32 protein-coding genes are annotated in these 41,303 nt (G+C 75.0%); 5 read left to right on the top strand and 27 right to left on the bottom strand.

The window, feature by feature from the left end; all coding sequences use genetic code 11:
- The 17 genes from ACFWPI_RS11440 to ACFWPI_RS11360 all read right to left on the bottom strand — a co-directional run.
- On the bottom strand, positions 1 to 253 hold a 253-nt coding region (locus tag ACFWPI_RS11440; protein WP_380424744.1), incomplete at its 3' end, for a zinc-ribbon domain-containing protein.
- Between the two features lie 3 nt (positions 254 to 256).
- Positions 257 to 874: a phage tail protein gene (locus tag ACFWPI_RS11435; RefSeq protein WP_380371016.1), complete on the bottom strand. Its 618-nt coding sequence runs from the start codon at positions 872 to 874 to the stop codon at positions 257 to 259.
- Positions 871 to 2,832: a putative baseplate assembly protein gene (locus tag ACFWPI_RS11430; RefSeq protein WP_380371019.1), complete on the bottom strand. Its 1,962-nt coding sequence runs from the start codon at positions 2,830 to 2,832 to the stop codon at positions 871 to 873. Before ACFWPI_RS11430 ends, ACFWPI_RS11435 begins: the two co-directional genes overlap by 4 nt.
- Complete coding sequence (locus tag ACFWPI_RS11425) at positions 2,832 to 3,278, bottom strand: GPW/gp25 family protein (RefSeq protein ID WP_380371022.1); 447 nt, start codon at positions 3,276 to 3,278, stop codon at positions 2,832 to 2,834. Before ACFWPI_RS11425 ends, ACFWPI_RS11430 begins: the two co-directional genes overlap by 1 nt.
- Entirely contained in the window at positions 3,275 to 3,586 is a 312-nt protein-coding gene (locus ACFWPI_RS11420) for a PAAR domain-containing protein (protein WP_063346007.1), read from the bottom strand. Before ACFWPI_RS11420 ends, ACFWPI_RS11425 begins: the two co-directional genes overlap by 4 nt.
- 75 nt (positions 3,587 to 3,661) lie before the next feature.
- Positions 3,662 to 5,443 (bottom strand): VgrG-related protein, encoded by a 1,782-nt coding sequence (locus ACFWPI_RS11415; protein WP_380371025.1) that lies wholly within the window; start codon positions 5,441 to 5,443, stop codon positions 3,662 to 3,664.
- The gene (locus ACFWPI_RS11410; RefSeq protein WP_063346009.1) at positions 5,440 to 6,159 is read right to left on the bottom strand and encodes a LysM peptidoglycan-binding domain-containing protein; all 720 of its coding nucleotides are present in this window, start codon (positions 6,157 to 6,159) and stop codon (positions 5,440 to 5,442) included. The genes ACFWPI_RS11415 and ACFWPI_RS11410 overlap by 4 nt, the downstream gene beginning before the upstream one ends.
- A gap of 58 nt (positions 6,160 to 6,217) precedes the next feature.
- Positions 6,218 to 6,646, bottom strand: a complete 429-nt coding sequence (locus ACFWPI_RS11405) for a phage tail protein (RefSeq protein ID WP_063346010.1) — start codon at positions 6,644 to 6,646, stop codon at positions 6,218 to 6,220.
- A gap of 75 nt (positions 6,647 to 6,721) precedes the next feature.
- The gene (locus tag ACFWPI_RS11400; protein ID WP_380371030.1) at positions 6,722 to 7,306 is read right to left on the bottom strand and encodes a hypothetical protein; all 585 of its coding nucleotides are present in this window, start codon (positions 7,304 to 7,306) and stop codon (positions 6,722 to 6,724) included.
- Between the two features lie 3,184 nt (positions 7,307 to 10,490).
- Positions 10,491 to 10,649, bottom strand: a complete 159-nt coding sequence (locus ACFWPI_RS11395) for a DUF6760 family protein (RefSeq protein ID WP_347878560.1) — start codon at positions 10,647 to 10,649, stop codon at positions 10,491 to 10,493.
- The gene (locus tag ACFWPI_RS11390) at positions 10,646 to 11,140 is read right to left on the bottom strand and encodes a hypothetical protein (protein ID WP_063346011.1); all 495 of its coding nucleotides are present in this window, start codon (positions 11,138 to 11,140) and stop codon (positions 10,646 to 10,648) included. The genes ACFWPI_RS11395 and ACFWPI_RS11390 overlap by 4 nt, the downstream gene beginning before the upstream one ends.
- A complete protein-coding gene (locus tag ACFWPI_RS11385; protein WP_063346012.1) occupies positions 11,137 to 11,577 on the bottom strand; it encodes a phage tail protein in 441 nt (146 codons plus the stop codon). Before ACFWPI_RS11385 ends, ACFWPI_RS11390 begins: the two co-directional genes overlap by 4 nt.
- A gap of 38 nt (positions 11,578 to 11,615) precedes the next feature.
- Positions 11,616 to 13,163 carry a phage tail sheath family protein gene (locus ACFWPI_RS11380; RefSeq protein ID WP_380371035.1) on the bottom strand — a complete coding sequence of 516 codons (1,548 nt, stop codon included), beginning with the start codon at positions 13,161 to 13,163 and terminating at the stop codon, positions 11,616 to 11,618.
- Between the two features lie 185 nt (positions 13,164 to 13,348).
- Positions 13,349 to 15,499 (bottom strand): AAA family ATPase, encoded by a 2,151-nt coding sequence (locus ACFWPI_RS11375; RefSeq protein WP_380371038.1) that lies wholly within the window; start codon positions 15,497 to 15,499, stop codon positions 13,349 to 13,351.
- Positions 15,496 to 16,257 (bottom strand): DUF4255 domain-containing protein, encoded by a 762-nt coding sequence (locus ACFWPI_RS11370; RefSeq protein WP_380371040.1) that lies wholly within the window; start codon positions 16,255 to 16,257, stop codon positions 15,496 to 15,498. The genes ACFWPI_RS11375 and ACFWPI_RS11370 overlap by 4 nt, the downstream gene beginning before the upstream one ends.
- Complete coding sequence (locus ACFWPI_RS11365; RefSeq protein WP_380371175.1) at positions 16,254 to 19,457, bottom strand: hypothetical protein; 3,204 nt, start codon at positions 19,455 to 19,457, stop codon at positions 16,254 to 16,256. Before ACFWPI_RS11365 ends, ACFWPI_RS11370 begins: the two co-directional genes overlap by 4 nt.
- Before the next feature lie 203 nt (positions 19,458 to 19,660).
- Positions 19,661 to 20,386 (bottom strand): LuxR C-terminal-related transcriptional regulator, encoded by a 726-nt coding sequence (locus ACFWPI_RS11360; protein ID WP_380371178.1) that lies wholly within the window; start codon positions 20,384 to 20,386, stop codon positions 19,661 to 19,663.
- A 238-nt stretch (positions 20,387 to 20,624) separates the two neighbouring features.
- On the opposite strand from ACFWPI_RS11360, the gene ACFWPI_RS11355 reads away from it, so the two are divergent.
- Entirely contained in the window at positions 20,625 to 21,941 is a 1,317-nt protein-coding gene (locus tag ACFWPI_RS11355; RefSeq protein ID WP_380371042.1) for a hydrolytic protein, read from the top strand.
- 501 nt (positions 21,942 to 22,442) lie between these two features.
- On the opposite strand, the gene ACFWPI_RS11350 is transcribed toward ACFWPI_RS11355, so the two are convergent.
- From ACFWPI_RS11350 to ACFWPI_RS11335, 4 genes are all read right to left on the bottom strand, one after another.
- On the bottom strand, positions 22,443 to 23,870 hold the full coding sequence (locus tag ACFWPI_RS11350) for an RtcB family protein (RefSeq protein WP_380371045.1): 1,428 nt from the start codon (positions 23,868 to 23,870) through the stop codon (positions 22,443 to 22,445).
- 99 nt (positions 23,871 to 23,969) lie between these two features.
- A complete protein-coding gene (locus ACFWPI_RS11345) occupies positions 23,970 to 24,425 on the bottom strand; it encodes an archease (protein WP_380371048.1) in 456 nt (151 codons plus the stop codon).
- Positions 24,426 to 24,506: 81 nt separating this feature from the next.
- The gene (locus ACFWPI_RS11340) at positions 24,507 to 25,811 is read right to left on the bottom strand and encodes a styrene monooxygenase/indole monooxygenase family protein (RefSeq protein ID WP_380371050.1); all 1,305 of its coding nucleotides are present in this window, start codon (positions 25,809 to 25,811) and stop codon (positions 24,507 to 24,509) included.
- Between the two features lie 76 nt (positions 25,812 to 25,887).
- Entirely contained in the window at positions 25,888 to 26,640 is a 753-nt protein-coding gene (locus ACFWPI_RS11335; RefSeq protein WP_063346019.1) for a thioesterase II family protein, read from the bottom strand.
- Between the two features lie 229 nt (positions 26,641 to 26,869).
- Here ACFWPI_RS11335 and ACFWPI_RS11330 point away from each other — a divergent pair, with 229 nt between their 5' ends.
- Positions 26,870 to 27,820, top strand: coding sequence for an SDR family NAD(P)-dependent oxidoreductase (locus ACFWPI_RS11330; RefSeq protein ID WP_380371053.1), 951 nt, complete (start codon positions 26,870 to 26,872; stop codon positions 27,818 to 27,820).
- A 94-nt stretch (positions 27,821 to 27,914) separates the two neighbouring features.
- On the opposite strand, the gene ACFWPI_RS11325 is transcribed toward ACFWPI_RS11330, so the two are convergent.
- Positions 27,915 to 28,601, bottom strand: coding sequence for an AAA family ATPase (locus ACFWPI_RS11325; RefSeq protein ID WP_380371056.1), 687 nt, complete (start codon positions 28,599 to 28,601; stop codon positions 27,915 to 27,917).
- A gap of 175 nt (positions 28,602 to 28,776) precedes the next feature.
- Here ACFWPI_RS11325 and ACFWPI_RS11320 point away from each other — a divergent pair, with 175 nt between their 5' ends.
- Together ACFWPI_RS11320 and ACFWPI_RS11315 are read left to right on the top strand one after the other, a co-directional pair.
- Complete coding sequence (locus tag ACFWPI_RS11320; protein ID WP_380371059.1) at positions 28,777 to 30,318, top strand: AMP-binding protein; 1,542 nt, start codon at positions 28,777 to 28,779, stop codon at positions 30,316 to 30,318.
- Positions 30,319 to 30,469: 151 nt separating this feature from the next.
- Positions 30,470 to 30,649, top strand: coding sequence for a hypothetical protein (locus ACFWPI_RS11315; RefSeq protein WP_363373094.1), 180 nt, complete (start codon positions 30,470 to 30,472; stop codon positions 30,647 to 30,649).
- Between the two features lie 31 nt (positions 30,650 to 30,680).
- On the opposite strand, the gene ACFWPI_RS11310 is transcribed toward ACFWPI_RS11315, so the two are convergent.
- The 3 genes from ACFWPI_RS11310 to ACFWPI_RS11300 all read right to left on the bottom strand — a co-directional run bounded on the left by ACFWPI_RS11310 (position 30,681) and on the right by ACFWPI_RS11300 (position 37,994).
- Complete coding sequence (locus ACFWPI_RS11310; RefSeq protein ID WP_208869032.1) at positions 30,681 to 31,670, bottom strand: ABC transporter ATP-binding protein; 990 nt, start codon at positions 31,668 to 31,670, stop codon at positions 30,681 to 30,683.
- A 151-nt stretch (positions 31,671 to 31,821) separates the two neighbouring features.
- Positions 31,822 to 34,632: a hypothetical protein gene (locus ACFWPI_RS11305; RefSeq protein ID WP_380371064.1), complete on the bottom strand. Its 2,811-nt coding sequence runs from the start codon at positions 34,630 to 34,632 to the stop codon at positions 31,822 to 31,824.
- Entirely contained in the window at positions 34,629 to 37,994 is a 3,366-nt protein-coding gene (locus ACFWPI_RS11300) for an FtsX-like permease family protein (RefSeq protein ID WP_380371066.1), read from the bottom strand. Before ACFWPI_RS11300 ends, ACFWPI_RS11305 begins: the two co-directional genes overlap by 4 nt.
- A 394-nt stretch (positions 37,995 to 38,388) precedes the next feature.
- Here ACFWPI_RS11300 and ACFWPI_RS11295 point away from each other — a divergent pair, with 394 nt between their 5' ends.
- A complete protein-coding gene (locus tag ACFWPI_RS11295; protein WP_380371068.1) occupies positions 38,389 to 39,114 on the top strand; it encodes an ABC transporter ATP-binding protein in 726 nt (241 codons plus the stop codon).
- Positions 39,115 to 39,220: 106 nt separating this feature from the next.
- Here ACFWPI_RS11295 and ACFWPI_RS11290 read toward each other — a convergent pair whose 3' ends face one another.
- Together ACFWPI_RS11290 and ACFWPI_RS11285 are read right to left on the bottom strand one after the other, a co-directional pair.
- Positions 39,221 to 39,496 carry a hypothetical protein gene (locus ACFWPI_RS11290; RefSeq protein ID WP_063346028.1) on the bottom strand — a complete coding sequence of 92 codons (276 nt, stop codon included), beginning with the start codon at positions 39,494 to 39,496 and terminating at the stop codon, positions 39,221 to 39,223.
- A 57-nt stretch (positions 39,497 to 39,553) separates the two neighbouring features.
- Positions 39,554 to 41,176, bottom strand: coding sequence for an FAD-binding protein (locus ACFWPI_RS11285; protein ID WP_079135336.1), 1,623 nt, complete (start codon positions 41,174 to 41,176; stop codon positions 39,554 to 39,556).
- Positions 41,177 to 41,303 lie beyond the last annotated feature (127 nt).

Genomic DNA, 41,303 nt, shown 5'->3' with positions numbered 1-41,303 from the left:
GTTCGGCGGGCGCCGCGGACGGCCGCACGGGCGGTTCCTCGCGGGCCGCGCCGGCGGGCGGAGCAGCGGGCGCAGCAGCGGCAGCAGGCGGGGCGGCGGCGGGCGGAGCGGCGGCAGCAGGCGGCGTGGCGGCAGAGCCGGGAGCCGCGGAGGTGGCGGCAGCCGCCCCCGACCAGCCGAGGTAGGCACCGCAGTTACCGCAGAAGTCGTCCCCGTCCTCGTTGGCCACTCCGCACTCGGGACACGTACGCATTGCTCAGCTCTCTTCCGCACCGAGTGGACCGAGTGGACCGGATGAACCAGGTGAACCAGGTGGACCGGACGGACCAGGCGGCCCGGACAGGACCTCCACCCGGCAGGTCAGGTGGACCGGGCAGGACGCCCGGACGACAGCCAGCACCTGCTCCTCGTCCACCGCCGGGGTGCGCTCGGGCCAGACCCGTACCAGCAGTTCCCCGGAGGGCGGGGGCGGCAACTCCGCGCCCGCGGTGGTGGACCAGGCCACGCCGCCGCCGTCCACGATCTGCGCGCCGACGCCGAGGATCAGCCGCAGCCGTTCCCGGAGCCCGCGCCGGGTGCCCCGCCACCGGTGCAGTTCGACCGCGCGGCCGACCACGGCCCGGCGGACCTCCTCCGGCCAGGCCGGGTCGGTCTCGACGGCGACCCAGTCCGCCAGCCACTCGACGAAGTCGGCCGGGGCCAGGCGCGGTTGGAAGTAGGCGGGCAGGTTGTCCAGGGTGGCGAAGACCGGGGCGAGGACGGTGTCCAGGCCTGCGGTGAACCGCTGGGCGAAGTCGTCCTCGGCGTAGAGCGCGGGCAGGAGTTCACCGATCGGATGCGGGCTGGGCAGCCCGGGGACGGCCGCTCTGCTCATCGCTGACCGTCCGCCGGGAGCGCGGCGACCACGACCTGGTGCTGGTGCGAGAAGACCAGCGCGTCCGGGGCGACGTCGACCCGTTCGGCTGGCGCGCCCCGGCGCCCGGTGATCGGATCCGCCGGGAAGAGCCGCAGTTCCTCGACCGCCGTGACCCCGGCCACCTGCTGGAGCACCGCGAACACCTCCCCGTACTGCACGGCCCGGCCGAACGGCCAGCCACTTCCGTCGGCGCCGCCGCGCAGCGGGTTGAGGTGCCGGAACAGGGCCGCGAGCGCCGCCTCCCGGACCCGGTCGCCGTCCGGGGAGCGGGTCGCGAGCCGGGCGACCACCGTCACCCCCTGGTAGTCGGGCGGTTGGACGACGAGCCGGGTGCCGACGAGCCGCCGCTCGTCCAGGGCCGACGCGATGGCCGACAGCACCTGCTCGCCGGGGATCAGCTGCTCGAACCGCAGGCGGTCGCCCTCGTCCGCGACCGCGTCGGGGACCACCAGCACCCGCACCGCGCCCGCCTCCCCGGCGACGGCCGGCGCGCAGCGCACCCGGGCCGCCGAGGGGGCGGCCTGCCGGGCGATCAGCTCGAAGTCCCCGGCGGTGACGGCCCGTTCCTGGAGCCGCAGCAGGTGGGGGGCGCGCACCTTGGCGTTCTCCACCGTCTCGCCGTCGACCCCGCCCCTGGCCGCCTCGCGGTTGTCGACCCTGGCCACGTACGGGACGGAGCTGCGCAGCACCGTGATCGTCGCCCGGGCGACGTTCCCGGCGGTGCCGCCGCCCGTGCGGTAGTGCGGTACCCGCAGGTGCGCGCCCTTGGGCGGCACCGCGCCGAAGGCGTGCAGGCCGCCGTCGGGTTCCCGGACGGCGGGCGGGAACGCGAACTCGCCCGTGGTCGCGTCGATCACCACGTGCCGGTCGGTCGGCGCCGAGTCGCCGAAGTGTTCGACGGCCGTCCACCGCTCCCAGCCGTCGCCGGACGCGACCTCGACCACCGGGGGCCCGCCGTCGAGCAGGACGGGCGGCCTGGCGAGCCGGAAGCGCTGGCCCGCGACGCCCTCCGAGACGCCGAGCGGCGCGTCGGTCACGGTCTGGGCGTGCACGACGGTCGCGGTGCCGCCGACCGTGAACACCTCCGCGCGGCGGATCGTCGGGGACTCCGCGTAGAACGGCTGGCCCGGCTCCGGCGCGGACACCCGGCAGCGCAGCCAGCCCGCCCGGCGCCCGGCGACCACCGAGGCGACCTGCCCGGCGGGCACGAACACCACCACCTCGCCGGGCCGGTTGAGGCCGCCGGTGGTGTCGGAGCCGGTCTCGCAGGCGATCCACCGCGCGCCGTCCCACACCTCCCACGCCAGCGGGGGCTGGCGCGGGTCGACGCCGACGCCCTCGACCCGGCTGTCCAGCCGGACGACGAGGATGCAGCGCGGCACGACGGCGGGCAGCGCGAACAGCATGGCGTCCCCGACCTGGGGGCGCGGCTGGAAGCACGGCACGTCCACGCCGTCGGCCAGCCGCGCCGTGGCGTCGGTCTGCTCCCCCGCCGCGGAGACGGTGACCAGCCGGTCGAGGGAGCTGGGGACGACGGGCAGGTCCTCGGCGGTGGAGAACACCACCGCCTCCTCGGTCTCGGTCCGCAGCGTGGACACCTCGGTGCCCGCCCGCAGCAGCACCGTCTCGGGCTGCGGGGCCGACAGCCAGAAGTCGACCTCCGCGGTCGCCGCGGCCGGCGGGAAGAGCCGGACGCCCAGCAGGTCGAGGAAGGCCGAGTAGTTCTTCTCCGGCACCCGGTTCAGCCGGTAGAGCAGCTGGTCCACCATGTACGCGAAGGTCTCGATCAGGGTGACCCCGGGGTCGGACACGTTGTGGTCGGTCCACTCCGGGGCCCGCTGCTGGACGAACCGCTTGGCCTCGTCGACGAGTTGCTGGAACCGGCGGTCGTCCAGGTTCGGGGAGGGCAGCGCCATCAGCTCACTCCCCCGGTCACGGCGCCCAGGCCACCCGGGACGTCCGGGGCGTCCGGCGAGCTCGGGATGGTGTAGAAGGGAAAGACCAGGTTGCGGCGGTCGTTGGTGGACCGCACGGTGTAGTGGACGTCGATGTAGAGCGTGCCGTCGTCGACGGTGTCGAAGGCGATCACGACGTCGTCCACCTCGATCCGCGGCTCCCAGCGTTCCAGCGCGGTGCGCACCTCGCGCGCGATCCGGCCCGCCGTGCCGCCGTCGCTCGGCGCGAACACGTACTCGTGGATGCCGCAGCCGAACTCCGGGCGCATCGGCCGCTCCCCGGGGGCGGTGCCGAGGATCAGCCGGATGGCCTCCTCGATCTCCCGGTCCCGGTCCACCATGCCGATGCCGCCGGTGGCGTTCACCCGCAGCGGGAAGGCCCAGCCTCGCCCGATGAAGCCGCTCACGCGACGCCCCCGATCAGCACGTTGAGGGCGCCGGTGACGATCTTCGCGCCGCAGGCCGTCTGGTCGCCCATCCGCGCCGCGGGCAGCCCCCCGATCAGGACCAGGCCCCCGGCCGCCGCCTTGGGGCTGGGCATGACGACGTTGCCGGGCCCGAGTTCCACGTGCGGCACGCACACGTGCAGGCTGCCGGTGACGGCGGCCGGGCGGCCGCCGATCAGCACGGTCGCCGCCGCGAGGGCGCCTGGTGGCGGGGTGGTGATGGCACCGCCGTCGCTGGTGGTGTCACCCATCCGGGCTGCGGGGGGCATCTGCGTTCTCCAATCGGGTGGTTCGAGGGGCCGGAGGGTTCGGGCCGAACTGACGGTAATTCAGCTGACGGCGATTCAGTTGATGCGCACGAGGGCCGCCTTGAGCACAGCCAGCGCGCCGCCGTCCACGGTGACCCCCGTACGGCCGGTGACGTTCACCGATCCCCCGCGCAGGTTCACCGCCCCGGCGCCGGCGTCGATGGTGATGCCGGTGGAGGACAGCCGCACCGAACTCGCCGCCGCCGCACCGGCCGCGCCGAAGACGGTCAGGACGATCTCGCCGCGCTGCTCGTCCAGCCGCACCTCCAGCTTCCGGTCCCCGCTGGCCAGCCGGACGCCGGACTGGCCGCCCGGCACGTCCAGCAGTTCCAGGCGGTGGCCCGAACGGGAGACCAGCGAGCGGCGGTTGACCTTCCCGCCGGCCGGGTCGACCAGCGGCACCTCGTGCGGCGAGGGCTTGTCGACGCCGTTGTAGAGGCCGCCCAGCACGTACGGGCTGTCCAGGCTGCCCTGCTCGAAGCCGACCAGCACCTCGTCGTTCACCTCGGGGCTGAACACCCCGCCGCCGCCCTGCCCGCCCCACTGGACGGTGCGCACCCAGTCGGAGACGTAGGTGTCGTCCAGCCACGGGAACTTCAGCCGCACCCAGCCGCGTTGCGCGCCCCCCGGCTCCCGGACGTCGGTGACCACGGCGACGGCGAGGCCGGGCATCCGGGGCCCGCGCGGCACCGCGCCGCTCCCGGCGACGAGCCCCGCGAGGGAGCGGTCCGGCGCCGCGCTGACCACGACGGTCGTCCGGTAGCCGCGGAAGGGCTCCAGCAGGTGGCGCACCGCGGTGGCCGTGTAGCGGCCCGAGAAGGCGGCGCCGACGTTGCCCAGGGCGACCGGAACGCCCGCCCGCAGCTTCGGGTTGCCCTCGACGACCACCTCCAGCTCGCCGAACCCGGCGGCCACCGAGGCGGCGACCGACCCGGCCGCGGCCGCCGTCTCCGCCTGCGTGCGGTACGGGGTGTCGGTGACGGTCATCCGCGCCTGCCCGGCGAAGGCGGCGGCCGCCGTCGACGGGCTCATCCCGGGCCGCACCGTCTCACTGGCCACCGACGGCTCCGTGGCGACCAGGGCCTTCTTGGTGAGGACGTTCCAGCCGCGCACCTCGACGGTGTCCGCCCCGCCGCCGCCCGTCAGCACGCCGCGCAGCTCCAGCAGGTTACGGCCGTACTCCAGGACCAGCGGGTTCTGCGGAGCGGGCGTCGAGGGGGCCGGGGCCGAGGAGGCCTGCTCGGGCTTGACGAACTCCAGCAGCCCCTCGTCGTCCGCCCGCACCTGCGCACCGCTCTCCTGCGCCAGGTACTGGAGGAACTCCCAGTCCGAGACGTTGGCCTGCGACAACTGCTCGTGGACGACGGGGAACGCGTCGACCCGGCCGCAGCCGAGCCCGGCGCCCGCGGCGACCTGACGGACGATGTCCGCCGTCGACATGTTGCGGAACGCCTTCACCCGGCGCCCGCGCATCAGCCGGTGGGTGATGGCGGACGCCCGCACCACGGTGAACGAGCCGGTGGTGTCCACGTCCAGCTCCAGCGCCGTCACCTCGCCGGTGAACAGCCGCACCTGCGCGTTGCCCTGCACCGTCATCACGGAGACCCGCAGCCGGGTGCCGATGGTGACCCCGGTCGCGGAGAGAAAGGTGTGGTCCGCGTCGCGGAACATCAGCACGGCCGTGTCGGGCAGGCCCGTGCTCTCCTCGATGTCGCAGGAGACCAGCTGGGCCGCCCAGACCGGCGGCAGCGGGCCGGGCGCCTCGACGATCGGATCCGCGGCGAAGGAGCGGCCGCCGCGTGCCTCGGGAGTGGTCATGACCGCCCTCCTCGGGTGGGCTCGTCGATCCCCGGCACGATCAGTTCCACCCCGGGGACGAGCACCATCGGGTCGTCGATGTCGTTGGCCTCGGCGATGGTGCGCCAGGCCGTCGCGTCGCCGTACTCGCGCCAGGCGAGCAGCGGCAGGCTGTCGCCCGCGATCACCCGGTGGGTGCTGCGCGCCTCCATCGAGCCGGAGGTCGGGTTCTGGCCCGGCGTGTCGACACTGGCCTCGTCGATGGTGAACGAGCAGGTGGCCCGCAGCGGCTTGCCGTCGACGTCGAACAGCGAGTAGGTGACCTGAAGGCCGGTCAGCACGCCGTTGAACGACGTCGTCGACGACGTGCCCCAGTCCAGCCGGATCCACGGGCTCGCCGGCTTCTTGCGCGCCAGGCTGGCCGGAGTCGGCACACAGGCCGTCATCAGCTGCTCCACCGCCTTTTCCACGGAGTCGTCATGGGTCGCCGTCGCATCGAGGAACACCTCCATGGACAGCGAGCGGGGCCCGCTGCCGACGAACTCGGGCAGCGCGGACTCGGCGGCCATCCGGGACGGGGTGCGGCGCCACTCCGAGGACTTCCGCAGCACCAGGCTCGACGGGTTGAACTGAAGCGGGAGCCTCGCGATCACCCCGCCGGGCTGGGCGCCGACCGTCGCCGGCGGCTCCATGATGGCCAGTTGGGCCCGGGTGACACTCGCGGGGACGTCTGACATCCCGCACCTCCTTCCGTTCGTCGTCCGATGGGTGGCCTGCGCCGGGTGCGGCGCGCCGTCACGATGACGGGCGCAGCCCGGCGTGGGCGATCTCCAGGGACTCCATCGCCGCCTGCGAGTTCGCCGGGTCGAACGACGGGCCCTGCCAGCGGACGGGCACGATGCCGAGCACCTGCCAGCTGACGATGGGGCTCAAGTCTGGCCGCAGGGCCACGATTTCACCGTTCTTGGGCTGGACCCGCCGCACGGTCTCGTCCAGCCAGCGGGCGATCTTGACGGTGTCCGCGGTGACCGCGCGGGTGAGCGTGATGTTCGACCAGGTGATCCGGCCCGGCAACTGCCAGGAGAAGCCGTTGTTACCGCCCTCGGCGTACTGGTGGATCTCGACCTCGGCGCCCAGCCCCGAGCACGTCGTGAACTCGCCCAGATCATTGCCGCCGATCGTGAGCTTGAAGAACACGCTCGTCGCGAAGATGTTGTCGGTCATTCCTACCTCCGTCGCCCTACCCGCCTGCCCGCCTACCACCTGCCACTGCCCGTCTGCCCGCCGCGCCCCGAGCGCTCAGCGACGGCCGTCGTACGGCCGCCCGGCGCGCTCCCTCCCCCTGCGCAACTCCGCGCGCAGCAGCCGTCCGACGGGCTCGATCAGGCGCCGGGCCAGTTCGTCGAGGTCGGCCCCCGACGTGGGCCCGGTCGACGATCCGCCGCCCGGCTGAGCGGGCGGGGCCGCGGTCGGCGGCGGGGACGAGGCGGTGGTCTGGACGGTCACCGGAGTGCGGGCCGGTACGGCGGTCAACGGCACCCCGTGCAACCCCGCCTGCTCCGCCACCCGTTGCAGCACCCGGGCGGTATCCGTCGAAGGCCGCGCCGGCCCGGACGGCCCTGAGGACGAGCCCGCGCCGTCCCGGGACGGCGCGGTCCACGACCACGACCCGGTGCGCAGCGCCGACTCCCCACCCGCCCCCGGTCCGCCGAAGCCGCCCCCCGCGACGCCCGGCGCCCAGGCGCCACCGCCCGGCAGCGGCGGCGCCGCGGACGCGGGGACGGGGGGGCCGGCGGGCCCGGCGACCGGCAGCCGCTGGACCATCGCGGGGACCGCCGGGGACGCCGGGGCGCTCGGCGGGGCGCTCGGCGGGGTGAGTCGCACCAACGGCACGCTCGGAACACGGCCACCGGAGGGGGCAACGGACGCGGACGCAGGACGCCCCCCGCGAGCGGCGGGGACCGCGGAAGGTGCTGACGCATCATCGGAGAACGCCGGTCGCACGGTCGGCTCGACCGGACCGGGGACGAGGGCAGAGCCGGCAGCAGCGGCAGCGGCAGGGCCCGCAGACACCGAGCGCTGCACGCTCGCAGCGCGCCCGGCACGGGAGGCGCCCACAGCCGCCGGGCCGGCATCGGCCACGACGACCGGGGGTGCTGGACGCTCCCCGCGCCGCACCCGACCGGCGGGAACCACGACAGGCACCGCAGCACCTCGCGGCTCCGCCGACCGGACACCCGGCTCGACAGAGCTCGGACCGCCGGAGACCGACCGCTGCACCGCCGGACCACGGCCGCCACGCTCCACAGCCACCGGCGGCACGGGAGTCTCCCCGCGCCGCACCCGCCCGGCCGGGGCGATGGCGGGCGCTACGGGCTGCCCGTCCGACGCCTCCGGGCGAGATCCCCCGGCCGTCGTCGAACGCTGCACACCCGCCCGCCCCGCAGGAAGAGCGCCGCGCTCCGACCGGCGCGCATCCGCCTCCATCGGGCCAGTACCGGGGCCGGCAGCCACCGGACCGGAACCACCAGTCGCCGGACCCCGCACACCTGCCCGCCCCGAGGGGGCACCACCGCGCCCTGACAGCCGCGGCCCCTGCGCCGCCGAGCCGGCCGACGCCGACGAGCGCGCGTCCGCCTTCACCGGGCCGGCGCCGCCGGCCACCGAACGCTGCACGCTCGGACGCCGCACGGCAGCAGAACGCCCCACCGCGCCCGAGCCGGCAGAGTCCGCAGAGCCGCCGGACGTCGATCCCCGCGCACCCGCACGCGCCACCACGGCACCCCGCGCACCCGGCACCGCCGGGGCGGTGCCTTCCGGGTCCGAGGGGGATTCCGGGGACGCCGGGCGCGCAGCGTCGGGTCGGCTCGCCTGTGCCCGTCGGGGCAGGCGCAGGACGGCGGCGGCCCGGTGCCGCCAGCTCGCGGGTGCCGCCGGTTCCGGGGCCGACGGCACTTCGGTGCGCACGGGCGGCTCCTGCGGCCAGGCGGCCCTGACCACGGGTGGGGCGGGCGCGGGCACGCGGCCGGACACCGGTGCGGGCGCCGTCGCCGGTGCGGCGAGCGTGGACGCCATGCGGCGCTCGCCGAGCAGGCCGAGCGTGCGGTGGCCCGGCCCGGCCGCCGGACGTGCGGCGGTGCCGCCGATCGGCGAGCGGGCCACGACCAGCGGGCCGGGCTCGCCCGGCGAAGCAGTCGGCCGCACCTCCCGGGCGCCACCGGTACCACTGCTACCACCGCTGCGCCGGGCCCGGCGGGCCGGGTCCTGCGGTGCCGTCCCAGGGGGAGACTGCGGCCCGGCCGCGGGGCCGGGCTCGGTGGAGCCGCCCTGCCCGCTCGTGTCAGCGCTTCGCGTGCCGGGCGCAGCCGCACGCTGGACTGCCGTGGCGCCCGGCGCGGCGGCGGCCGTGCCCGTGGCGCGAGGAGCGCCTTCCGGGCTCGGGGGCGCCACGCTTCGGCCGGCCGGCTGCGGCGGTGCGGAAGTGGCGGGGGTGGCGGGAGTCGCTGGGGTGTCAGCAGTCGCTGGGGCGCCGTGGCCCGGGGCCGTGGTCCGCCGGACGGGGCCGCGCCGGCCGTCGGCCGTACCGGCGGCCCGTGCTCCGGGTGCCGCGCCCGCCGTCGGCGGCAGCGCGGTCAGCGGCGCACCCAGGCCGCCGTGCGTGCGGGCGTTGGACGATTCGGGGCGCGCCTGTTCGGTACGCGGCTGTTCGGTACGCGGCTGTGTGGCGCGCTGCGCGGCGGTCGGACCGCCGCCGGTCTGGACGGCGCGCTGCACGGGGCCGTCCCCGCGCCGTCCGGGCTCGGGGCGGGCTAGGCGGGCCGGGCGCGCCGGGCTGCCCGGTGCCAACGGCTCCGCACCGTCCGACCCGCTCCCCGCCGGAGCAGTCGGCTGCGCGGGCGGGGAGACGATCGGCATCGGCCCGTCCCCGAGGCCGTGACCGGCGCCGCTACCAGCGCCTTGACCAGGGGAAATGACTGACGCGCCGTCGGCGTTGAGCCGTGGCGAGGCGCTGGCGGGCAGCGAGGTCAGCGGGGCACCGAGGACGGGCCGGCCCGGTACGGCGCCTCCCCTCGCGCTGTCTCCCCTAGCGGCGCGCTGCACGGCATTGCCGGTGCTCGGGGTCGGGGCATCGGTCGGCCGCACCGGGGCCGGCTCGGAGGTCTCGGACGGCCACGCAGTGGCACCCGGCTCCACCACGGGCGGCGCGACAGCGGCGGAACTCTCCACCTCCGTCGCGCTCTCGGGCCGCTCCACCGGATTCGCACCCTCGACAGGCTCCACCGACGCGACGGCAGCGGCACGTTCCACCGTCGTCGCGCTCGCGGAACGCTGCACCGGCCGGGGCGGGATCACGGCCACCGCACGCGGCGGCAGCGACCGGGGGCGGGGTGCGGTGGTCAGGGGCTTCCCGACGCGGCGCGACGGGACCGACCTGGTCGGCCTGGTCGGCCTGGTCGGCCCGGAAGCCGGCGCCTCTGAGCCGTGGCCGGGGGCGGGCGCGGGGGCAGCCGGCACGGCACCGCCCTCGGCGGCCACCGCCCGTACGGGCAGCCGTCGCACCGCGGCGCCTGACCTCTGCACCTGCCGCACCTGCCCGAGCCCGCCCGTCTCGCCCGGCCCGTCCCCCACCGAAGCCGCAGCCGAGGCCGGATCCGCAGCCTCCGACGGCGCCACCGCCGGTGCGGCGTACGGCAGCACGGGCCCGTCCGCCCCGGCGGAGACCGCCGGGCCGAGGGGCCGTGCCACCGCCCGCAGGATGCCCGCCGGGGCGGACGGCAGGACCGCGTGTCCGAGTGCGCCGGTCAGCGAGGGGTTCTGCCAGGAGGCGAGCCGGGACCGGAACCGCAGGCCGTCGCTGACCCCGCCCGCCGCCCCCGCGAGGGTCGGGGTCAGGGGCGCGACCGCGCGCCAACCACCGTCCGGGGCGGGCGCGTCGGCCCGGGGCGCGGGAGCCGCGTCACCCGCGCCGCCCGCAGCACCCGAGGTACCCGGGGCACCCGAAACGCCCGCCTCGCCCGGACCGCCGGCCTTCCGCCGTCCGAGCCTGTCCCGAATCCCCATCCCGCGCTCACCCGCCTTCGTTGACGCGGGTGTTGATCCGCGCGATCTCCCGCACCCACGCGCGGCGTTCCTGGTGGGACAGGTCGAGGATGTCCTCCCGCTGCCAGTGGAAGTGGTAGGCGATGTACGCGACCTCCTCGTACAGCCGGGTGGTCGCGTACGTCACCATTCCCCCAGGCGCCCACCAGCGAGGTCGACTTCGAAGGCGCCGTCGCAGTGCGGGCAGGTCACCGCGGCGCGGGTGTGGCCCTCGCTGTTGATCCGCTGGTAGAAGTCCTGGAGGAACGCGACGTCGGTGGCGTACATCTGCTCGACGACGCCGGCGTGCACGTCGGTGACGGTGCCGAGCCGGGTGATCACGTGGCTGAGCAGCACGACGCTCAGGTACGCCGGGTTCTCCTTGACCCGCAGGTCGATCTGGGGCATGAGCTCGTCCCGCGCGGTGGCCAGGCGCATGGCGCCGTGCCGGTGCAGGGTGCCCTCGTCGTCCAGGTATCCGCGCGGGAGCTCGAACTCGAACTCCGTGTGCAGTCCGTGCCCCTGGGGGCCCCGCCCCCGCTGCGGCGCGGCGGCCTGCGGGGCCGGGGCCGCGGCGGGAGCGGGGGCGGCTGCCGGAGCCTGCTCCAGGAGTTCGTCGAGGCTGATCCGTCGTCTCATTCGACGGTGATCTCCTCGAACACGATGGTCACCGTCTCGGTCGCGGCGCTGGACTCACCGGCGGTGAGGGTGGGGCCCTCCCACCGGCTGGCCCAGGCGTTCATCAGCTGGATCCGCCGGAGCGTGGCGCCGGTGGTGTCCTTGACCTCGATGGTGAGGTTCTGGCGCGCGGTGTTGATCGCGCCGTTGTTGAGGGTCTCGTTGATCCACTTGGTGAACGCCCCGCTCTTGTCGAGCCCGCGGGTGATCGTCACCTCGCCCGGGAGCCGCGCGCCGGGCTGTTTGCGGACGATCAGCTTGCCCTGCTGGGTCACCTGCTTGTACTCGACGACGTCCTGGTCGACGGTCAGGTTGCTGATCTCCTTGACCGACTCGACGTTGTAGCCGCCGAGTTGGACGCCGAATATGTGTGTGGAGAGCGGATCGCCTTCAGCCATGACTTCCTGTCACCTTCCGGTCTGTGCTGGCCTGCTGGTCACTCGTTGACGAGGCTCGTGCTGTCCGAGAACTGGGACAGCCGGAACACCACGAACTCGGCGGGCTTCACCGGAGCGACCCCGATCTCGCACACCACCTGCCCGAGGTCGATGGACTCCTGCGGGTTGTTCTCACGGTCGCACTTGACGTAGAAGGCCTCCGCGGCCGTCGCACCGAACAGGGCGCCGCGCCGCCACTCCTCGGTCAGGAACGCCGTGATGTTGCGGCGGATGCTCGACCACAGCCGGTCGTCGTTGGGCTCGAACACCACCCACTGGGTCCCCAGGAGGATGGACTCCTCCAGGTAGTTGAAGAGCCGCCGCACGTTGAGGTAGCGCCACGCCGGGTCCGAGGAGAGGGTCCGGGCGCCCCAGATCCGGATGCCGCGCCCGGGGAAGGCCCGCACGCAGTTGACGCCGATCGGGTTCAGCAGGTCCTGCTCGCCCTTGCTGAGGCGGATCTCCAGGTCCACCGCGCCGCGGATGACCTCGTTGGCCGGCGCCTTGTGCACGCCGCGCTCGGCGTCGCTGCGCGCCCACACGCCGGCGGCGTGCCCGCTCGGGGGGACCATCGTGTTGCGGCCGGTCGCCGGGTCGAACACCTTGATCCACGGGTAGTACAGGGCCGCGTAGCGGGAGTCGAAGCCCGCCTCGTCGTTGCGCCAGTTGCGCACCTGCTGGGCGCTCAGCCCGGGCGGGGAGTCCAGGACGGCGATCCGGTCGCCCATCTGCTCGCAGTGCGACATCACCGCGAGCTGGACGGTCCGCACGCCCTCGGCGTCGATGTCGCCGCGCTGGTAGGCGCTCATCAGGTCGGGCACCGCGACCATGGTGATCTCGTCGATCGCCTCCAGGCCGGAGAACCCGGTGCGGGCCGAGGCGTCGCCGATGTACTCGGCGGGGCTGAGCCGGGTCGTGGCGGCGGGGGCGACCGGCCCGGGCGCGGGGGCGGCCGCGAGGGCGAGCGTCTGGCGCTCCGGGCGGCTCGGCGCGGTGCCCGGCTGCTCGCTGACCGCGACGAGCTTGGACTCGCGCAGCTGGGTGACGACGTAGCCCTTGGTGTTCTTGCGGGTCGAGACGTCGTACGTCTCGGCGACCTCGGTGCCCTTGCGGACCACCAGCCGGAACCGGTCGTCGGGGACGTTCTCGCCCTCGACGTCGGCGATCTCGACGGTCAGGTCGGCGCCCGCACCGGGCAGGGCCGTGAACAGGAAGCCGGCGTGGGCGGTGGGCGCGGGCGCCGATCGGGCGACCGGCGGCCAGCCGCCGGCCGTCTCGCCGGCGGGCTCGCCGATCCGCACGACGTAGACGGCGCCGCCGCCGTTGGCGAAGAAGCCGTAGACGGCGTGGGGCAGGTAGGTGCCTTCGGAGAAGCCGCCGAACTGCTGGACGTACTGGTCCCAGTTGGTCACCAGGGTGGGCTCGTGGAAGGGGCCGGTCTGGGCGAAGCCGACGAGGGCGGCGACGGCAGTGCCGACACCCTCGATCGGCCGGGCACCGGACTGGACCTCCTCCACGTACACGCCCGGGGTGAGGTACGACGGCATGCTCGCTCCTTCGGGGGTGGCCGATCAATCGCCACCGAGTCTGCTGCCGGACCGCCGCCCGCGACATGTCCCCAGGTCCCGGACCAGGGGCAGAGCCGCTGCCCCGGCGGGCACCCCGGCAGGGCCTCACCGGTCGTCAGTCGGTCGCCGGCCGACCGCCGCCCGGCGCCCGCCCGGCCGCGCGCTCAGGCCCGCCCGGTGCCCCCGGAGGCACGCGACCACGGCCCGAACTCGCTCTCCAGGACCAGCCGACCGAGCTTGCGGTACTCCCGCTCGACCGCGAACACCAGCTCCGCCATGCCCAGCGGGCGGCCCGTCTCGGCGGCCAGGTAGGCCGCGGTCACCGCGCAGGCCCGGATGGAGCCGCCGGCGAGCTCGAAGTGCCGTGCGCAGAACGCCAGGTCGAGGTCGTCGCCGCGGGGGATCCGCGGGCCCAGGCAGCGTTCCCACAGGGCGTGCCGCTGTTCCTCGTCCGGCACCGGGAACTCCGCGATGACGTCCAGCCGCCGGGTGAACGCCTCGTCGAGGTTGGCGCGCAGGTTGGTCGTCAGCACGGCGATCCCGTCGAAGGACTCCATCCGCTGCAACAGGTACGCCGACTCCACGTTGGCGTGGCGGTCGTGGGCGTCCTTGACCTGCGACCGCTTGCCGAAGATCGCGTCGGCCTCGTCGAACAGCAGGACGGCGTTCACGTGCGAGGCCTCGGTGAAGATCCGCTCCAGGTTCTTCTCCGTCTCGCCGATGTACTTGTCCACGACGGTGGACAGGTCCACGACGTACAGCTCCATGCCGAGTTCGGCGGCGACCACCTCGGCCGACATGGTCTTGCCGGTGCCGGACTCCCCCGCGAACAGTGCGATCACCCCGCGCCCGCGCCCTCCGCCCGGCCGCATCCGCCACTGGCCGAGCACCTGGTCGCGGTGCCTGGCGCGCAGCGCGAGTTCGTGCAGCTGGCGCGCGGTGGGCTCGGGCAGCACCAGGTCGTCCCACCCGACGGCGGGCTCGATCCGGCGGGCGAGGCGGGCGAGCCCCGCCCCGTTCTGCGCCCGTACGGCGGCCCGCAGGTCGTCGGCGGTCACCGGGCGGTGTTCGGCGGCGGCCGTCCTGGTGGCGACCCCGGCGGCCCGGGCCACCTGGTCCTCGTCCAGCTGGTACGGGGCGACGGCCTCGGCCAACTCGGGTCTCAGCACTCCCTCGTACGGCCCTTCCGCGGCGCCTTCCCCGGGTTCGCCCGAAGGCTCACCCGCGGGCTCGTGCGAAGCCCCGCCCAGCGCGTGCGCCCAGCGTTCGGCGCGCTGCGCCGGGTCCAGCGGCGGGGCCACGAGCACCACCGGGCTCTCCTGCGCCCACGTCGGATCCCACGGGCGCGACCCGTGCACGAGCAGCGGCACCTCGGCGAGTTCCGCGCACAGCTCGCGCAACAGCCCGGCCCGCTCCGGGCGTTCGGGTTCGAGCCGCTCCAGCGGGCCCAGCACCACACCGCTGCCGCTCAGCCGCGCCTCCCGGGCGAGCGCCCGGACCACGGCCTCAGGGGGGCGGGCGGCGAGCGCGGTGACGTCGACGACCAGGGCCCGGCGGCCGAGGCCCGCGAGGGCGTCGACCGCGAGCCGTCCGGCGTTGCCGCCCCGGTCCAGCAGGTGCACCAGTCCGCCGCCGTTGGCCACGGTGGCGCGCAGCCGGCGCGCGGCCTGCGGCGGGGTGCCGGTGCCGGACCGGCCGACGCGGACCAGCCCGCGCAGCGCGCCGTCGGGTTCGTCCGAGCCGAGCAGATGGGCCGTCACCCGGTCGGGCAGGCGCAGGCCCCGGGAGAGCAGCGGGCGCTCCGGTTCGGTGATCTCCAGCAGGCCGCCGGCGATCAGCGGGGCCTGGGCGGTGAAGCGGAACCGGCCGGCGCCCGCCCCGGACCGCCCGCACAGTTCGAGCGCGAGCCCGATGGTCGGCCGGCGCAGGGTCAGGTCGTCGTTGAGGTACCCGTAGAGCCGTTCGAAGCGGGTGTCGAGGTCGGGGGCGAGTGCCACCAGCAGGAGTTCGAGGTCCAGCGGGAGCAGTCCGAAGCCGTCGACGAGCCGTTCGGTCCTCGATCCGGGCGGTGGCGGCGGCGGTTCCCCGAGGTCGGCGCCGGCCCGGCCCGTCGCGGCGGGCGCCGCGAGGATCCGTTCCGCCGCCTCCGGGGTGAGGTACTGGCCCCGGTACGGGTCGTCCGGGTCCGGGTCGTCGGCCCTGCGCTCGCGGACGGCGGCCCGGATCCGCTGTTCGAGGCGGCTCAGCCCCTCCCACAGGTCGTCCAGGTCGGCGGCGGGCCCGCTGGTGGCCGCCGGTTCCAGGTCGAGGGTCATCGCGGCGCACCGCCGCGCCGTCTGCGGCCGGGCGGCAGCCGGCGTTCCCGGGGCGCGGCGAAGCCGTCCGCGCCGGGGTCCGTGCCGCCCTCGTAGCGCAGCCGGCGGCCCGGATCGGCCGGGTCGACCGAGTCGGCTGTGGCCTCCGGGTCGTCCTCGTCGCTCCCGCCGCCCTCGCCGTCCTTGCCGCTCCTGTCGACGGCGCGCAGCACGAGCCCGTCGGTGACCGGGGGCCCCACCGGGGCACGCTGGCCGGACAGCGGGGCGAGCACCCTGAGGTCGATCGAGGGTTTCAGCTCGCCGCCGAGGGCCGACCACACGTCGGACACCGACGGCATGCCCTCGCCGCGCCCGGCGGTCTCCAGCCCGACGGTGAGCCCGAGTTCGGCGAGCGTGCCGGTGAGCAGGCGGGCGGGCAGCGCGTCGGTGGCCGTCAGGCAGCGGAGCACCTCCGACAGCAGCCGGTGCTCGTCCTGGGCCCGGTTGGTCCACGCCGTCACCAGGTAGGCCAGTTCGAACCAGCGGGGCGCGCTGCGCCAGGCCACGACCACGCCGTCGGCGTCGTGCTGCTCGGCGGCGCCGGCCTGGCGGCGGGACACGTCCTCGCGGATGCCGTAGAGGAAGACGCTGACGGTGGGGGCGTTGCGCCGGGCGGCCCAGTCCCGGGTGGGCGAGTCGAAGACCAGCTCGATCCCGCGTTCCTGGAGGCCGCTCTCGACGAGCAGGAGGCGCAGCGCCTCGTCGACTTCGTGGATCACCGCCGCTGCACCTCCCCCGGCGGGCCGACGCTGCCGACCACCACGAGGAAGGGGGTGGTCACCGGGGAGAAGCCGGGGCCGCTCGCGGTGATGGTCCGGGGGCCGGTCTCGTCCTTGGCGAGGATGAGCAGCTGGCCCGCGAAGGTGCCGTCGGCCTTGGGGATGGTGGGCGCCGCGGCGGCGGTGATGCCGGGCGTCCAGGTGAGGGTCACCGGGGTGCCGGGCGGGAAGTCCAGGCCGCGGACGGAGGTCACGAAGCCGGGCTTGCCGATCGGCGGCACCGCGACGATGCGGGGCTGGAGGATGCGCAGCGGGGTCCGCGCGACGTGGTCGCCCGGGGTGGCGTCCGTGCCGGTGGTGGTCAGGACGGAGGTGATGGTGGTGTCCAGGGTCGCCTCGGGGGCGAGCACCACCTGGACGACGGCGCTGCCGCCCGGGGGCAGGTCGGCCACGTCGCAGACGCCGCCGGTGCAGCCGGGGGGCATCGGCCCGGTGGGGACGCCGGCGGGCAGGCCGAGCGAGACGCGCAGTCCGGTGGCGAGGGCCTGGCCGTCGTTGCGCACGGTGTAGGTGACGGTGACCTTGCCTCCGACGTATCCGGGGTTCGGCTGGGCGCCGACCGTCACGGCCGGTCCGGCCTTCGGCGCGGGCGGCGCCGGCTGCGGCGCGGGGGCCGGGGCCGGGGCGGGCGGCGGTGGCGGGGCCGGCGGTGAGGAGACGGGCGGTGTCGGGGTCGGGGTCTGGGTCGGGGTCTGGGTCGGCGAGGCAGTCGGGGTCGGGGTCGGGGTCGGAGACGGGCTCGGGGACGGCGACGCGGCCTGGACGGGTACGACCGTCTGCGCGATGTTGTCCTCGGGCTTCGGGTCGACCACCGCCCCGGTGACCCACCAGCCGAACCGCTGGTCGCCGGCCACGGTGCCGACGACGGTGGCGGTCACCTGGACGACCGCGCCCGGGGCCAGGGTGCCGAGTTCGCACCGGAGGGCGTCGGCGGCGCAGGTGCCGGCCGTGGCCTTGAGCCCGGTGAGCCGGGCGCCCGTCGGCACGGACGCGGTGAGCGCGGTGCCGGGCGAGGGCGCCGGGCCGTGGTTGGTGACGGTGATGGCCACGGTGGTGGAGTCCCCGATCTGCATCGGGATGGTGGCGGCCGGCGCGCTCAGCGACAGGTCGACGGACTGCTGGACGCTCGGCTCCTTCTGCCGCCCCGGCAGCCTGGAGTTGACGGAGGTGAGCCGACCGGTCGCGAAGTCGTAGCTCTGCAGCGCCTCCGGCGAGTTCGCCGGCAGGGCCCGGCGGGAGGTCAGCACCAGTTGCCCGCCGTCCGCCGTCCAGGCGACGTCGCGGGGCTGGAACGGGCCGGTGGCGGAGGTGTCCGGCAGCGGGCGGCGGCAGGCGTTCCGGTCCTGGCTCAGTCCGGCGGGCAGGATCACCGTGCAGCCGTCGCCGGTCGCCGAGCTGACGAGGACTCCGTTCTGCTGGTTGAGCCCGCCGTCGCCGGTCTTGCGGTTGAAGGCGACGCGCCGGCCGTCGGGCGAGAACGCGGGGCTGTCGTCGATGACGTCGCAGGCGCCCGGGCAGGCCCTGCGGCTGAGGTCGGTGGGCCGGTCGAGGGCGTTGGCGGGCACGGTCCACACGTGCTTGTTGCCGCCGTTGCCGTTGATGACCTCGGTCCTGGTGTAGGCGATCAGTTTGCCGTCCGGGGACCAGGAGGGTTGGGCCAGGGAGGCGGCCGGCTGGTTGTCGGTCGGTTCGACGGTGCCGACGATCGCGCCGGTCGACACGTCCGCGATCAGCACCCGTCCGGAGCCGGAGGCCGTCCCGACGCCGCCGGGCGAGGTCCTGGTGAAGGCCATCAGGCGGCCGTCGGGCGAGAGCTCCGGGTCGGTGTCCCAGTCCTTCGGCCCGCGCCCGGCGAGGTTCATCGGCTTCGGGTCGGAGCCGTCAACACCGGTCTGCCAGATCCGTTCGATCCGGCCGGCGGGCGAGTCCTCGAAGCGGGTCAGCACGATCCGCCGGCCGTCCGGCGTGTAGGTCTGCCGTTCGAACCACGGGTCGTAGCCGGGGCGGGGGTTGAACAGGGGGTCGGCCGCGGGGTCGGTGTTGGTGTCGGCGGCCGGGTCCTCCCGGAGCACGCTGACGCCCAGGTCGCGCGGGTCCGCTCCGTCGGGGCGGATGTCCGACAGGTCGGCCACGTTGGGCGTGTCGGCGCTGTTGCGGTCCACGACGGGCCCGCCGCCCTTCTGGGGGCCGAGCCAGACCGGTGTGCGGACGGCGCGGTCCTCGCTCGCCACCAGTTCGGCTCCGCCGCAGAAGCAGGTCAGGGCGCGGTACACGTTCTCGTACGGCGTCGGGTCGGCGTTGAGCCGGTTGGGGCTGAGGAAGAGCACGCCGCTGCCGTCGGGCAGCCAACCGGCGGACCTGGTCCGCCAGTCGCCGCCGATGCCGGGGAAGAACGCCCGGTCGTTGGTGCCCTCGGGCGAGATCACCCGCAGCTGCGGCCCGGTCTGGCCGGCCTGGTCCCAGGTGTAGACGATCTGGTCGCGGAGGTCGGGGGCGTCCACCGGGTTCCACGCCGGTTCGACGGCGTTGCCGGCGGTCACCGCGGTGATCCGCCGCGCCGCGCCGCCGGCCAGCGGCATGACGTAGACCTGGGTGTGCGCCGGGTCCACGTCGCAGGTGTACGCGACCCACTTGCCGTCGGGCGAGACCGTCGGGTGCGCCTCGGAGTCCGCGGTGTCGGTCAGCCTGCGCAGGCCGGTGCCGTCGGTGTTGACCACCCAGAGGTCCCGCTGGGTCTGCCCGTTGCGTCCGCCGGGCTCCACCGCGTCGAACACGACGGTCCTGCCGTCCGGGGCGAGCGTCGGCTCCGCGGTGTCCATGCCGGTGGTGAGCCGGCGCACCGCGCCCGACGCCTCGCGCAGGTAGACCTGGGGCAGCGGGCCGTCCCGCAGGCTGGTGAACACCAACTGGTCGCCGCGCGCGGAGGGTTCGGTGTCGAAGTGGACGGGGCCGGGCCCGAACAGCGACGCGCTCGACGTCGGCCCGGTCAGCCGCGCCAGGCTGCGGTGGCCGGTGCCGGCGTAGACGATCCGTCCGCTCTCCTCCGCGGCCCCGGCGGCCACCGGGGCGGCGCCTCTCCCGTCGCCGTCGGAGTTCGCGGTGCCCAGCGTCACCACGGCCACGGCCAGGGACAGCAACATCGCGACGGCGGCTCGCGCCGAGCGCCGCAGGGGGCGGGGAGTGCCGGTGGCGCCGATCACGCTCAACCTCACAGACCGAGAAGGCGGTACGTCCGGCAGTCTCCCCGGCCCGGGCGCGCGGGCGACAGGCCCCTGGCACCCGAGCCGGGGGTAGCGACCGGTGCCCCTGAGGGCAATCCGGCGCCGACGCTCCGGCGGCGTCCTCAGATGAGGCCGTGGCGCATCGCGTACCCGACGGCGTGGGCCCGGTTGCGCAGTCCCAGCCGGGTGGTGATCTCGTGCAGCACGTTCTTGACCGTGCGTTCGGAGTACGAGGTCTCGGCCGCTATCTCACTGGTGTCGAGGCCGTCGGCGACCAGCCGGAGCATCTCCGCCTCGCGCGCGGTCAGGGTCGACAGGGTCAGGCCGCGCGGGTCGAGCATGGTGCGCTGGAGGCTGCCGACCCGGTCGAGCAGCTTGCCGAGGAGGTCCCCGGGCATGACGCCCTCGCCGTTGGCCAGGGCGGTGATGAGGTGGACGAGCCGGTCCTGGTCGGCGTCCGAGCGGCGCAGCACGGCGCCGACGCCGCATTCGATGATGGTCTGCAGGCCGCCGGCCTCGAAGTGGCCCACGACCAGCCCGGTCCGGCTCTGCGTGTTGAGGCGGAGCCGGCGCAGCCGGTCGGTCACGGCGTCGTTCAGCCCGTCGACCACCATCAGGGAGACCTGGGCGCGCGCGACGTCGCCTTCGGCGAGCAGTTCCACCTCCGGCCGCTGCCTCAGCTGCTGGACGACGCCCGTGTGCAGGATGATGTCCTCCGCATACACCGCCACCTGGACCCGGCCCGGCTTCACGTTCACGCGCACCGTGGCGGGTTCGGCCGATCCACGCGGTCGGGCCTGGACGGACCTGGTCGCCCCGACGGCCTCATGGGTGGTGGTTTCGATCATCGTCATCCAACTGTTCCGTTCTGCTTCGTCTGCGTCACCGGACGCATGGTGAGGACGGCCGGGCGCCATGTCATGGCGTCGGCCGCGGGTGTTGCCGGGGGGCGGGGTGGGGAGCGTTGGCTGGGGGCGGGGCATCGGCCCCGGGCAGGGCCCGGTTGTTCCCGCGGGCAAGGGGTGTGCCCGCGGCTTGCCCGCGGGGCTCTCTCCTGGGGGTGTCCTCCGGTCCTACCGTCACGGCATGACCGCATCCGCCGAACTCGGCCTTCCCGCGCTGACGGTGTCGCCCGGAGACGTGGCCACGACGACCCTGACGGTACGCAACGACACCGATATCGTTGAGGCGTACTCGCTGGAGGTGGTCGGGGCCTGCGCTTCGTGGACGACGGTCGAGCCGGCCCGTCTCTCGCTCTTCCCGGGGACGTCCGAGACGGTGACGATTCGGCTCGCCCCGGCCCGCTCGCACGAGGTGCGGGCGGGTGAGTTCCCGCTCGGCATCCGGGTGTTGCCCGCCGAGCGCCCCGAGCTGGTGACCGTGCCGGAGACGACCGTCACCGTGACGCCGTTCCGGGAGCTGCGCGCCGCGCTCGCTCCCCGGCGCCGCCGGGGCTGGCTCCGCGCCCGCTACCGGACGTCGGTGCGCAACCTCGGGAACACGGCGGCCGTCGTGACGTTCGCCCCGGCGCAGCCCGGCGAGGACGTGCGCTTCGGGTTCGCCCCGGAGCGGCTGCGACTCGCACCGGGCGAGTCCGCCGAGACCCGGCTGCGGGTGCGCGCGCGCAAGTTGATCTGGTTCGGCAAGCCGGCCACCTGGCCCTTCGAGGTCACCGTCGGCCAGGAGGGCGAGGCCGCCAAGCCGGACGGCCCGCAGCCGGCCGAGCGGCAGCACGTGCTGGAGGGCGAGTTCGTCCAGCACGCGCTGCTGCCCAAGTGGCTGCTCGCGCTCATCGCGGCGCTGATCGCGCTGGTGCTGGCCTGGCTCACGCTGGTCCGGCCGGCGGTGCGCAGTTCCGCGAAGCAGGCCGCCGACAAGGCCGTCGAGCAGAAGGCCGCCTCGTTCACCCCGGCCCCCGTCGCGGCCCCGCCGGCCCCAACCCCCGGGGCGACGCCGAGCGGTCAGGGGCAGCAGGGCGGCGCTGCGGGCGGCGGATCCGGCGGTGGTTCGGGCGGCGGCTCCGGCCGCTCGGTCCCGGGGACGGAGCAGCAGTTCTCCACGACGGTCGACGTGACCACCAACACCGGCGGCTCCGCGGTGGGCGCCTACCGGGTGGACCACGGCAAGGTCTTCCGCATCACCGACATCGTCGCCGCCAACTTCCAGGGCGACCAGGGGCTGTTGACCATCAAGTTCGGCGAGCAGACGATCACGACCATCGCCTTGGAGACCTTCCGTAACCAGGACTATCACTGGGTGACTCCCATCGAGGTCCCCGAGGACCAGACGGTGACGGCGAGCGTGGTCTGCCAGCAGCCGGGTACACCCGCCTCGGGGAAGCAGGCCACCCAGTGCCACGAACTGCTGAACGTCAGTGGGCAGTTGAGCGATATCAAGCGCTGAAACCGCACCTCTCCCTCACTTCTCTTTCACACCATGCACCTGTCAATGGAGTGCGACATTACCGGCGGGTTCAGTAGTCGTTTCTAACACCAACCCGGCCTTGATGGGACAGAGAGTGACGTGAGTGACACCCGCCCGGAAGCCCGGCGGACGCCTTAGGGCCCGCCAGGACCGGGCATCCGCCCGAACGGGCAAGCGGAGCGGCCCGTTCGTACAGTGGATCCTGCCCTTTCGCCCATGCCTGACACCTCGTCAATCATGCTGCCCGAAAGCCGGATCGCCAACCGGTCGGTCGGTCAGAAACGGGCGAACAGCCCGTCCGGGTGCCGGTCGACGGCCGTCGGCCCAGCCGGGGGCACCGACTGGCTGTAGCGCTCGGTGAGCGACCGCAGCTCGATCACCGGCCGGTCGCCGTCCCGGTTCCGGTCCCGGCCCCGTCCGCCGGCATCGCCCACGTCCGGTGGGCCCGGGTCCGGTGGGCCCGGGTCCGGTGGGCCCGGGTCAGCCCTTGACCACGCCCAGCGGCACCAGGCGGGCGACCGGCCGGGCCAGCCCGGCGGCCTCGGTGGCCGCGGCCACCGCGTCGACGTCCTTGTACGCCCGGGGAGTCTCCTCCGCCAGCGCCCGCCAGGAGGCCGGCCGCACCGCGATGCCGCGCGCCTCCAGTTCGCCGCGCAACTGCTCGCCGCGCACCGTCCGCAGCGCCTGGTGGCGGCTCCACACCCGCCCGGCCCCGTGGCAGGCGGAGCCGAAGGCCTCGTTGCCGGGCAGCCCGACCATGACGTACGAGGCGGTGCCCATCGTCCCCGGCACCAGCACCGGCTGTCCGGCCCGCAGGAGGTCGGCGGGCAGGCCGGGGTCGCCGGGCGGCAGCGCCCTGGTGGCGCCCTTGCGGTGGACGCACAGCCGCCGCGGCACGCCGTCCACGTCGTGGGTCTCCAGCTTGGCGAGGTTGTGCGACACGTCGTACACCAGCTCCAGGCCGACCCCGAGGGCGGTGGCGAAGGCGCGGCGGGCCGCCTCGGAGAGCAGCTGCCGGTTGGCCCGCCCGTAGTTCGCCGCGGCGACCATGGCGCCCAGGTAGGCGCGGCCGCGCGGCGAGTCGACCGGGGTGCAGGCGAGCTGGCGGTCGGGGAGCTCGATCCGCTGGCGCTGCAGGTCGCGGTCCATGGCGTGGACGTGGTCGGTGCAGATCTGGTGGCCGAGGCCGCGCGAGCCGCAGTGGATCATGACGCACACCTGGCCGGGCCGAAGTCCGAACGCCGCCGCCGTCTCCGGGTCGTCCACCCGGTCGACGGCCTGGACCTCCAGGAAGTGGTTGGCCGAGCCGAGGCTGCCGACCTGCTGCAGGCCGCGCTCGACGGCCCGGGTGCTGACCTCGCCCGGGGCCGCGCCGGCCAGGACGCCGCCGTCCTCGCAGCGCTCCAGGTCGCGCGGCACCCCGTGGCCGTGCTCGACGGCGTAGCGGGCGCCGCCGAGCAGCAGGTCGTCCAGTTCCTCCGGTCCGGACAGCCGCCACAGGCCGCCCCGGCCGAGGCCGCGCGGCACGGTGCGGTCGAGCAGGTCCATCAGGCGGGTGATCCGCTCGGGGTCGAGTTCGTCGCGGTCGACGCCCGCGCCCAGCAGCCGGACCCCGCAGGAGATGTCGAAGCCGACCCCGCCGGGCGAGATCACCCCGCCCTGGTCGACGTCGGTCGCGGCCACCCCGCCGATCGGGAAGCCGTAGCCCCAGTGCACGTCGGGCATCGCGAAGGAGGCGCGGACGATGCCGGGCAGGGCCGCCACGTTGGCCACCTGCTCCAGTGCCTTGTCCCCGGCGGCCTGCGGCAGCAGCGCGCGGCTGGCGAAGACCACGCCCGGCACGCGCATCGGCGGGCGCGGTTCGATCCGCCAGCGGCAGCGGCCCGCCTCGACCAGTGCGATCTCCACTTCGCTCACCCCGTTCCGTGCCCGTTCCGCGTGCCGCGCCCGGTCCGGGCCCGACCCGCTCGGTGTCGCCCCCGGCCCGCTCAGGCGTCGCCGGCCCGCTCAGACGTCCACCGTCACCCGGCAGGTCCAGCCGTCCGGGCCGGCGCGCAGGTCCAGGCCGTGCAGCGAGACGGCCTTCGGCACGGCGCCGACCAGGGCCGCGGTGGCGGCGTCCGCCATCCGGAAGCGGACCTCGACCGTCCGGGCGCCGTCCAGACCGCGGATCGGGCCGAGCGCCAGCCCGGCGGGGAGTTCGCCGTCGGCGTCCATCCGGTAGACGACCTCCTCCAGGACGCCCGCGAGCAGGTCCGCGTCGCTCGCCGCGAGGACGGTGCAGCCGCGCTCGCCGACGATCCGCGCGCCGGAGAGGTCCGCGAAACCGCCCACGACGGCGTGCACCAGCTCGCCGATGCAGCCCTCGACCGTCGGCGCCCAGGCCTCCACCCGCAGGTCCGCCGTGTGCGGCACGGTCCGGTGGCCGCTGCCGGCACGCCCCGCGGGTCCGCGACCGTCCACGAACGACGCCTCCCGCCCCCGTTGACGCTTCCCCCTCCAGCCTCGTCCCGCGGGGCACCCGGAGGCAACCCGGGCCGGACCCTAATCGCGGACCGAGGCGAGGTAGGCGGCGGTCAGGTCGGGGGTGGCCAGCCAGGCGGCGTGGTCGCTCGGCTCCGCGTAGGTGTTGGCGAGCCGGCGGGCGACCGTCTCGTGCTCGGCGGCAGCCGCGAACACGCCCTGCACGTGGTCCGGCACGGTGAGCATCGCGGCGGTGAACTCGACCGCGTGCCGGGCGTGTTGCCGCCAGAAGCGCTCTGCGGTGCGGCACATCCAGTCCGCGGTGTAGGGGGCCTCGCCGTGCTCGACGATCGCCCGCAGGTACGCCTGTGCCGCCCGCGCGGCGCTGTTGGCGCCCTGGCCGGCGATCGGGTCGTTCACCACCACCGCGTCGCCGAGGCCGAGCACGTGGACGGCGTCGACGCCGGTGCCCAGCTCCGCCACCGGCCGCCGCACCACCGGGGTGACGGCGCCGGACAGTCCGGCCCCGGCATCCGTCGGCTCGGCGTCCGCCCACAGCTCCGCCTCCCACGGCAGGTACTCGCGCAACAGGGCGCGCATCCGGGCGAGTTGGGCGTCGGGCGCCGGGGCGTCGCGGAACGCGTCCAGCGGCCCGCCGGGCAGCGCCTCCCACAGCAGGATCGCGCACGGGCCGGAGAGGGTCAGGGCCGGTTGCAGGTACAGCTCGCCCAGACCGGGCAGCGCGTGCATCCGCGCCCGCGGCTCGGTGGCCGGATCCGGCGAGCCCACCCCGTGGACGTACAGGCAGGACAGCGCCCGCTGCGGCCGGTCGAACGGCGAGCGGGCGGCGTCGCGTTCGAAGATCCCGGCCAGTTCGCCGCGCCCGGCCGCGACCACCGTCAGCTCGTGCCGGCGGGCGAGCTCGCGCAGGCCGTCCCGGTCCAGCGAGCGGTACTCGACCCGGCCGCCGCGCTCCTCCAGCAGTTCCAGCCAGCGCGCCAGTTTCAGCCGCTGGTCCACCGACTGGGCGGGCTCGTCGAGCGTCATGGTGAACTCCAGCGCCCGCACCCCGGGCGGCACGGCGAGCACCGACCGGACGGCGCGGACCGCCGGCGCCTCGCCCGCCCACAGGTCCAGCCCGGCCGCCGCCTCGGTCCGCAGCGCCGGTCCGAACATCGCCTGGGTGGACAGCACCCGCCCGCCGCACACCTGCTCGGGGGTGCGCTCGGCGACCAGCGTCACCCGGTAGCCGGCCGCCACCAGCCCCAGCGCGAGCTGCAGGCCGGCCTGGCCCGCTCCGACGACGGCGATCCGGCGCATGGCGGCCTCCAGGGTGGGTGGTCTCGGCTGACGGTGCCGCCGGCGGCTCGGCTGACGGCCCGTCACGCAGGCACAGTAGCCGAGCCGCCGGGGCACGTCACCGGGGCCTCACCGGCACCGGCCACGCCCCGGCGCGGCCGGCTCAGCCGCGCAGGTGCGCGGTGAGCACCTCGACCACGGCCGCGGTCTGGTCCGCCACGTAGAAGTGCCCGCCGGGGAAGACCCGCAGGTCGAAACCGCCGGTGGTGTGCCGGTCCCACTGGGCGGCCTGGTCGACGGTGGCGTTCTGGTCGGTCTCCCCCACCAGCGCGGTGATCGGCTGCGGCACGGTCGCCTCCGGCGCGCAGCGGTACGTCTCGATGGCGGTGTAGTCGGCCCGCAGCGCCGGCAGGATCAGCTCGCGCAGCGCCGGGATGGTGAGGATCCGCTCGTCCGTCCCGCCGAGGCGCACGATCGTGTCGAGCAGCCCGTCGTCCGGCAGCCGGTAGACGGCGGTCTCCCGGGGCAGCGAGGGCGCGCGGCCCGCCGAGACGAACAGCCGCTCGGGCCCCGGGAGACCGTCGCGGGCGAAGCATCGGGCGGTCTCGAAGGCGACGGCCGCGCCCATGCTGTGCCCGAAGAAGGTCAGCGGCCGGTCCGTCCAGTCGCGCAGCTCCCGGTAGAGCTGCTCGGCGAGCTCCAGCACCGAGTCGATCGCCGGTTCGGCGAAGCGGTTCTGACGACCCGGGTACTGGACGGTGAGCACGTCGGCGTAGGGCGCGAGCGCGTTGGCGTACTCCATGTAGTAGCTGGCGGAGCCGCCCGCGTGGGGGAAGATCACGATCCGGGCGGGGGCGGAGTCGGACGGACTGAAGCGGCGGAACCACGGGTTGTCGACGGCGGCACTGCTGGACATGCGGATGCTGACCTCTCTCCGTGACGAACTCTGCTGCGCCCAGTCTCGCAGGGCCCCGCCCGGCGCGGGTCCGAAACCCGGCGGTTCGACGATCTTGAGGCCCGACGGCGGTGACGGCGATCTGTCAGCGATCTGCCGGTCAGGCCTGTGATCGTGGGGCTGTCGGCGCGGCCACGGTCTCGAATCGCGGGTGGCCCGGCAGCCCCGAATACGCCAGGAGGCCATCAGCATGTCGTCCACAACCCGCAACCGGCCGTGGGACGTTCACCGGCCGCCGTCCGCCGCCGGCAGGAGCGTCCTGGTCACCGGGGGCAACGCCGGTATCGGCTACTTCGTCGCCGAGCAGCTCGCCGGGGCGGGCGCCGTGGTCGTGCTCGGCAGCCGGGACGCCGGTCGGGCCGGGGCCGCCATGGCGTCGATCCGCTCCCGAGTCCCCGGCGCCGTGGTGCGCCACCTCCCGCTGGACCTCGCCGACCTGCCCTCCCTGCGGGCTGCCGTGGACGGGCTCGCCCTCGACCACCTCGACGCGGTCGTCCACAACGCCGGGGTCGCGCTGGACGATCCGCCACGCCGGGAGACCGGGGCCGGGCACGAGCTGATGTTCGCGACCAACCACCTCGGGCACGTCGCGCTCACCCGCTGGCTGGCCCCCCTGCTCGCGGCCGCACCGGCGGGCCGCATCGTGACGGTCGGCAGCTTCGCGGCCCGCTCGGAGCGACTGGACCTCGCCGACCTCCAGTCGGCCGTGGACTACCGGCCCAAACACGCCTACGGCCGCTCGAAACTGGCGCAGATGACCTTCGGCCTCGAACTCGACCGACGCCTCCGCGCCGCCGGCAGCACCGTGCTCAGCCTGCTGGCGCACCCCGGCGGCGCACTCGACTCGCTCACCCCGCCCCGCCCGCCGGTCCACACGCGGACCGTCGGCGAAGGACTGCGCGGCCTGCCGGCCGGGCTCCTCCTCCAGGGCAAGGACCACGGCGCGTGGCCGATCGTCCGGGCCGTCCTCGACCCGCAGGCGCAGGGGGGCCAGCTCTGGGGGCCCCGGGTCTTCGGCCTGCGCGGCGCACCCCGCCTCGAACCCGCCCAGCCCCACCTGACCGACCGCACCGTCGCCGGCCACCTCTGGGACGCCACCTGCCGACTCGCCGCCGTGGACCCCCACCTCGGCCTCCTCTGACCACCGTTTCGGCCAGGGGACTTCACCGTTCCCGGTGGCTCAGGCACTGCCCCCGGTCACCGCCTCCGCCGGGGGCCTCACCGGGCCGGGGGCCTCATCGGACCGGGCCGAAGTGGACGGCTGTGGCGCGGGAGCGGGAGGCGGTGTCGAGGAGCAGGACGGACGCCGCTTCCGGGGCCGGGGTCGGCGCGCCGGAGCGCGTGTGGCGGGTGAAGGCGGCGAACAGCTGGTCCAGGCCCCGGTGGTGGCGGGCGAAGACCCGGGCGGAGGCGTGGCGGCCCCGGGCGCGCTGGCCGTCCAGCGCGGTGGCGGCACCGACGTCGAGCAGCACCAGGTGCAGTTGCCGGCCCTGCCGGGCGGCCTCGCGGGCGAGCCAGCGGCGCATCCAGGCGCGGCTGCCGCAGTCGTGCACCAGCAGTGGCCCGCCGCGCCGCACGGAGGAGCGCAGCAGCCGGACGTGCTCCAGCCGGGCCCAGGGCCGGTAGACCGCGTACGGCAGGCGCGCGGGCATGACCGCCTCGCAGGCCTCGTGCACGGCGCGCGGGTCGACGGTCGGCACCGCCCCCGCCCCGGACCAGCGCCGCAGCAGCGTGCTCTTGCCCGCGCCCGGCAGGCCCGACACGACCACGACGGCGTCGGGCGGGTAGCCCACGGTGAATGCCGCCCCCGCGACGCCCCGCAGGTCGAGGACGCCGTGCGGGCGCTCCTCGGCCCCCTGCCCGCCCGGCGCCTCGGCCGTGCCCGTGCTGGTGCTGGTGCTGGTGCCCGTGCTGGTGCCCACGTGTCCCCCGTCCCTGTCCGACGGGGAACCCTAACAACTCCCGGCCCCGGGTACGGCACTCCGGTCCGGCCACGGCAGGACGCCCCGGCAGCGGCCCCTGCCCCCGGGATCCCCCGCGCCGCTGCATCACCGCACCCACCCTAAGCTGACGTCCCATCAGACAGGAGGCCGCAGCATGGCGGAGTCGGGGCCGACGTACACCGGGCTGGTGTTGGCGGGGCTGGAGCGGGATCCGGGGCGGGTGGCGATCCGCTGGGGGGAGGAGGCGCTGACCGCCCGGGAGTGTCTGGACGGGGTGTACCGGACGGCGCGGGCGCTGGCGGGTGCCGGGCTCGGGCGCGGGGACGGGGTGACGGTGCTGGCCGGGAACCGGCCGGAGGCGGTGCTGGTGCGGTTGGCCGCGAACCTGCTGGGCTGCCGGGTCGCGATGCCTCATCCGGACGGCCCGGTCGGGGAGTCGGTGGCGCTGGCCGGGTTCGCCGGGACGTCGGCGCTGGTCTTCGATCCGGCCCGCTGCCGGGCCGCCGCCGAGGGGATCGCGCGGGCGCTGCCCTCGGCGGGCCTGTTCGCGCTGGGGCCGTCGGCGCTCGGGGTGGACCTGCCGGCGTCGGCCGCGTCCTGCTCGCCGGAGCCGCTGACCCCGCGGTTCCGCCCGCAGGACGTGATGGCGGTGCGGTTCACCGGCGGGACGACGGGCCGGCCGAAGGGGGTGCTGCGCCGGTTCGCCCGGCCGCCGCGGCCGGCGCTGCTGTCCGGTTCGACGTTCCTGCTCTGTACGGAGCTGTGCCACGGCGGCGGTACGACCGCGGATCTGGCGCTGGCGGCGGGCGGCACGGTGGTGTTGCAGGAGGCCTTCGCCGCCGAGGCGGTGCTGGCGGCGATCGAGCGGTTCCGCGTCTCCCGGGTGTACCTGCCGCCGCACCTGCTCTACCGCGTGCTGGACCATCCGCTGCTGCGCGCGGCCGACACCGGCAGCCTGCGCCGCGTCACGTACACCGGCTGTCCGCCGTCGCCGCGCCGGTTGGCGGAGGCGACGCGGCGGCTGGGCCGGGTGCTGCACCAGACGTACAGCCTGACGGAGTGCGGGCCGGTGACCAGGCTGGGCCCGGACGAGCACCTGGACCCGCGGCTGCTGGCGACGGCCGGGCGCCCGTTCCCGGACACCGAGGTGCGGATCGTGGACGAGGACGGGACGGTGCTGCCGGCGGGCCGGACCGGGGAGATCTGCGTCCGCACCCCGACGGCGATGGTCGGCTACTGGCGCGACCCCGAGCTGACCGCCCGGGTGCTGCGGGAGGGCTGGCTGCACACCGGCGATCTGGGCAGCCTGGACGCGGCCGGCTATCTGACGGTGGCCGGGCGCCGCCCGATGGCGATCGTGGACGGGCACAACGTCTTCCCCCGGGACGTCGAGGAGCCGCTGCGCGCGCACCCGGAGGTGCGGGAGGCGGTGATGTTCGCGACGGCCGGTCCGGACCGGCTGGAACGGGTGCACGCGGCCGTGGTCACCGGGCCGGGATCGCGGGCGACGGCGGAGGAACTGCGCCGCTGGGCCCGGGAGCGGGTCGGGCCGCGGTGCGCGCCGGACTCCGTCCTGGTGCTGCCGGGTATCCCGCTGACCGGGGCGGGGAAGCCGGACCTCGACGCGCTGCGGGCGTTGGCCACGCCCTCGGAGGGCCGGGCCGTCACCCCTACAGGGGCGCGCGAGGGAGTGTGACGCGCCCTACCGATGCTTCGAGCGCCCGCGCGGGCGACCTCTCGCGCGGCGGACGACGGGAAGAACCGCCTGTGGACACTCGACCGTGCGGACCGAACTGCCGATACAACCCCGGCGGCGTTCCTCCGCACCGTCCCCAGGAGGCACTTCCTTGACCTGGCTACGCGTCCTGACCGCACTCGGAATCCTCGCCGTCGCGGCCAGTGCAGTGCTCGTCTTCGCCCTCTGCACCGCCACCGCCCGGGGCGAGCGCGCCGGTGAGGACGCACCCGACCTGCGCACGGACGCCGAAGGCAGCGGGCTCTTCCAGCGGATGGGCGGCGACAGCTGACGGACCCGCCGGCCGCCGCCCCTCCCCCACGTCAGTGCCCGGCGATGTCGTCCGGACGGACCTCGATGTGGTCGGCCGCGAGGTCGACCGCCACCCGGTGCTCCATCCCGAGCGCCTCCAGGAACTTGACCGGCAGCTGCACCCGCCCGGTGCGGTCCAGCATCACGTACTCGCGCTCGTTGACCGACTCCTCGCCGTGCTCGTCCGTGACGGTGCGGCGCAGCACCTCGCTGCTGGTCCGGCCGTCCCGGATGGCGACCGTGCGGCGCACCTCGCCCGCGACCATCGGGTCGTGGGTGACGATGACGACGGTGGCGCCGAGTTCGCGGTTGACGGTGCGGAAGGACTCGAAGATCACCCCCGCGGTCTCGGAGTCCAGTTCGCCGGTGGGCTCGTCGGCGAGCAGCACCGGCGGGTTGTTGGCCATCGCCACCGCGATCGCGACCCGCTGCTGCTGGCCGCCGGAGAGCTCGTTGGGGCGGCGGTGGGCGAGGTCGCCGATCTCCAGCGCCTCCATCAGCTCGGCCACCCGGTCGGCCTGCTGCTTGGCCCGCCCGGCCCCGGCCCGGCGCCCGCGCAGCTGCATCGGCAGGGCGATGTTCTCGGCGGCGGTGAGGAAGGGCAGCAGGTTGCGGGCGGTCTGCTGCCAGATGAAGCCCACCACCTCCCGCCGGTAGCGCAGCCGCTCCCGGGCGGACATCTCCAGCAGGTCGCAGCCGGCGACGGTGGCGCTTCCGGCGGTCGGCACGTCGAGCCCGGCCAGGATGGTCAGCAGGGTGGACTTGCCGCTGCCGGAGGCACCGACCAGGGCGACCAGGTCGCCCTGCTGGATGGTCAGCTCCAAACCCTGCAACGCCTGGACCTCGACGCCCTCGGCGCTGAAGATCCGCACCAGCCGGTCGCAGACGATGGCCGCGCCCTCGCCGTACGCCTTGGGCGAGGCGGCGGCGAGGGCCCGCTGCCGGAGCTCCTGCAAGCTGGGGGCCTCGGCGACCGGCTGCTCCTGGGGAGTGGTCTTCACCGCTCGTCTCCTGTCTCGACTGTCCTAGAGGTCCTGGCGGTCCTGAAGGTCCTGAAGGTCCTGACGGTCCTGAATATCTCGACGACCTTGACGGTCCCCACTGTTCCGGCGGCCGGCGCCGGTGTCACGGCCCGTACCGCTCCTCCCTCCCTCACCGCTGGTCCCCCGCCCGCAGTTCGGTGGCGATCTGGCGCCGGCCGGAGACGGCCGTCTCCAGGACCACCCCGAGGCAGACCACCAGCGCCAGGCCCGCCGTGGGCAGCAGCACCGGCAGCAGGACGGGGGTCAGCGCGTCGCCGACGTTGGCGCCGACCAGCGCCGACAGGTCGAAGGCCGGCCCGAGCAGTCCGACCGCCGCCAGCGCGACCAGCCCGCCGCCGACGGCCGCCACCAGGGTCTGCGGCAGCGTCTCGGCGATGATCAGCGCCAGCCCCTGCCGGGGCCGCAGGCCCATGGTGCGCAGTCGGGCCAGCAGGGCCGTGCGCTCGGGGGCGGCCCGCACCAGGGTCAGCAGGACGGCGAGCAGGGCGAACCCGGCGCCGGCGGCGCCCGAGTACCAGAACAGGCGTTCCGCGGAGCGCTGCAGCGGGTCGGCGGCGAGCGTGGCGGCCACCTCGTGGCTGCTGCGGACCGTGTACCCGGGGGGCAGCCCGTAGCTGCCCTTGCCGGCGGCCAAGGCCTCGTCCCGGATCAGCTTGGCGAGGCCCGTGGCGGTGGTCAGGCCCTGGTCCAGCAGCAGGTTCCTGACCTGGCCGGCGTCGACGTCGCCGACGGAGAGCCACTTGTTGGTCCGCTTGAGCTCCGGAAGGCGCTCGGAGGCGGGCCCGACGGGCACGACCATGAACGGCTTGCCCGGGTCGGGCAGGGCGGGGGTGCCGGTGACGATGCCGGCGACGGTGGCGCGCAGTTCGCCCCCGTTGGGGGTGCGCAGCCGGGCCGGGCCATCGGTCAGCTGCTTGGACAGGCCGCTGCTGAACAGCGCCGGCACCGGGCTGTCCGGGCCGCCCGGGGTCCCGGCGAGCGCTGCCGGGTCGAACTCGCCCACCCCGAAGGTCCGGGCGATCTCGGCGTAGGCCTTCGGCTCGGCCACCACGAGGATGGCCGCGGTGCGGTCGCCGCCCGTGCCGATGAAGGAGGCCCCGGGCTCGACCCAGACCCCGGTCGCGGCCCGCACGCCGGGCAGTTCGGCGGCAGCCGTGGTGAACGCCTCCGGCAGGGTGGCGTAGACCGGGAGGGAGACGGAGGCGTCGCCGCCGGTGGTGATCCGGGCGGCGCGCAGCCGGACGCTGTCCACGGTGTCGAGCACGGTGGCCCCGAAGCCGGTCGTGGTGACGGCGATCACCAGGGCGAGCAGCGGCAGCGCGGAGGGCCGGCGGCGGCCCGAGCTGTCGCGGGCGGCGCGGGCCAGGCCGAGGAAGCCGATCAGGCCGCGGCCGCGCCCGGCGAGGGCGGCCAGCCAGCCGACCACCAGCGGCTGGATCCGGGCCAGCAGCAGGCCGCCGGTGAGGGCGAGCATCAGCGGGGCGGCCACCAGCAGCGGGTCCAGGCTGTTGCCGGGGGCGACGCCGCGGCGGCGGACCTCGGCCACGGCCGCGGCGGTGACGGCCAGGACGGCGAGTTCGCCGACGAGTCGGCGCCAGCCGGCCACGGCCTTCGGCGGGGACAGCAGTACGGCGGCGCGCGCCGGGAAGGCCAGCACGGCGATCAGGGCGACGGCCAGGGCGGTGAGCAGGGCGTTGCCCCACCGGGGGGTGGGCAGCAGCACCAGGGCGAGGGCCGTTCCGAGCAGGGCGGAGGGCAGCACGGTCGCCGCGCCCTCGCCGAGCAGGCGCAGCAGGATGCCGCCGCGCGAGCCGCCGCGGGCCTGGAGCAGCCGGAGTTCGGCGGTGCGCCGGTCGGCGGTGAGGGCCGCGGCGAGGCACAGCACCACGACGGCCACCCCGGCCACTCCGGCCGGTCCGATCGCGGCCAGCGGGGCCGCGGCGTCGTAGCGGGCGGTGGCCCGGGTGAAGATGTCGGGCAGGAGCGAGGTGACGTGCAGGTCCGGGCGCTTGGTCACGTCGGCGAGGGTGGTGGCGCCGCGCCCGACCAGGAAGGAGCCGACGGTGGCGCGGGTCTCGGCCAGCTGGTCGGCGCGCAGGGCGGCGGAGTCGACGGGCAGCCGCCAGAAGTTCACGCCGCCGTTGCCCCAGAGGATCAGCTGGTGCAGGCCGCTGTCGGTGACGAAACCGGTGGTCGCCCAGTGGAGCTCCGCGCCCTGGCCCTCCAGGCAGGCGCGGGCGGGACAGCCCACGTCGTCCCAGGTCGGGTCGGTGGGGTTGTTGACGCGGTAGAAGCCGACCACGGTGGACCGGGTCCGGCCGGTCAGGTCGCTGCCGTTGTCGACGACGTCACCGAGCTTGACGCCGATGGTCTCGGCGGCCTTCTGGCTGATGATCATCGGCAGGGGTGCGCCCTCGGCCGCGGGGCCCGGCCAGACGCCGTCGGTGAGGGTCACGAGCTCCTTGAGCCCGTGCAGGTACAGCAGGCCGAGCACCGGCGGATGGTCGGAGACACGGGCGTAGCCCTCGTTGAACATCTTGCGCGGGGACTTGGCCCGGCTGCCGTAGAGCTGGCTGGTCTCGGTGAGCGGCAGGTTCCGGCCGATCTCCGCGGTCAGCTTCTGCTGCACGTCGTCGAGGGCGGAGGCCGGGTCGCTCAGGTTCGGCTCGGAGGTGGCCTGCAGGCTGGTCGCGTTGACGCCCTTCTGGTGCACGAAGTCCCGCAGGGCGCTGTCCGCGCCCCGGTCGACGACGCGGGGGAAGGCCGCCGCCATGAACACGGTGACGAAGGCGAGCGCCGCCATGAGCAGGGTGGCCAGCGGCGTCGCGCGCAGCCGGGTGCGGACCCAGGGCGCGGGGCCGTGGGCGGGCGCGGGCTCGGGCGACGGGGTGGGCACGGTGGTGCCGGCCTTGGTGGTCACATCTCCTCCACGTGGCGCAGCCGGGCGGCCACGTCTCGACGGCGGCGTCCGATCAGGAAGGCCGAGAGCAGGGGAACGACGGCGATCGCGGCCGTGAGCAGCAGGGCCTGACCGAACGGCAGCTCGATCAGCGCCCCGGGCGTCGGGCGGCGGGCGGCCGGCGTCAGCACGACGAACGGCACGATCAGGTGGACGAGCAGCGTTCCGAGGCCCAGCCCGACGGCCCCGCCGAGGGCGACCAGGAGGGCCTGTTCGGCGGCCATGGTGCGGGTCACCTGCTTGCGGCGGGCGCCCAGGGCGAGCAGCAGGGCGGAGTCCCGGGAGCGTTCGCGGGCGGAGGCGGCCACGGCGGCGCCGAAGCCGATCGCGGCGAGCACCCCGGTGACGACCGCGATGACCATGAGCGCGCTCTGCGGGGCGGCGCCGACCGGGTCGCCGAGGAGGGCCTCGGCGGCCTCCTCGTAGAGCTGGACGTCCTGGGTGCCGGGGGCGGCGCGCAGGGCGGCGGCGGCCTCCGCGGGGGTCCGGTCGCCGGGGCCGGTGGCGGGCAGCCACCACTCGGCGCGGTTGGGCAGTTCGCCGCCCTGTGCGGCCAGCAGCCGGGCCGTGGTGGAGAGGTCGACCAGGAGCGCGTTGGGGTCGGCCGCCGGCAGGGCGTCGACCACGGCGGTGATCTTGACCGGCAGGACGATCCCGGAGAACGGCACCTTGATGGTGTCGCCGACGGAGCCGCCGACGACCTTCAGGTAGTCGCGGGTGGCGATGCCGGACACGGTGTCCGGCACGCTCGTCCCGGTCGGCTGGAGCACGGCGCGGACCATGTCGCCGAGGCCGTTGGCGAAGCGGTAGCGGATGGTGAACAGGCGGTCGGCGCCGGTCGGTTCGGATCCGAGGACGGCGGCCGGCCCGGGCACCACGTCGCCGACGGCCCGGACGGGGGGCGCCGTCGCCGTCCAGCCGAAGCCGGCCGGCACCTGGACGGCGGTCGCGGGGCCGTCGGCGCTGTCGGAGACGGACAGCCGGTGGACGGTCAGCTCGCCGTTGGACCGGTCGCCGAAGGCGACGATCACGCCGACCACGGTCAACGGCGCGGCGGCCGAGCCGAGCGGGGCGTCGACCAGCGTGGTCAGCGAGGCCGAGACCTTGGCGTCGCCGGTCAGCGGGAGCGTGCCCAGCGAGACCTTGTGGATCATGCCGAAGCGGTCGCGCAGCAGCAACCTGGCCTCCGGGTGAAGCGACGGACGGGTACTGCCGCCGGGCGTCCCGGCCTGCTGCTCCGGCTGCTGGACGGTGACCTCCGCGTCGATCCGCAGCGGGTGGCCGGGCAGTTCCAGGCCGGCCGGCGGCCCGGTGGGGGCGGGTTGGGCGAGCGACCCGAACAGGTCCTCGCGGGTGCGCCCGCCGAGCAGGTCGGCGCGGACCGGGACGCGCTCGGCGAAGGCGGAGGTGTCCACGGCGAGCAGTTGGCCCTTGCCGTTGGGCAGGGACTGGTCCTCGCGCACCACCGGGACGATCCGGTCACCGCCGGGCAGCGCGCCGTAGCGGCCGCCCTGGCCCATCAGGGCGTTGTGCGAGGCGGAGATCCGCAGGCCGCCGAGCGTGTTGAAGGCGGCCTGGTCACGCTGGGAGGCGGTCCAGGTGGCGTGCTGGCCGAGCGCCAGCACGCCGGTGGCCACGGCCATCACGAGCAGCAGCACGGGGCCGGTGGCGCGGGCGGGCCGACGGGCCAGCTGCCAGCCCACCAGGGCCGGGCCGAGGCCGCGGCCGCGGGCGGCCACCCGGGCGCCGAGCCGGGCGGCGAGCGGCAGCAGGCGCAGCACCACCAGGGTGCCGGCGCAGAGCGCCAGGGTCGGGGTGGCCACCAGCAGCAGGTCCACGCCGAGCCGGCCGGAGGAGTCGGTGGACAGCCCACCGCCGTACTGGCTGAGCTGCTGGTAGGCGAGCACGGCCAGGGCGAGCACGACGAGGTCGCCGCCGTTGCGCGCGACGCCGGAGACCAGGGCCTGGCGGCGGCCGGAGCGACTGCGCAGGGCGGCTCCGGCGCCGCGCAGAAGGCTGGGCAGGCTGGCCAGCAGGACGCAGGCGAAGGCGCAGAGCACGGCGATCGGCCAGAGCGACCAGCTGATGCCGGTGTCCAGGGGCACCTGGTGGTCGCTCCCGAAGCCGGCCAGGGCGCGGACCAGGAACGGAGTCAGCAGGGGGGCCAGCAGCGCGGCGGGCAGGGCGAGCAGCAGCGACTCCGTCGCGGTGAAGAAGCCGAGCCGGGCGCCGGAGGCGCCGCGGGCGGCGAGCAGCTCGTTCTCGGCCGTCTGCCGGGTCGCGATCAGGTTGACGACCAGCAGCAGCGCTGCGACGGCGAGCACGGCCAGCTGGAGGGCGCCGATCAGCAGGGTGGTCCGGGCGACCATCATGCTGGAGGACAACTCGCGCAGGATGTCGGGCAGTTCGGTCCTTGAGCCGATGCTGGCGCGGGACTGCAGGTCATCGGCGAGGCCCTGGGCGCGGTCGCCCATGGCCTCCGCCGAGGACTGGCCGATGCCCGTGAAGTCGGCGTCGAGCAGCCAGCTGCGGCTGCTCTGCACCAATCCGGCGGTGGTGAAGGCGCTCTGGTCGACCAGCATCGGGCCGTAGGTGGTGAAGCCGCTGACCTCCACCTCGTGACCACGGACCGGGTCGATGCGCCAGTACGCGTCGGCCGGGTCGACGGCCCGGTAGACGCCGGTGACGCGGACGGTCAGCGGCTTGCCGTCGAGGCGGTCCGCCAGCTGCACATCGGCGGGCAGGGCCTGGTCGGTGAGGCCGAGCCGGGCCAGCATGGTCTGCGGGACGGCGACCTGCGGGGCGGCGGTCTGGACCGGGCCGGAGGCCGCGGCGGGCCACGCGCCGGCGAGCAGGTGGGTCCGGTCTCGGTCGAGGTCGGCGAGGACCGTCAGGTCGGGCTGGGCTCCGGCTCCGGGGACTGCGGACCCGGGGGCGCCGCTGGTCCCGGTAGTGCCGCTGGCGCCGGTAGTGCCGCTGGTCCTGGTAGTGCCGGTAGCGCCGGCGCCGTCCGGCAAGCCGTAGGAGCGGCTGCGCAGCAGGCTGTCGGTGCGCACGGACAGGTCTCCGAAGAGCCTGCCGCGGTAGGCGGCGAGCTCCGCCTCGTCCTTCGCACGCTGGTCGAGCCCGTGTTCGGCGGTCACCACGACCGTGGTCCGGGCGTGGCCTGTCCCCTGGAGCGCCTGCCGCAGACCGGCCTCGCCGACACTGCGGTTGAACGCCACCAGCGCGGTCAGCACGGCCGTGGTGATCAGCACTGCGAGCAGCACGGCGGCAGCCAGCGGCAGTCGCCCACGCAGTCGGCGCACGACGAAGCCGAGCATCAAGTTCCTCCCCGGTCTTTACGTCCCCAGGTTGCGTCCCAGCCCGGTCCATCGATCCGATTTGGTCACAACTCGGCTACGAATAGACACACTTAGGGCACATCGACGCAATGATCACCGGCATTTGATCACCGGATAGCGGACGACTCTGTCAGATTCGATCCAGGAACGGAAGGGACTTGCGCTAACAAGTAAGTAATGAGCAAATTCCTTGCATTGGCAGCTCCCCCACTTCGGGCGCCCGCCAGAATGCCATGAACATTTCATAACTCAGGCTCCACAGCACGCCTTTGGGAACGCCGACCCGCACCCCGGAAATCGCCGCCCGAAACCGTGAACCCGTGGCGCCGCCCGTCCGTAGACACTGGGTAGACACACACAGGGGGAAGCCTCAATGACGCAGCCTCAGGCCACCGCCACCACCAACACCCCGATGGTGGCCGTGACCGACCTCCGGCGCAGCTTCGGCACCGGCGAGCGGACCGTGCACGCGCTGCGCGGCGTCTCCTTCACCGTCGGCCGCGGCGAACTCGCCGCGCTCAAGGGCCGGTCCGGCTCCGGCAAGACCACCCTGCTCAACCTGGTCGGCGGCCTGGACGCCCCGACCGCCGGCAGCATCGCCCTGGACGGCACCGACCTCGCCGAGCTGAACGAGGACGGCCGGCTCGCCCTGCGGCGGGAGCGGATCGGCTTCGTCTTCCAGTCCTTCGGGCTGATCCCGATGCTCACCGCCGCCGAGAACGTCGGCGTGCCGATGCGGCTGCGCAAGGTCTCGGCCGCCGAACGCGAGGAGCGCGCGCACACCCTGCTGGCCCTGGTCGGCCTCGCCGACCAGGCCAACCAGCGGCCCGGCGAGCTCTCCGGCGGCCAGCAGCAGCGCGTCGCCATCGCCCGCGCGCTGGCCAACGAGCCCGGCCTGATCATCGCCGACGAGCCGACCGGCCAGCTGGACTCGGAGACCGGCCGCTCGATCATGCAGCTGCTGCGCGCCGTCGTCCGCAGCGAGGGCGTCACCGTGGTGGTCGCCACCCACGACCCGACGCTGATGGAGCTCGCCGACCGGGTGATCGAGCTGCGTGACGGGCGGATCGTCGAGGAGGCGGCGAAGCCGGCCGCGTAAGGGTGGCCCGGGGTGGACCGGCCTGTCCGGCCTGTCCTGTCCGGTCGGGCGGGCCGTCCGGTCGGGCGCGGCCGGTGATGAACCCGGACGCGCTCCGCGAGCCCGTTCAGGGCGCCTTGAGCACCGCCTCGCAGGCTCGGCACCGCCGGGTGCGCTGGGACGGCGGGTACCAGGGCTCGCCGGGCCCGGCCGGGCGGTAGGGCTCCCGTTCGAGGTCCGCCGTGTCGAGGCCGCAGAAGGTCACCGGCCCCGGATCCTCCGGCACATCCGGATCCGGCGGCGCCGCGTGCACCCAGCGAATCCGCGCGCCCACGTCGACCTCGCCCGCGTCCAGCACCTCCGTGGACGACTCCAGCTCGACCAGCACGACCACTCCGCTCATACCTCGACCCTGCGCCCCTGCGGCGGCTCGCGCATCCGGTGGCGGGCCCCCTCCCGGTCAGGCCCCGGGGAGGGTGATCGACTGAGCGTGGTGGAACACCCCCGCGCCGTCCCAGTACGCCTTGGTGCGCTGCAACCGCGGGTAGTTCCCCTTGTAGTAGAGCCGCTGGTAGGCCGGGTCCGGCTGGTCGGCCGTGCCCAGGTCGACGTCCGGGTAGTTGACGTAGGCGCCGTCCGTCGCGGTGTCGATCTCCGGGACACCACCGGTCTCCCGGTAGACGTCCCGGTAGAGCCCGGCGAGGTACGCCAGGTGGTCGGCGTCCTGGGCCTCGTCGGTCCAGTACGTCTGGTACTGGAGCTTCATGATCGAGTCGCGCTGGGGGACGGCGGTCTCCCCGGGCCCGCGGGTGTTGATCCGGCAGCCGTAGGAGTCGATCTGCACCAGCGTCTTCGTGAGGTCCACGCCCTCGACGTCCCGGACCAGCCAGTCCCAGAAGGTGGCGATCTGCGCCCGACTGAACGGCTCGCGGTGGTAGGCCGACTTGTACTTGCCGCGCTGGTTGTCACCCGACGGGTTGAGCGTCATGGTGGCCTGGAACCAGGGCAGTTGGCGACGCTTCTCCGGGTAGGACAGGAACAGCCCGCCGGCGCTGTGGGTCTGGACCACCGAACGCGTCGCCATCCCGCGCTCGACGGCCGCCAGGAACGCGTCGAGCGGCGCCGGGTCGTCACCGTCCCACTGGCTCACCAGGACGACGTTCCCGTTGGAACGGTGGGTGAGCTTGAGGATCGCGAACAGGCCCTGGTAGGTCGGCTCCTGCGGGCCGCTGTGCTCGGCCATGAAGGCACCGAAGTTGCGCACCAGGGTCTCGAAGTCGCCGGGCCGCTTCACCAGTTCGCCCCAGGGCCAGGCGACGCTGCTGAGCCAGACCCGGGGCGGCGGCTTCGGCACGCCGACCGCGAAGTGGTAGCGCAGCACCACCCCGAAGTTCCCGCCGCCGCCCCCGGTGTGGGCCCAGAAGAGGTCCGCCTCCGGGGAGCCCTCGCCGTCGTCGCGGTGCGCCCTGGTCACCACGGCGGTACCGCCCCGCACGGTGACCACGTCGACCTGGACCAGGTGGTCCACGGTGAGCCCGTGCCGCCGCGAGAGCAGGCCGAACCCGCCGCCGCAGATGTGCCCGCCCGCGCCGACCGAGTAGCAGGATCCGGCCGGCAGCGTCACCGCGTACGCGCGGAAGAGCGTGGTGTAGACGTCCCAGTTGGTGGCCCCGCCCTCCACGCAGTACGTCGGGTGGCCGAACTTGTCCCTGGCGGCGGCGACACCCCGCATCATGCCGAGGTCGAGGATGACGCCCCCGTCGTTGTCGACGAAGCCCTCGTAGCAGTGCCCGCCGCCGCGGACGGTCGGCCGCAGCCCGTGGTCCAGCGCCCGGTTCAACTCGCCCACGGCGTCCGCCTCGTCGACCACCAGGCGGATGTAGGCGGGGCTGCTGCGCCAGCGCTGGTTGAAGCCCTGGCCGAGCGTCCGGTAGCGGGGATCGCCCGGCCGGACCGACCGCCCCTCCGGCGGCTCCCGGCGCGCACCGGCCGCGGCCGCCGTACCCGTCGAGCCGGCGGACACCCCGGCCGCCGCCGCACCGGCGGTGCCCAGGAATCCCCGTCGGGAGAATGCGCCCTCCATGGCCCGACCTCACTTTCTCGGCGATGAGAGAAGCTGGCGGCGGCACGCTAACACAGGTATTCGAGGGTGGGAATCCTTTAACGAACTAGTGTGACAGTACGTCATTTTCGGCGAATCAGCGCAGGTC

The sequence above is a fragment of the Kitasatospora sp. NPDC058492 genome (genome assembly GCF_042720685.1).
In the GTDB taxonomy this organism is placed as follows: Bacteria; Actinomycetota; Actinomycetes; order Streptomycetales; family Streptomycetaceae; genus Kitasatospora.
The sequence above is the reverse complement of the archived record's forward strand: the minus strand, read 5'-3'. Positions and strand labels throughout refer to the sequence as shown.

Coding starts and splice junctions, on each gene's coding strand:
- ACFWPI_RS11320 (WP_380371059.1), top strand. CDS start 28,777: ATGGCGGAGTCGGGGCCGACGTACACCGGGCTGGTGTTGGCGGGGCTG.
- ACFWPI_RS11405 (WP_063346010.1), bottom strand. CDS start 6,646: ATGACCGACAACATCTTCGCGACGAGCGTGTTCTTCAAGCTCACGATC.
- ACFWPI_RS11355 (WP_380371042.1), top strand. CDS start 20,625: ATGACCGCATCCGCCGAACTCGGCCTTCCCGCGCTGACGGTGTCGCCC.
- ACFWPI_RS11410 (WP_063346009.1), bottom strand. CDS start 6,159: ATGTCAGACGTCCCCGCGAGTGTCACCCGGGCCCAACTGGCCATCATG.
- ACFWPI_RS11360 (WP_380371178.1), bottom strand. CDS start 20,386: ATGATCGAAACCACCACCCATGAGGCCGTCGGGGCGACCAGGTCCGTC.
- ACFWPI_RS11300 (WP_380371066.1), bottom strand. CDS start 37,994: ATGCTCGGCTTCGTCGTGCGCCGACTGCGTGGGCGACTGCCGCTGGCT.
- ACFWPI_RS11430 (WP_380371019.1), bottom strand. CDS start 2,832: ATGGCGCTGCCCTCCCCGAACCTGGACGACCGCCGGTTCCAGCAACTC.
- ACFWPI_RS11290 (WP_063346028.1), bottom strand. CDS start 39,496: ATGAGCGGAGTGGTCGTGCTGGTCGAGCTGGAGTCGTCCACGGAGGTG.
- ACFWPI_RS11435 (WP_380371016.1), bottom strand. CDS start 874: ATGAGCAGAGCGGCCGTCCCCGGGCTGCCCAGCCCGCATCCGATCGGT.
- ACFWPI_RS11295 (WP_380371068.1), top strand. CDS start 38,389: ATGACGCAGCCTCAGGCCACCGCCACCACCAACACCCCGATGGTGGCC.
- ACFWPI_RS11375 (WP_380371038.1), bottom strand. CDS start 15,499: ATGACCCTCGACCTGGAACCGGCGGCCACCAGCGGGCCCGCCGCCGAC.
- ACFWPI_RS11385 (WP_063346012.1), bottom strand. CDS start 11,577: ATGGCTGAAGGCGATCCGCTCTCCACACACATATTCGGCGTCCAACTC.
- ACFWPI_RS11380 (WP_380371035.1), bottom strand. CDS start 13,163: ATGCCGTCGTACCTCACCCCGGGCGTGTACGTGGAGGAGGTCCAGTCC.
- ACFWPI_RS11420 (WP_063346007.1), bottom strand. CDS start 3,586: ATGCCCCCCGCAGCCCGGATGGGTGACACCACCAGCGACGGCGGTGCC.
- ACFWPI_RS11365 (WP_380371175.1), bottom strand. CDS start 19,457: ATGTTGCTGTCCCTGGCCGTGGCCGTGGTGACGCTGGGCACCGCGAAC.
- ACFWPI_RS11285 (WP_079135336.1), bottom strand. CDS start 41,176: ATGGAGGGCGCATTCTCCCGACGGGGATTCCTGGGCACCGCCGGTGCG.
- ACFWPI_RS11415 (WP_380371025.1), bottom strand. CDS start 5,443: ATGACCACTCCCGAGGCACGCGGCGGCCGCTCCTTCGCCGCGGATCCG.
- ACFWPI_RS11390 (WP_063346011.1), bottom strand. CDS start 11,140: ATGAGACGACGGATCAGCCTCGACGAACTCCTGGAGCAGGCTCCGGCA.
- ACFWPI_RS11335 (WP_063346019.1), bottom strand. CDS start 26,640: ATGTCCAGCAGTGCCGCCGTCGACAACCCGTGGTTCCGCCGCTTCAGT.
- ACFWPI_RS11330 (WP_380371053.1), top strand. CDS start 26,870: ATGTCGTCCACAACCCGCAACCGGCCGTGGGACGTTCACCGGCCGCCG.